54 protein-coding genes, 3 pseudogenes and 1 riboswitch (1 of these 58 running past the window's edge) are annotated in these 55,428 nt (G+C 62.9%); of the genes and pseudogenes, 30 read left to right on the forward strand and 27 right to left on the reverse strand.

Translation table 11 applies throughout. The features are described 5' to 3' along the window. Both alaS and ltaE read right to left on the reverse strand, forming a co-directional pair. Positions 1-442 carry the 5' portion of an alanine--tRNA ligase gene (gene alaS, locus C4K40_RS23260; protein ID WP_053137033.1) on the reverse strand. 2,183 nt of this gene lie to the left of the window's left edge, so the window shows 442 of its 2,625 coding nt (coding positions 1-442); its start codon is at positions 440-442; its stop codon lies off the left edge, out of view. 146 nt (positions 443-588) lie between these two features. Beyond that, the gene (gene ltaE / locus C4K40_RS23265) at positions 589-1,593 is read right to left on the reverse strand and encodes a low-specificity L-threonine aldolase (protein ID WP_053137035.1); all 1,005 of its coding nucleotides are present in this window, start codon (positions 1,591-1,593) and stop codon (positions 589-591) included. Between the two features lie 213 nt (positions 1,594-1,806). Beyond that, positions 1,807-1,977: riboswitch (FMN riboswitch) on the forward strand. A gap of 120 nt (positions 1,978-2,097) precedes the next feature. Here ltaE and C4K40_RS23270 point away from each other — a divergent pair. Next, the gene (locus C4K40_RS23270; RefSeq protein WP_022640320.1) at positions 2,098-2,607 is read left to right on the forward strand and encodes a 6,7-dimethyl-8-ribityllumazine synthase; all 510 of its coding nucleotides are present in this window, start codon (positions 2,098-2,100) and stop codon (positions 2,605-2,607) included. A gap of 52 nt (positions 2,608-2,659) precedes the next feature. On the opposite strand, the gene astE is transcribed toward C4K40_RS23270, so the two are convergent. The 14 genes from astE to acs form a co-directional block, all read right to left on the reverse strand. Then, the gene (gene astE / locus C4K40_RS23275; RefSeq protein WP_053137038.1) at positions 2,660-3,670 is read right to left on the reverse strand and encodes a succinylglutamate desuccinylase; all 1,011 of its coding nucleotides are present in this window, start codon (positions 3,668-3,670) and stop codon (positions 2,660-2,662) included. A gap of 12 nt (positions 3,671-3,682) precedes the next feature. Further along, positions 3,683-3,970, reverse strand: a complete 288-nt coding sequence (locus C4K40_RS23280) for a hypothetical protein (protein WP_022640322.1) — start codon at positions 3,968-3,970, stop codon at positions 3,683-3,685. 56 nt (positions 3,971-4,026) lie between these two features. After that, entirely contained in the window at positions 4,027-5,373 is a 1,347-nt protein-coding gene (astB, locus tag C4K40_RS23285; RefSeq protein WP_053137041.1) for an N-succinylarginine dihydrolase, read from the reverse strand. Between the two features lie 172 nt (positions 5,374-5,545). Further along, entirely contained in the window at positions 5,546-7,015 is a 1,470-nt protein-coding gene (gene astD, locus C4K40_RS23290) for a succinylglutamate-semialdehyde dehydrogenase (protein ID WP_164485060.1), read from the reverse strand. Next, positions 7,012-8,037 (reverse strand): arginine N-succinyltransferase, encoded by a 1,026-nt coding sequence (gene astA, locus C4K40_RS23295; protein WP_022640325.1) that lies wholly within the window; start codon positions 8,035-8,037, stop codon positions 7,012-7,014. The genes astD and astA overlap by 4 nt, the downstream gene beginning before the upstream one ends. Positions 8,038-8,122: 85 nt before the next feature. Further along, positions 8,123-9,142 (reverse strand): arginine/ornithine succinyltransferase subunit alpha, encoded by a 1,020-nt coding sequence (gene aruF, locus C4K40_RS23300; RefSeq protein ID WP_022640326.1) that lies wholly within the window; start codon positions 9,140-9,142, stop codon positions 8,123-8,125. 132 nt (positions 9,143-9,274) lie between these two features. Then, positions 9,275-10,495, reverse strand: coding sequence for an aspartate aminotransferase family protein (locus tag C4K40_RS23305; protein ID WP_053137047.1), 1,221 nt, complete (start codon positions 10,493-10,495; stop codon positions 9,275-9,277). 418 nt (positions 10,496-10,913) lie between these two features. Continuing rightward, positions 10,914-11,894 (reverse strand): transcriptional regulator ArgR, encoded by a 981-nt coding sequence (argR, locus tag C4K40_RS23310; protein ID WP_022640328.1) that lies wholly within the window; start codon positions 11,892-11,894, stop codon positions 10,914-10,916. 113 nt (positions 11,895-12,007) lie between these two features. Further along, complete coding sequence (locus C4K40_RS23315; protein ID WP_022640329.1) at positions 12,008-12,772, reverse strand: ABC transporter ATP-binding protein; 765 nt, start codon at positions 12,770-12,772, stop codon at positions 12,008-12,010. A gap of 23 nt (positions 12,773-12,795) precedes the next feature. Next, a complete protein-coding gene (locus C4K40_RS23320) occupies positions 12,796-13,908 on the reverse strand; it encodes a succinylglutamate desuccinylase/aspartoacylase family protein (RefSeq protein WP_053137050.1) in 1,113 nt (370 codons plus the stop codon). Between the two features lies 1 nt (position 13,909). Next, positions 13,910-14,608, reverse strand: a complete 699-nt coding sequence (locus tag C4K40_RS23325; RefSeq protein WP_022640331.1) for an ABC transporter permease — start codon at positions 14,606-14,608, stop codon at positions 13,910-13,912. After that, positions 14,605-15,294, reverse strand: a complete 690-nt coding sequence (locus C4K40_RS23330; protein ID WP_022640332.1) for an ABC transporter permease — start codon at positions 15,292-15,294, stop codon at positions 14,605-14,607. The genes C4K40_RS23325 and C4K40_RS23330 overlap by 4 nt, the downstream gene beginning before the upstream one ends. Before the next feature lie 91 nt (positions 15,295-15,385). Continuing rightward, positions 15,386-16,162 carry an ABC transporter substrate-binding protein gene (locus C4K40_RS23335; RefSeq protein WP_022640333.1) on the reverse strand — a complete coding sequence of 259 codons (777 nt, stop codon included), beginning with the start codon at positions 16,160-16,162 and terminating at the stop codon, positions 15,386-15,388. Between the two features lie 605 nt (positions 16,163-16,767). Beyond that, the gene (gene acs, locus C4K40_RS23340) at positions 16,768-18,723 is read right to left on the reverse strand and encodes an acetate--CoA ligase (protein WP_053137052.1); all 1,956 of its coding nucleotides are present in this window, start codon (positions 18,721-18,723) and stop codon (positions 16,768-16,770) included. Positions 18,724-19,134: 411 nt separating this feature from the next. Here acs and C4K40_RS23345 point away from each other — a divergent pair, with 411 nt between their 5' ends. Continuing rightward, positions 19,135-19,398, forward strand: coding sequence for a DUF2790 domain-containing protein (locus C4K40_RS23345; RefSeq protein ID WP_083456990.1), 264 nt, complete (start codon positions 19,135-19,137; stop codon positions 19,396-19,398). Positions 19,399-20,135: 737 nt separating this feature from the next. Then, positions 20,136-21,383, forward strand: a complete 1,248-nt coding sequence (locus C4K40_RS23350) for a ribonucleotide-diphosphate reductase subunit beta (RefSeq protein ID WP_053137058.1) — start codon at positions 20,136-20,138, stop codon at positions 21,381-21,383. Between the two features lie 420 nt (positions 21,384-21,803). Here the strand turns inward: C4K40_RS23350 and C4K40_RS32010 are convergent. Beyond that, a pseudogene (locus C4K40_RS32010) lies at positions 21,804-21,893 on the reverse strand (ISL3 family transposase); the annotation flags it as partial. A gap of 77 nt (positions 21,894-21,970) precedes the next feature. Between C4K40_RS32010 and C4K40_RS23355 the strand changes: the two are divergent. From C4K40_RS23355 to C4K40_RS23410, 12 genes are all read left to right on the forward strand, one after another. Continuing rightward, positions 21,971-22,771, forward strand: coding sequence for a hypothetical protein (locus tag C4K40_RS23355; protein WP_124421356.1), 801 nt, complete (start codon positions 21,971-21,973; stop codon positions 22,769-22,771). 775 nt (positions 22,772-23,546) lie between these two features. Beyond that, positions 23,547-23,960: a Rid family hydrolase gene (locus C4K40_RS23360; protein ID WP_053137063.1), complete on the forward strand. Its 414-nt coding sequence runs from the start codon at positions 23,547-23,549 to the stop codon at positions 23,958-23,960. Continuing rightward, positions 23,957-25,129, forward strand: a complete 1,173-nt coding sequence (locus C4K40_RS23365; RefSeq protein WP_022640336.1) for an MFS transporter — start codon at positions 23,957-23,959, stop codon at positions 25,127-25,129. The genes C4K40_RS23360 and C4K40_RS23365 overlap by 4 nt, the downstream gene beginning before the upstream one ends. Before the next feature lie 111 nt (positions 25,130-25,240). After that, positions 25,241-26,497: a cation:proton antiporter gene (locus C4K40_RS23370; RefSeq protein ID WP_053137065.1), complete on the forward strand. Its 1,257-nt coding sequence runs from the start codon at positions 25,241-25,243 to the stop codon at positions 26,495-26,497. A 24-nt stretch (positions 26,498-26,521) separates the two neighbouring features. Continuing rightward, positions 26,522-26,797, forward strand: a complete 276-nt coding sequence (locus C4K40_RS23375; RefSeq protein ID WP_022640338.1) for an acyl carrier protein — start codon at positions 26,522-26,524, stop codon at positions 26,795-26,797. Further along, a complete protein-coding gene (locus C4K40_RS23380) occupies positions 26,794-28,233 on the forward strand; it encodes a class I adenylate-forming enzyme family protein (protein WP_053137068.1) in 1,440 nt (479 codons plus the stop codon). Before C4K40_RS23375 ends, C4K40_RS23380 begins: the two co-directional genes overlap by 4 nt. Positions 28,234-28,242: 9 nt before the next feature. After that, positions 28,243-28,926 carry a hypothetical protein gene (locus C4K40_RS23385; RefSeq protein WP_053137071.1) on the forward strand — a complete coding sequence of 228 codons (684 nt, stop codon included), beginning with the start codon at positions 28,243-28,245 and terminating at the stop codon, positions 28,924-28,926. Positions 28,927-28,992: 66 nt separating this feature from the next. After that, positions 28,993-30,117 carry a beta-ketoacyl-[acyl-carrier-protein] synthase family protein gene (locus C4K40_RS23390; RefSeq protein ID WP_053137074.1) on the forward strand — a complete coding sequence of 375 codons (1,125 nt, stop codon included), beginning with the start codon at positions 28,993-28,995 and terminating at the stop codon, positions 30,115-30,117. Positions 30,118-30,136: 19 nt separating this feature from the next. Beyond that, the gene (locus C4K40_RS23395) at positions 30,137-30,628 is read left to right on the forward strand and encodes a hypothetical protein (protein WP_053137077.1); all 492 of its coding nucleotides are present in this window, start codon (positions 30,137-30,139) and stop codon (positions 30,626-30,628) included. Between the two features lie 36 nt (positions 30,629-30,664). Beyond that, entirely contained in the window at positions 30,665-32,356 is a 1,692-nt protein-coding gene (locus C4K40_RS23400) for an NAD(P)/FAD-dependent oxidoreductase (RefSeq protein WP_053137079.1), read from the forward strand. Between the two features lie 75 nt (positions 32,357-32,431). Beyond that, a complete protein-coding gene (locus C4K40_RS23405; RefSeq protein WP_053137082.1) occupies positions 32,432-33,727 on the forward strand; it encodes an aminotransferase class III-fold pyridoxal phosphate-dependent enzyme in 1,296 nt (431 codons plus the stop codon). Positions 33,728-33,740: 13 nt separating this feature from the next. Then, the gene (locus C4K40_RS23410) at positions 33,741-34,241 is read left to right on the forward strand and encodes a flavin reductase family protein (RefSeq protein WP_053137084.1); all 501 of its coding nucleotides are present in this window, start codon (positions 33,741-33,743) and stop codon (positions 34,239-34,241) included. Here the strand turns inward: C4K40_RS23410 and C4K40_RS23415 are convergent. The 3 genes from C4K40_RS23415 to C4K40_RS23425 all read right to left on the reverse strand — a co-directional run bounded on the left by C4K40_RS23415 (position 34,217) and on the right by C4K40_RS23425 (position 35,920). Continuing rightward, positions 34,217-34,873: a glutathione S-transferase family protein gene (locus tag C4K40_RS23415; RefSeq protein ID WP_053137087.1), complete on the reverse strand. Its 657-nt coding sequence runs from the start codon at positions 34,871-34,873 to the stop codon at positions 34,217-34,219. The two genes, C4K40_RS23410 and C4K40_RS23415, sit on opposite strands and share 25 nt — an antisense overlap. Before the next feature lie 78 nt (positions 34,874-34,951). Further along, a complete protein-coding gene (locus C4K40_RS23420; protein ID WP_053137090.1) occupies positions 34,952-35,560 on the reverse strand; it encodes a glutathione S-transferase in 609 nt (202 codons plus the stop codon). A gap of 12 nt (positions 35,561-35,572) precedes the next feature. Further along, entirely contained in the window at positions 35,573-35,920 is a 348-nt protein-coding gene (locus tag C4K40_RS23425) for a hypothetical protein (RefSeq protein ID WP_124421357.1), read from the reverse strand. Positions 35,921-36,027: 107 nt separating this feature from the next. Here C4K40_RS23425 and C4K40_RS23430 point away from each other — a divergent pair, with 107 nt between their 5' ends. From C4K40_RS23430 to C4K40_RS23440, 3 genes are all read left to right on the forward strand, one after another. Beyond that, positions 36,028-36,939: a LysR substrate-binding domain-containing protein gene (locus C4K40_RS23430; protein ID WP_022640351.1), complete on the forward strand. Its 912-nt coding sequence runs from the start codon at positions 36,028-36,030 to the stop codon at positions 36,937-36,939. Between the two features lie 3 nt (positions 36,940-36,942). Then, entirely contained in the window at positions 36,943-37,746 is an 804-nt protein-coding gene (locus C4K40_RS23435; RefSeq protein WP_053137096.1) for an SDR family NAD(P)-dependent oxidoreductase, read from the forward strand. A gap of 95 nt (positions 37,747-37,841) precedes the next feature. After that, positions 37,842-38,822 (forward strand): hypothetical protein, encoded by a 981-nt coding sequence (locus tag C4K40_RS23440; protein ID WP_022640353.1) that lies wholly within the window; start codon positions 37,842-37,844, stop codon positions 38,820-38,822. Positions 38,823-38,840: 18 nt separating this feature from the next. On the opposite strand, the gene C4K40_RS23445 is transcribed toward C4K40_RS23440, so the two are convergent. Together C4K40_RS23445 and C4K40_RS23450 are read right to left on the reverse strand one after the other, a co-directional pair. After that, positions 38,841-39,998: a hypothetical protein gene (locus tag C4K40_RS23445; RefSeq protein ID WP_053137100.1), complete on the reverse strand. Its 1,158-nt coding sequence runs from the start codon at positions 39,996-39,998 to the stop codon at positions 38,841-38,843. 119 nt (positions 39,999-40,117) lie between these two features. Next, positions 40,118-40,933 carry a sulfite exporter TauE/SafE family protein gene (locus C4K40_RS23450; protein WP_053137103.1) on the reverse strand — a complete coding sequence of 272 codons (816 nt, stop codon included), beginning with the start codon at positions 40,931-40,933 and terminating at the stop codon, positions 40,118-40,120. A gap of 114 nt (positions 40,934-41,047) precedes the next feature. On the opposite strand from C4K40_RS23450, the gene C4K40_RS23455 reads away from it, so the two are divergent. Then, the gene (locus tag C4K40_RS23455; protein WP_053137106.1) at positions 41,048-41,839 is read left to right on the forward strand and encodes a helix-turn-helix transcriptional regulator; all 792 of its coding nucleotides are present in this window, start codon (positions 41,048-41,050) and stop codon (positions 41,837-41,839) included. A 102-nt stretch (positions 41,840-41,941) separates the two neighbouring features. Continuing rightward, a complete protein-coding gene (locus tag C4K40_RS23460) occupies positions 41,942-42,259 on the forward strand; it encodes a hypothetical protein (protein ID WP_031320348.1) in 318 nt (105 codons plus the stop codon). Positions 42,260-42,321: 62 nt separating this feature from the next. On the opposite strand, the gene C4K40_RS23465 is transcribed toward C4K40_RS23460, so the two are convergent. Continuing rightward, positions 42,322-43,380: an MBL fold metallo-hydrolase gene (locus C4K40_RS23465; RefSeq protein ID WP_022640358.1), complete on the reverse strand. Its 1,059-nt coding sequence runs from the start codon at positions 43,378-43,380 to the stop codon at positions 42,322-42,324. A 202-nt stretch (positions 43,381-43,582) separates the two neighbouring features. On the opposite strand from C4K40_RS23465, the gene C4K40_RS23470 reads away from it, so the two are divergent. The 5 genes and pseudogenes from C4K40_RS23470 to C4K40_RS23485 all read left to right on the forward strand — a co-directional run bounded on the left by C4K40_RS23470 (position 43,583) and on the right by C4K40_RS23485 (position 47,760). Further along, positions 43,583-44,191 (forward strand): TetR/AcrR family transcriptional regulator, encoded by a 609-nt coding sequence (locus tag C4K40_RS23470; protein ID WP_053137109.1) that lies wholly within the window; start codon positions 43,583-43,585, stop codon positions 44,189-44,191. 182 nt (positions 44,192-44,373) lie between these two features. Next, positions 44,374-45,444 (forward strand): diguanylate cyclase, encoded by a 1,071-nt coding sequence (locus C4K40_RS23475; RefSeq protein WP_022640360.1) that lies wholly within the window; start codon positions 44,374-44,376, stop codon positions 45,442-45,444. Positions 45,445-45,901: 457 nt separating this feature from the next. Next, a pseudogene (locus C4K40_RS32270) lies at positions 45,902-46,585 on the forward strand (PAS domain-containing protein); the annotation flags it as partial. Positions 46,586-46,690: 105 nt separating this feature from the next. Then, positions 46,691-47,131, forward strand: a pseudogene (locus C4K40_RS32275) (methyl-accepting chemotaxis protein); the annotation flags it as partial. Positions 47,132-47,220: 89 nt separating this feature from the next. Beyond that, a complete protein-coding gene (locus tag C4K40_RS23485) occupies positions 47,221-47,760 on the forward strand; it encodes a DUF1003 domain-containing protein (RefSeq protein WP_022640362.1) in 540 nt (179 codons plus the stop codon). A gap of 5 nt (positions 47,761-47,765) precedes the next feature. On the opposite strand, the gene C4K40_RS23490 is transcribed toward C4K40_RS23485, so the two are convergent. Beyond that, positions 47,766-48,644: a LysR family transcriptional regulator gene (locus tag C4K40_RS23490; RefSeq protein WP_022640363.1), complete on the reverse strand. Its 879-nt coding sequence runs from the start codon at positions 48,642-48,644 to the stop codon at positions 47,766-47,768. 88 nt (positions 48,645-48,732) lie between these two features. Here C4K40_RS23490 and C4K40_RS23495 point away from each other — a divergent pair, with 88 nt between their 5' ends. Continuing rightward, positions 48,733-49,452 carry a CTP synthase gene (locus tag C4K40_RS23495; protein ID WP_053137115.1) on the forward strand — a complete coding sequence of 240 codons (720 nt, stop codon included), beginning with the start codon at positions 48,733-48,735 and terminating at the stop codon, positions 49,450-49,452. Next, a complete protein-coding gene (locus tag C4K40_RS23500; protein WP_022640365.1) occupies positions 49,449-49,772 on the forward strand; it encodes an antibiotic biosynthesis monooxygenase in 324 nt (107 codons plus the stop codon). The genes C4K40_RS23495 and C4K40_RS23500 overlap by 4 nt, the downstream gene beginning before the upstream one ends. Before the next feature lie 48 nt (positions 49,773-49,820). Here C4K40_RS23500 and C4K40_RS23505 read toward each other — a convergent pair whose 3' ends face one another. Continuing rightward, on the reverse strand, positions 49,821-50,156 hold the full coding sequence (locus C4K40_RS23505) for a DUF2025 family protein (protein ID WP_022640366.1): 336 nt from the start codon (positions 50,154-50,156) through the stop codon (positions 49,821-49,823). Between the two features lie 245 nt (positions 50,157-50,401). Between C4K40_RS23505 and C4K40_RS23510 the strand changes: the two genes are divergently transcribed. Next, positions 50,402-51,529 carry a glycerophosphodiester phosphodiesterase gene (locus C4K40_RS23510; protein WP_053137118.1) on the forward strand — a complete coding sequence of 376 codons (1,128 nt, stop codon included), beginning with the start codon at positions 50,402-50,404 and terminating at the stop codon, positions 51,527-51,529. Beyond that, positions 51,530-52,210 carry an AraC family transcriptional regulator gene (locus tag C4K40_RS23515; protein ID WP_022640368.1) on the forward strand — a complete coding sequence of 227 codons (681 nt, stop codon included), beginning with the start codon at positions 51,530-51,532 and terminating at the stop codon, positions 52,208-52,210. It begins immediately after the preceding gene. On the opposite strand, the gene C4K40_RS23520 is transcribed toward C4K40_RS23515, so the two are convergent. Then, positions 52,188-53,099, reverse strand: a complete 912-nt coding sequence (locus tag C4K40_RS23520; RefSeq protein ID WP_053137121.1) for a sterol desaturase family protein — start codon at positions 53,097-53,099, stop codon at positions 52,188-52,190. The genes C4K40_RS23515 and C4K40_RS23520 overlap by 23 nt on opposite strands. A 158-nt stretch (positions 53,100-53,257) precedes the next feature. On the opposite strand from C4K40_RS23520, the gene C4K40_RS23525 reads away from it, so the two are divergent. Beyond that, a complete protein-coding gene (locus C4K40_RS23525; protein WP_022640371.1) occupies positions 53,258-53,575 on the forward strand; it encodes a PepSY domain-containing protein in 318 nt (105 codons plus the stop codon). 65 nt (positions 53,576-53,640) lie between these two features. Here C4K40_RS23525 and C4K40_RS23530 read toward each other — a convergent pair whose 3' ends face one another. Then, a complete protein-coding gene (locus C4K40_RS23530; RefSeq protein ID WP_053137124.1) occupies positions 53,641-55,266 on the reverse strand; it encodes a methyl-accepting chemotaxis protein in 1,626 nt (541 codons plus the stop codon). Positions 55,267-55,428 lie beyond the last annotated feature (162 nt).

Here is a 55,428-nt window from a genome sequence, read left to right on the forward strand (position 1 = left end):
GCACCCCGATTTCCTTGGTCCAGATGTCGTAGGCCTCGTCGTCGGTGGCGTAGACGGTGACCCAGAGCTTTTCCTTCGGCAGGTTCAGCCACTTCTCGGAAGTCAGGAAGGTCCAGGCGAAGGTGATGGCGTCACGCTTGAAGTAGTCGCCGAAGCTGAAGTTGCCCAGCATCTCGAAGAAGGTGTGGTGACGGGCGGTGTAACCGACGTTTTCCAGGTCGTTGTGCTTGCCACCGGCGCGGACGCACTTCTGGCTGCTGACAGCGCGGGTGTACGCGCGCTTTTCCTGGCCCAGGAAGCAGTCCTTGAACTGGTTCATCCCCGCGTTGGTGAACAGCAGGGTTGGGTCGTTGCCTGGGATCAAGGAGCTGGAGGCTACACGGGTGTGGCCCTGCTCTTCGAAGAAGCGGAGGAAGGCTTCACGGATTTCTGCGCTTTTCATTAGGTTCTTCCACGGAGACTGCGGCCAAAGGCCTGTGCGCAACGTCAACAGACGAAACGACGGCAAAGGGCCGCATTATATCGGCGTTAATCACTTGGTACAGCGTGTTTGTACGATACAAACAGTCAATTGGACGGAGAACACTGTCACTTACGGGAAAACTCGGCAAAAGTGCCCACCACTTGGTCGATTTGCCCGCGCTCGACGTCCAGGTGGGTCACCAGGCGCATCCGCGGCGCGGCACTCAAACGTACGCCCCGCTCGCCGGCAAAGGCCTTGAGGGCTTCGGCCCGCTCGCCCAGTTGCACATAGACCATATTGGTCTGCACCGGCTCGACGTTGTAACCCACCTCGCGCAGGCCTTCGGCCAGCAGACGGGCATTGGCATGGTCGTCCGCCAAACGCTGCACCTGGTGATCCAGGGCATACAGGCCCGCAGCCGCCAGCCCACCGGCCTGGCGCATGCCGCCACCGACCATCTTGCGCAAGCGCCGGGCCTTGCCGATCAGCTCGCTGGAACCGCAAAGCACCGAGCCCACCGGTGCCCCCAGGCCCTTGGACAGGCACACCGACACCGAGTCGAAGTGCTCGGTGATCAACCGCGCATCGACGCAAAGTTGCACGGCCGCGTTGTACAGCCTGGCCCCATCCAGGTGCAGGGCCAGGCCGTGCTCGCGGCTGAAGGCGCGTGCCTGGGCCAGGTAGGCCAGCGGCAGCACCTTGCCCTGCATGGTGTTTTCCAGGGCCAGCAGGCGGGTGCGGGCGAAATGGAAATCGTCGGGCTTGATCGCCGCCGCCACCTGGCCCAGGTCCAGCGAACCATCGGCCTGGACCTCCAGCGGCTGCGGCTGGATCGAGCCCAGCACCGCCGCGCCGCCGCCCTCGTATTTGTAGGTATGGGCCTGCTGCCCGACGATGTATTCGTCGCCACGCTCGCAATGAGCCATCAACGCCAACAGATTGCTCATGGTGCCGGAGGGCACGAACAGCGCCGCGGCGAACCCCAGGCGCCGGGCCAGCTCGGCTTCCAGCTGGTTGACCGTCGGATCCTCGCCGTACACGTCGTCCCCGGTGCGGGCGCTGGCCATGGCATCGAGCATGCCGGGAGTCGGCTGGGTCACGGTGTCACTACGAAGATCGATCACGCTCATCACATCTGGCCTCGCTGCTGGACCCTCAGGCCCGGTTAAGACAGGGAATTCCCTTTCGGACATGAATTACTGCCGTCTCACCCCCGAATAATCAAGCAACAACTTTAGAAAAAACTGATCCTGAGCAGGAAAAATCTGACAAGAACCAAAAGGTACGATGTTTTCCTGGGCAGACTGTGTTAAAAATCCACCGCCCGGGCCAAAGCCACGGGCAAACGTTCTCAGGGCGGGGTGCAATTCCCCACCGGCGGTAATTGCACGCAATGTGCATAGCCCGCGAGCGCTTGGCACCATCGGCAGCTTGCCTGCAGGTGATGACAAGGTCAGCAGACCCGGTGTGATCCCGGGGCCGACGGTCATAGTCCGGATGAAGAGAGAACGGGATTAGCGCCGAAGGGCCGCTGCCGAACCGTCGTGGGAGAACCACGCGGGTCTTGCGCGCACCCTTGAATCCCATTCGATTCATGCATGCCCTGTTTTTCATACAAACAGGAGTCAGAACAGATGCAACTCTCTGCTATCGATAGCAAAAGCAAACACCACCCCAACGAACGCGTCGCCTTCATCCAGGCCTGCTGGCACAAGGAAATCGTCGACCAGAGCCGCCAGGGCTTCATCAACGAAATGCTCGCCCAGGGCTACCAGGAAAGCGATATCGACTTCTTCGAGGTCGGTGGCGCCTTCGAAATCCCGTTGCAAGCCAAGCTGCTGGCCAAGTCCGGTCGCTATACCGGGATCGTCGCTGCCGGCCTGGTGGTGGACGGTGGTATCTACCGTCACGACTTCGTCGGCCAGGCGGTGATCAACGGGCTGATGCAGGTGCAATTGGAAACCGAAGTGCCGGTGTTCTCGGTGGTGTTGACCCCCCATCACTTCCATGCGGGCGAAGAACACCAGAAGTTCTTCTTCGAACACTTCGTGGTCAAGGGTCGGGAAGCGGCCATCACCTGCGCCGACACCCTGAACAAGACTCGCGCCCTGCGTCGTAACGAACAACGGGCAGTCGCGGTATAAGGACTGCAGCAGGGTTGCCCGCCATGGCGGGCAACCCTGCTGGCTTGCAGTATCAGCTCAGGTCATCGGCCGTGGCCGGCACGATCAGGATCCCGGCACGCAGGCCATTCTTGACCTTGGGATTGGGAAAAATGATCCGCGCGCCCTCCTCCTCGATGACCCAGCGGGTCTGGGCGATGTCCTCGGCCAGCAGATAACCCATCTCCAGCTCGGAAAAGTTCTCCACGTCCGCCGGCAAGTGCAGTTGAAAGCTGTCGCTGTGCTTGATCACTTCCCGAGAGACACTGAACAACTTCAACCCTTCAAGGCTGTCCTGCTCCGCAGGTGGCTCGCTACCCTCGATCAGTTGCTTGAGGCGAGTTTCCAGGCGCTCGACGTTGACCCCCTGGTTCTGCCCGAACGGCCGGGCCTTGCCCAGTTCCAGGGTGAAGGACTCGGCCCCCAGTTGATCGTAGGTGTAAGCGCTGAACACGATGGAAGGCTTGTTCTGCAACAGCACCGCCTCCATGCCGCAGGCCCGCAGTCGTGCCAGCTGACGGCGTGAATGCTGGCGTCCGTCCTTCCATGGATACAGGGCGAACTGCTCGATCTTCGAGCCGCGAATGGCCGTGTGCAGGTCGTAGTGCAAGCGCTCGCGCCACGGCAAGCTGAAGAAGCTCGCCGCCAGGCGCTCCAGCTCACAGGCGCGCAAGGCCTCATGCCCACTGCTCTGCTCATGCCGACCATTGAACAGGCGATTGACATCCTGCTCGACGAAGCGCTCGCCGCGGCGCATGGCCTCGGGGTTGCCGAACAGGAACAGGATACGGGCGCGGGGCTTCAGGTCGCCCCGGGCGATGTCATGCAACAGGCGGTCGAGCAACTCGATGGGAGCGGTCTCGTTGCCATGGATGCCGGCGGACAACAACAGGTCCAGGCCGTTGTCGCGCGCTTCGGGCGGGCGCACTTCCAGCGCCCCCTCGCTCAGCCAGCGCATGCGCACGCCGTCGACAGTCAGTTGAGTCTTCTCTGCCGGTTCACGGCCGGCGAGGGTCAGTTCAAGCAGTTTGCCGAGGGCGAGCATAAAACGCGTTCCTTAGTGGGCGTGGCCGCAGCCTGGGCCGTGCACGTGATCGTCGTCGCCAGCGTCGGCCGGCTCCATTTCCAACTGCAGGCTGACCAGGTTGGTCGCCAGTGGGCGCAGCAGCAGGCTGGCGTATTCCTCGTCACCCTCCTCCACGTCCACGCCGATCAGCAACTGGCCACGGCCGTCCTGCTGGATCCACACTTCCTTGCCTTGCCACAGCACCGCAAAACGGGTGCAGGAGGTTTCCTGTTGGGCGCCTTCGGCATCTTCAAGGATCAGTTGCAGGGTATCGCTCATGGGTCGGTTCTCGTCTGGGGTGAAGCACCGCACCCGGGTCGTCCGGATGCGGGCCGTCAATTGATCTGGAAAGGATAAACCGCGCCCAGTTTAAGGATTTGCGTCAGCTCATCCAATGCCGTCCGGCACTCGACCAGCAGCTGCGGGTCCGCCAGGTCGGCTTCGGTGAGACGATCGCGGTAATGCTTGCCGACCCACTGGGTCAGGGTCTCGTACAGCGGCGCGGTCATGATCACGCCTGGGTTGACCGCCGCCAGCTCGGACTCGTTGAGCGCCACGCGCAAGCGCAGGCACGCCGGGCCACCGCCGTTCTGCATGCTCTGCTTGAGGTCGAAGACCTTCACTTCACGGATCACGCCACCGGAGCTGGTGAGGTTTTGCAGGTATTGCCAGACCCGCTCGTTGTTGCGGCACTCTTCCGGCACGATCAGCAGCATCGAGCCATCGGCGCGGGACAGCAACTGGCTGTTGAACAGGTAGGAACGCACTGCGTCCTCCACCGTCACCTGGGAGCGCGGTACGCAGACCGCCTGGAAGTTACCGCCACGCCTGCCCAGCTTGGCCTGCAGTTCGGCAAGCAGCTTGCCGGTCTCGAGGAAGGCGTCCTCGTGGTAGAACAGCACCTCGCCGTTGCCTACGGCGATCACGTCGTTATGGAACACGCCCTGGTCGATCACCGCCGGATTCTGCTGGGCGTAGACGACCCCGTCCTCGTCCAGGCCATGCAGCCGGGCCACGGCCTGGGATGCTTCCAGGGTCTGGCGCGCCGGGTACTTCTGCGGCGTCGGATAGCGATTGTCGAAGGCACTGCGACCGAAGACGAAGAACTCGACGCCAGCCTGGCCATAGTCACGGCAGAAGCGCGTGTGGTTGGCCGCACCTTCATCACCGAACTGCGCCACTGCCGGCAGGGCGGCGTGATGGGCGAAGTGCTTCTGGTCGGCGAACATCGCCCCCAGCACCCGGCTGGTGGTCGGGTGCTCGATGCTGCGATGGTACTTGCAGTTGAGGTTGGCGGCGGTGAAGTGCACGCGGCCGTCGGCAGTGTCGGCGCTCGGGCTCACGGTGGCGGCGTTGGCCACCCACATGCTCGAAGCCGAGCAACTGGCGACCAGCAACGGCATGGCCTGCTTGGCCGCCTGCTGGATGACCTGCGCATCGCTCCCGGCAAAACCCAGGCTGCGCAGCGCGGCCACGTCCGGACGCTCCTGCGGGGCGAGCACACCCTGCTGGAAGCCCATGTCCATCAGCGCCTTCATCTTCGCCAGGCCCTGCAGCGCCGCTTCCTTGGGATTGGAGCCCTGCTGGCTGTTGCTCTGGGAGGCGACGTTGCCGTAGGACAAACCGCCGTAGTTATGGGTCGGCCCCACTAGACCGTCAAAATTGACTTCATAGGATTTCATCAGCGAGGCTCCACGAATCTGCTTGTTATAGGCATCGATATCAGTACAGGTCTTGAGGCCGCCGACGCCCGTTTCAAAAGACGTTCGCAGCCTGCGGCAGCGGCCTCATCGACGCCCCACCGCTGTTTGCAGCCGCTGCCGTGGAGCGCCAGGGGCACGCCACGGCATCTCATCAATCCAGGCGCACGCCCGGGGTCAGCGCTCCCGGCAAGGCCAGGCTCGGAGTCTCCAGGGACGCTACCGGATACGCACAGTAGTCCGCCGCGTAATAGGCGCTGGCCCGATGGTTGCCCGAGGCCCCCACGCCACCGAATGGCGCGCTGCTGGCGGCGCCGGTCAACTGCTTGTTCCAGTTGACGATCCCGGCCCGGCTCTGCAGCCAGAACTGCTGGTAGCGCTCTTCGGAATCCGACAGCAAACCGGCCGCCAGGCCGTACTGGGTGTTGTTGGCCTCGGCGATGGCGCCATCGAAATCAGCGTAGCGGATCACCTGCAACAACGGCCCGAACAGCTCCTCGTCAGGTCGCTCGGCCACCGTCGTGACATCCAGGATCCCCGGGGTCAGCAGTGCGGCCTGGGCCTGGGGCTGGGTCATCTCCAGCAAGGCCACGGCGCCATTGGCCAACAACTGGCGCTGGGCATCCAGCAGTGCCTGGGCCGCGCCCAGGGAGATCACCGAGCCCATGAACGGCGCCGGTTGCTGGTCGAAGGCACCCACCTCGATGCTCGAGCTGACCGCCACCAGGCGCGCCAGCAGCGAGTCGCCCCAGGCGCCGGCCGGCACCAGCAGGCGACGGGCACAGGTGCAGCGCTGGCCAGCCGAGATGAAGGCGGACTGGATGATGGTGTACACCGCCGCATCCAGGTCCGCGACCTGGTCCACCACCAGCGGGTTGTTCCCGCCCATCTCCAGGGCCAGGATCTTGTCCGGACGCCCGGCGAACTGCTGGTGCAGGTGGTTGCCGGTACGGCTGGAGCCGGTGAAGAACAGGCCATCGATCCCCGGGTTGGCGGCCAAGGCGATCCCGGTTTCCCGGGCGCCCTGCAGCAGGTTGAGCACGCCTGCCGGCAGGCCGGCCTCGATCCAGCACTGGACCGTCAGCTCGGCGACCTTGGGCGTCAGCTCACTGGGCTTGAACAGCACGCTGTTACCCGCCAGCAGCGCCGGCACTATGTGGCCATTGGGCAGGTGGCCGGGGAAGTTGTAAGGGCCGAACACCGCCACCACGCCATGGGGCTTGTGCCGCAGCACGGCAGTGGCGTCACCCAGCGGGCCGCTCTTCTCTCCGGTACGCTCGCGATAGCTCTGCACCGAGATGGCGATCTTGTTGACCATGCTGGTCACTTCCGTGGTCGCTTCCCACAACGGCTTGCCGGTTTCCTCGCCAATGCAATGGGCCAGTTCGTCGGCACGGGCCTTGAGGCCGGCAGCGAAGGCTTCGAGCACGCCGATGCGCTCCTCCAGGGAGCGCTTGGCCCAGGCCGGGAATGCCTGGCGTGCAGCTTGTACCGCGCTGTCTACCTGGGCGGGTGTTGCACCGTTGCCGGACCAGATGACCTCCTGGGTCACCGGATTGACCGAGGTGAAGGCTTCACCCTGGCCGGCCAGCCATTGGCCGGCGATGTACAGCGTGCTCATTATTTCGACTCCCGAGAAGCTGACAGCGGAACCGCGCGGACCTGGTCGCCGGCGTTGAGTTGCAGGCGCTTGGCGGTCAGCGGATCGACCACCAGGGTGCCCGAGGCGAAGCGCGCCGGCGCCGCGGTGATGCGGCATTCCTCGCGCTTGCGGTTGTGGATCAGGAAAGGCGTGGCATCGTCGCCCGGGGTGCCGATGGCCAATACCAGCGCCTGGCTGTCGCGCACCGCGCGGATCTTGCCGGTCTCGCACTCCACCGCCGGGCCGGCATCGAAGATGTCGACATAACCCTGGTAGCTGAAGCCCTCGCTCTTGAGCATGGCCAGGGCCGGCTCGGTGTCGGTGTGGACCTTGGCGATGACGTTGCGCGCGTCCTCGGAAAGAAAGCAGGTGTAGAGCGGGAACTTGGGCATCAGCTCGGCGATGAAGGCCTTGTTGCCGACACCGGTGAGGTAGTCCGCCTGGCTGAACTCCATCTTGAAGAAGTGCCGGCCCAGGCTTTCCCAGAATGGCGAACGCCCTTGCTCGTCGGACATGCCACGCATCTCGGCGATGATCTTGTTGCCGAACAGCTGCGGGAACTCGGCGATGAACAGCATCCGCGCCTTGGCCAACATGCGGCCGTTGAGACCGTTGCGATAGTCGGCATGCAGGAACAGCGAGCACAGTTCGGAATTGCCGGTCAGGTCGTTGGCCAGGAACAGCGTCGGGATCTCGCGATAGATGTTCAGCTCCTGGGAGGCGCTGACGGTCAGGCCGACCCGGAAGTTGTACCAGGGCTCACGCAGGCCGACCGCGCCAGCGATGGCGGAAATCCCCACCACGCGGCCGTTGTCGTCTTCCAGCACGAACAGGTAGTCCGCATCGCCGCGCTCGGCTTCACCGCGAAAGGTCTTCTCCGCCCAGCCGACCCGATGGGTCAGGCGCTCTTCGTTGGCCGGCAAGGTGGTGAGGCCGGTGCCGGTGCTACGGGCCAGGTCGATCAGCGCGGGTAAATCGCTGCTGCGTACGGGACGAACGATCATGCTATCTCCTCAGACGGACGCCTTTGACGGCACCCGCGAAACTCGCTGCTTTGCAGACAGGCCTTCCAGGGTCTGGAAGCCGCCGTTAAACCGCCACCAGGCGCACACTGGCACCTTCGCCGACACCCAGGGCCTCGGCTGCTTGCAGATCCAGGGTCACCGGCTTGCCGGGGGCGTAGTCCAGCTCCAGCAGCACCGCGCGGTAGTCCTGCAACTGGCCATTGGCGACCAGGTACTGGCGACCGCCGCCCTTGAGCGCCTCGCCGATCTTCACCGGCACCACGCGGCTCTGGGCGATCGAGCGGATCCCGGAAACCCGCGCATGCAGGGTCGGGCCGCCGTCGAAAATATCGATGTAGTGATCGGTCTCGAAACCTTCGCGCATCAGGATGTCGAAGGTGATCTGCGCGCGCGGATGCACCTGGCCCATGGCTTCCTGGGCGGCGTCCGGCAACAGCGGCACATAGATCGGGTAGTGCGGCATCAGCTCGGCCAGGAAGGTCCGGCTCTTGAGACCGCACAGGCGCTCGGCCTCGGCATAGTTGAGGTCGAAGAAGTTGCGGCCGATGGCGTCCCAGAACGGCGAATCGCCATTCTCGTCGCTATAGCCGACGATCTCGGTCACCACCGAATCGGCGAAACGCTCCGGATGGCCAGCCACGAACAGCAGGCGGCCACGGGAGTTGAGCTCGGCCCAGGGCGTGCCCACCAGGTCGCGGACCACGTAGAAGCTGGTCAGCAGGCTGTTGCCGGTGAGGTCGTGGCACTGGGACAGGACATGGATCTTGTTGTGGATCTTCAGCTCGCGGGACGCATGGACGAAGGTTTCGTTGCGAAAGCTGTAGAACGGCTCGGAGTAGCCCGCCGAGGCGACGATGGCCGAGCAGCCCACCAGCTTGCCGCTCGCCGTGTCCTCGAGGACGAAGAAGTAGCTCTCTTCGCCATTGAAGCTCACTTCCGCGGCGAACGAAGCCTCGCTCGCGGCGATCTTGTCGCGCAGGCGATCCACATCATCCGGCAAGGAGGTGACACCAATCGGGCTGTCTGCAGCCAGACGCTGTACCTCGCCCAGATCGGCCATTTGCGCGGGGCGCATCACCAGCATGGTGTCACTCCTTACTCAAGAACAGGGTCGGAAACCGTCCGACTCAGGGAAAAAAATGCCGGGATAGCCCGGCACAGGAATTAGTGTTCGACGCCGGCAAAGCACCGGCGCCGAGAAGTACCACCGCCTGGATCAGGCTTGGGTCAGTTTTGCCACGGCACGCTCGAAGCGGTCCAGACCCTGGTCGATATCCGCGTCCTCGACCACCAGGCTCGGGGCGAAACGCACCACGTCCGGACCGGCTTGCAGGATCATCAAGCCTTCTTTCTCGGCCGCGTTGAACACGTCCTTGGCCTTGCCTTTCCAGGCATCGCTGAGTACGCAGCCGAGCAGCAGGCCCAGGCCACGGATTTCCGTGAACAGGCCGTACTTGGCGCCGATCTGCGACAGGCGGGCCTTGAAGCGATCGTGCTTGGCCTTGACGCCATTGAGCACTTCAGGGGTGTTGATCACGTCCATCACGGCACCGGCCACGGCACAAGCCAGCGGGTTACCGCCGTAGGTGGTGCCGTGGGTGCCGACCACCAGGTGCTTGGCCAGCTCTTCGGTGGTCAGCATCGCCGCGATCGGGAAGCCGCCGCCCAGGCTCTTGGCGCTGGTGAGGATGTCCGGAGTCACGCCGTAATGCTGATAGGCGAACAGCTCGCCGCAGCGACCCATGCCAGTCTGCACTTCGTCGAACACCAGCAGCGCGTTGTGCTGGTCGCACAGCTCGCGGGCACCTTGCAGGTACGCCAGCTCGGCAGGCAACACCCCGCCCTCGCCCTGGATCGGCTCCAGCACCACGGCGCAGGTCTTGTCGGAGATCGCGGCTTTCAGCGCGGCCAGGTCGTTGTACGGCACATGGGTGATGCCGGTGATCTTCGGACCGAAGCCATCGGAATACTTGGACTGGCCACCGACATTGACGGTGAACAGGGTACGGCCGTGGAAGCTGTTGAGCGCAGCGATGATTTCGTACTTCTCGGCACCGAAACGATCATGGGCCACGCGACGGGCCAGCTTGAAGGCGGCCTCGTTGGCTTCCGCACCGGAGTTACAGAAGAATGCGCGCTCGGCGAAGGTGGCGTCGATCAGCTTGTGGGCCAGGCGCAAGGCCGGCTCGTTGGTGAAGACGTTGGAAACATGCCACAGCTTGTTCGCCTGCTCGGTCAGGGCTCCTACCAGGGCCGGATGGGCATGGCCCAGCACGTTGACCGCGATGCCGCCGGCGAAGTCGATCAGTTCCCGGCCAGCCTGGTCCCAGACTCGAGACCCCGCGCCGCGCACAGGAATGAAAGCCGCAGGTGCGTAGTTGGGAACCATCACCTGGTCGAAATCGGCGCGTTGCACCGGGGCTTGCTCAACGGACATCGGAGTCTCCTGAAGAGGAACACCCGCCTGGAACTGGCGAGCGATGGAGGGATTGTAAGGACAGTTTTCTGCCCGGCCTTGTCGCCAAGCGACAACTTCTTATAGCGCCAACCCCGGTTTTTCGCGGGTTTATGGCAATGCGACAAATTGCGTCGCAAAGGCGCAGTTTAAACTGCGTGGCGCCTGAACGGCAGGTTTGCCGGGCTAATTATCCACTTGGCCGGCAGCGCCGCTCACACCCACTCTTGAGCCGTTGCCGCAGGCTGCGACCAGGCACCCTGAACCGATGGAAGCGGCAACGGGAAACGCTTGCAAGGTTCCAATCGCCCTGGTGGTTGATGCCGAGCCATACGCAACCTTCGGCAGCGACTGCACGAGGCGCCGAACCGCTGCTTGCGAGTACAAAGAAGGAGAGGGGTCAGCCGCGCTCGGCGGGTACGGAAGAGAGCTCGAAGGGGCTGCTGCTGCGCCGCTGGTTGCGGTCTTCGCGCGGGGTGGCGCCAAAGAAGTTGCGATAGGCACTGGAGAAATGCGGGCCGGAGGAGAAACCGCAGGACAGGCCGATCTGGATGATCGATTTGCTGGTCTGCATCAGCATCTGCCGCGCCTTGTTCAGGCGCAATTCCAGGTAGTACTGGCTCGGCACGCGGTTCAGGTACTGCTTGAAGATCCGCTCCAGCTGGCGCCGGGATACGCAGACATGCTGGGCGATCTCGTCGGTGGTCAACGGCTCCTCGATATTGGCTTCCATCAGCAGCACCGCCTGGGTCAGCTTCGGATGGCTGGAGCCCAGGCGGTTCTGCAGCGGAATACGCTGGCGTTCGCCACCTTCGCGGATGCGCTCGACCACCAGCTCCTCGGACACCGCGCCAGCCAGCTCCGCGCCGTGATCCCGGGCCAACACCGCCAGCAGCAGGTCCAGCACCGACATGCCGCCACAGGCGGTCAGCCGATCGCGATCCCAGTCGAACAGGTGGCTGGTGGCGATGACCTTGGGAAAACGCTCGGCGAAATCGTCCTGCCAGCGCCAGTGCACTGCTGCCCGGTAGCCATCCAGCAACCCCAGCTGGGCCAACGGATAGACCCCGGCCGACAACCCGCCGACCACACAACCGGCGCGCACCAGCTGCTTGAGCGCGGTGCCCAGGGCCGAACCCACCGGCGCCGGAGGCTCATCGGCCAGCAGGAACAGCTTCTGGCAACCCTCCAGCTTGCCCGCCCAAGGCTCGCCCGGCAGTTGCCAGGTACCTTCCACGGCAGGCTCGGCCTGGAGGAAGACCAACTCGTAGACCACTTCCGGATGGACCCGCTGGGCGACGCGCAAGGCCTCCTCGGCCAGCGCCAGCGTCAAGGCTTTAGTGCTGGGCCAAATCAGGAAACCAATTCGATGGGCAGTCATGGCGGGCGATCCGAAACGAAAAACAGTAGGAGAAGCCAAGGGCGGCAGCACCAAGTTAGACCATCTGGCGCAGGGCGCTCAGCATGACCTAATTTGGTGCATAACGGCAGCTATTACTTGAGGCTGCCGGAGAGGAATTGTTGCAAACGTTCTGATTGTGGATTCACCAGCACTTCCCGCGGATTGCCGCTTTCTTCCACCAGGCCCTTGTGCAGGAATACCAGCTGGTTGGAGACCTCCCGGGCAAAGCCCATCTCGTGGGTCACCACCACCATGGTCCGGCCTTCCTGGGCCAGGGACTGCATGACCTTCAGCACGTCGCCCACCAGCTCCGGATCCAGGGCCGAGGTCGGCTCGTCGAACAGCATCACCTCAGGCTCCATGGCCAAGGCCCGGGCGATCGCCACGCGCTGCTGTTCACCGCCGGACATATGCCCCGGGTAGGCATCCTTGCGATGCGCCACGCCGACCTTGGCCAGGTAGTGCTCGGCCTTCTCGCGGGCTTCGGCCTTGGGCACGCCCAGTACATGCACCGGGGCTTCCATGATGTTTTCGATGGCGGTCATGTGCGACCACAGGTTGAAGTGCTGGAACACCATCGACAGGCGCGAGCGCATGCGCTGCAACTGCTTGGGGTCGGCAGCCTTGAGGGCACCGTCCTTGCTGGCCACCAGCTTCAGCTCTTCATTGTTGAGCAGGATCTTCCCGGCGTGCGGCTGCTCCAGCAGGTTGATGCAGCGCAGGAAGGTACTCTTGCCCGAGCCACTGGAGCCGATGATGCTGATCACATCGCCGGCCGCGGCCTTCAGGGACACGCCCTTGAGCACTTCATGGCTGCCATAGCGCTTATGCAGGTCTTGGACTTCAAGTTTGTACATGCGGTCGGTTCTCACAAAAACAGTCAGTCGTTGAGCAAGCGCCCGTGACGCAGCGCTTCGCGCCCCGCCACCTTGGCCAGCCAGAAACCGGGTTGGGCATAACGCAGCCGCTCAACGGCGAACAGCACGCCGCTGGTGCCAGCACACACCGTGCTGACCCGATCGGATAGAGGATCAATCACTTCAAAAAGCGGCTCGCCCACTTCCACCCAACTACCAGCCGGACGCAGGAAGCTCACCACGCCAGGATGCGGCGCATACAGCAATTCAGTGCCTTCGAAGGGCATGCCCTCGCAAGCTTCACGCCCTGGCGCCGGCCATTGCCCGGCAATCAGCCCTTGCTCGGCAAGGAACGCCAGGATGCCTTCGGCATGCGCCTCGGCCTGGGGCCGGCCGGTGTCGGCCTGGCCACCCAGCTCGAGGGTGGTCGCCAGGCATGCCAGGGGGATCTGCGCCTCGGGGAACTGCCGCGACAAACGCAACCAGGGCAGCGAACAGGCCTCGTCGAACGAGCTGCCGCCAGAATCTTCCGCCAGCAGGCCCACCCGTACATCCAGGTGAGCCGCCAGGGAACGCCACTGCGGCCAGTGCTGCGGCAAGGCGTACATATGCAAGGCCGCCTCGGCATCGCAGTGCAGGTCCAGCACCACGTCGGCGGTGCAGGCATGCGCCAGCAACACTCGCTGCATGCCCTGCAGCTGGCTGGCGGCCGGCGGCAATTCGGCCAGCACATCGACCATGGCCTGGCGGATCAGTTGCACGTTGGCGTGGGCATCGTCACCCAGGCGCCCTTCCAGGCGCTGGGCCACTGGCGCGCTGAGCTCGACGAAATCACGGTTGAAGTTCTTGCCGCTGCCGGCTTCGAAACGCCCCTGGTGATTGCCTTGCAGCAACTGCCCAAGACCCAGCGGATTGGCTACTGGCACCAGCTCGACGACGCCCTTGAGGGCGCCCTGGGCCTCCAGCTCGGCCAGGCGCTTCTTCAACTCCCAGGCGGTACGCATGCCAGGCAGTTCGTCTGCATGCAGGCTGGCCTGGATATAGGCCTTGCGCTCCCCGCCGCCGAAACGGAATACCGAGATGCTGCGCTCGCTGCCCAGGTGGTTCCAGGGCAATGGATGATCGATACGTTCCATATCAGTGCTTCCGCGGCGCCAGGTAGCGCAGCCAGCGGCCTTCGGCCAGCTTGAACAGGCGCACCAGGATGAAGGTCAGGCACAAGTAGAAGACGCCGGCGGTGATGTAGGCCTCGAACGGCAGGTAGTACTGCGCGTTGACGGTACGGGCCGCGCCAGTGATGTCGATCAGGGTGACGATGGAGGCCAGGCTGGTGGTCTGCAGCATCATGATCACTTCGTTGCTGTATTGCGGCAGCGCCCGGCGCAGGGCCGACGGCAGGAGGATGCGGCGATACATCTTGTAGCGCGACATGCCCATGGCCTTGGCCGCCTCGATCTCGCCGTTGGGCGTGGCCTTGAGGCTGCCGGCGATGATCTCGGCGGTATAGGCGCTGGTGTTGATGGCGAAGGCCAGGCAGGCACAGAAGGTCGCGCTGGACAGCCAGGGCCAGAGGAAGCTCTCGCGTACTGCTTCGAACTGCGCCAGGCCGTAGTAGATCAGGAACAGCTGCACCAGCATCGGGGTGCCACGGATCACGTAGGTGTAGAGCCAGGCGGTCATGTTCACCAGCGGCTGCTTGGACACGCGCATCAGCCCCAGGGGCAGCGCCACCAGCAAGCCGAAGAACAGCGACAGCGCCAGCAGTTTCAGGGTGGTCAGCAGGCCGCTGAAATACAGCGGCAAGGCATCATAGATGACGTTGTAGTCGAAGATCATAGATCAGCCGCCCTTACGCCTACCGAGTAGCGCTTCTCAAGGTGACGCAGCGCCAGCAACGAGACACTGGTGATCACCAGGTACATGGCCGCCACTGCGAGGAAGAAGGTGAAAGGCTCGCGGGTGGCATCCGCCGCCTGCTTGGCCTTGAACATCATGTCTTGCAGGCCCACCACGGAAATCAGCGCGGTGGCCTTGGTCAACACCAGCCAGTTGTTGGTGAAACCGGGAATCGCCAGGCGGATCATCTGCGGCACCAGCACCCGGAAGAACACTTGCGTACTGCTCATGCCGTAGGCCATGCCGGCCTCCGCTTGCCCCTTGGGAATCGCCATGAAGGCGCCACGGAAGGTTTCCGACAGGTAGGCCCCGAAGATGAAGCCCAGGGTGCCGATACCGGCAGCCAGCGGGTTGAGGTCGATGTAGTCGTCGTAGCCCAGCAACGGTGCCACGCGATTGAGCAGATCCTGGCCGCCGTAGAAGATCAGCAGGATCAGCACCAGATCGGGAATACCACGGATCACCGTGGAGTACAGGTCGCCCAGCCAGGCCAGCCAGCGTACCGGCGAGAGGCGCAGCGCGACCCCGATCAGACCTAGAACGATGGCCAGGGCCATGGACGACAAGGCGAGCTGAAGCGTCAGCCAAGCGCCATCGAGGATGACAGCCCCGTAGCCTTTCAACATGATTCAGGTCCTCGAAAATTGGGATGAAAAAATGGCGCAAACTTCAGAGATTCTGCTGCTTGCGCCATCTCGGACTGACAGGTTCGACGGATTACTTGCCGTAGATATCGAAGTCGAAGTACTTGTCCTGGATTTCCTTGTATTTGCCGTTCTCGCGAATGGCGGCGATGGCGGCGTTGATCTTGTCCAGATCAGCCTTGTCGCCCTTGCGCACGGCGATCCCTACGCCGTCGCCGAAGTACTTGACGTCGGTGAAGGCCGGACCGACGAAGGCAAAGCCCTTGCCGGCATCGGTCTTCAGGAAACCGTCATTCAACAGGGTAGCGTCCGCCACGGTGCCGTCGAGGCGCCCGGCCGCTACATCCAGGTAGATCTCGTTCTGCGAGCCGTATGGCTTGATCTGGGCGCCCAGGGGAGCCAGGACCTCACGGGCGAAACGCTCGTGGATCGAACCGCGCTGCACGCCGATGTTCTTGCCCTTGAGCTCGGCCATGCCGTCGCTGACCTGGGTCCCGGCCTTCATCACCAGGCGCGCAGGAGTGTTGTAGTACTTGTTGGTGAAGTCCACGGACTTGCGGCGATCGTCGGTGATCGACATGGAGGACAGGATCGCGTCGATCTTGCGTACCTTCAGTGCCGGGATCAGGCCATCGAACTCCTGCTCGACCCACACGCACTTGACCTTCATCTGCTCGCACAGGGCATTGCCGATGTCGTAGTCGAAACCGACGATGCTGCCATCCGGAGCCTTGGAGGCGAATGGAGGGTAAGCCGCTTCGATACCAATTTTCAGGGGCTTTTCGTCGGCAACGGTCGGCAGGGACAGCACGGACAGTGCCAGGGCGCCAAGAAGCACGAGTTTCTTCATTCTTAGAACTCCATCGGTAAAGGGCGAAAACGGCAGAGTGAGCAACAGCCCAATATGCGAATGGGTGAACCCTCAATAGCGGCGCTGCGTCCTGAAAAGCCCGGAAAGGGACTCACACACAGGTAACGACGAGCGAGTGACCGGCATTCTAACGACAGGCCGGAAGCCGATATTTCCTCAATGCGACAACAAATTACAGAAGCACCGAGAACGCCGGGGCGGCATATTGACAGCTCTTCAGGATTATGCAAGAGCAAAAGACAGTGAACCGATCTACGTTGCAAATTGCGGGCCTATTATTGGCAAAGCCTTCTATTCCGGCAAGCGCAGCGTGATGACTTATTTTTTACATGGATATAAAAGGCCCTGAAACGGCGCCCGACGTTTCCCATCGCCCCGAAATTGGGCGCAGGGTTACACCTTCGCCCAACCCGGTAACATTCAGATACGTCTACCGGGCAAACCGATATTTATTCTCCCCTCCCAACCGACCCGCCCCACTGCGCGCAAAGCGCCAGCACAGAGGGCTTCGCGGGGATTTATCCGACCCATGAAAAAGCCCCGCCCGGCATCGCCGGGCGGGGCTCATCGAACCAGCAAGCGCCTCAGGCGACGTTCATGGTCTTGTGGGTGTCGATCAAGTGCTGCACCACGCTCGGATCGGCCAAGGTGGAGATATCGCCCAGGCCTTCGTATTCCGCCGTCGCGATCTTGCGCAGAATCCGCCGCATGATCTTGCCGGAACGGGTCTTGGGCAGGCCTGGCGCCCATTGGATGACATCCGGCGAGGCGATCGGGCCGATCTCCTTGCGCACCCAGTTCTTCAGCTCGGCGCGCAGGGCTTCACTTGGCTCCTCACCGCCATTGAGGGTCACATAGACGTAGATGCCTTGGCCCTTGATATCGTGAGGCACGCCAACCACCGCCGCCTCGGCGACTTTCGGGTGGGCGACCATCGCGCTCTCGATCTCGGCAGTGCCCATGCGGTGCCCGGAGACGTTGAGCACATCGTCCACGCGCCCGGTGATCCAGTAGTAGCCGTCCTCGTCGCGACGCGCACCGTCACCGGTGAAATACATGCCGCGGAAGGTCTTGAAGTAGGTATCGACGAACCGATCATGGTCGCGGTACAGGGTCCGCGCCTGGCCCGGCCAGGAATCGAGGATCACCAGGTTGCCCTCGGCGGCGCCTTCGATGATGTTCCCCAGGTTGTCCACCAGGGCCGGCACCACGCCGAAGAATGGCCGCGCCGCGGAACCCGGCTTCAGCGCATGGGCGCCGGGCAGCGGGCTCATCAGGGTCGCGCCGGTCTCGGTCTGCCACCAGGTGTCGACGATCGGGCAACGGGACTGACCGACATTCTTGTAGTACCAGTCCCAGGCTTCCGGGTTGATCGGCTCGCCCACCGAACCCAGCAGGCGCAGGCTGCTGCCGTCGGCGCCTTCGCAAGCGGCGGTGCCCGAGGCCATCATGGCGCGGATCGCGGTCGGAGCGGTGTAGAGGATGTTGACCTTGTGCTTGTCGACGATCTTCGCCACCCGGGTCACGTCCGGATAGTTGGGCACGCCTTCGAACAGCACGGTGGTAGCGCCGTTGGCCAGCGGCCCGTAGACGATATAGGTGTGGCCGGTGACCCAGCCCACGTCGGCGGTGCACCAGTAGACTTCGCCCGGACGGTAGTCGAAGACCCGCTCGTGGGTCAGCGACGCATACAGCAGGTAGCCGCCAGTGGTGTGCTGCACGCCCTTGGGCTTGCCGGTGGAACCGGAGGTGTAGAGGATGAACAGGGCCTCTTCGGCACCCATTTCCTTCGGCGCGCAGACACTGCCGGCGACCTTCATCAGGTCCTCGTACCAGATGTCGCGATGCTGGTTCCACTTGATGTCGCCACCGGTGCGCTTGCACACGATGACCTTCTGGATGCTGTTGGTTTCCGGGTTGGTCAGGGCGTCGTCGACATTGGCCTTGAGCGAGATCTTCTTGCCGGCACGGATGCCTTCGTCGGCGGTGATCACCACTTTCGAACGGCAGTCGATGATGCGACCGGCCAGGGCCTCCGGCGAGAAGCCGCCGAACACCACCGAGTGGATCGCGCCGATACGGGTACAGGCCAGCATGGCCACCACCGCCTCGGGGATCATCGGCATATAGATAGTCACCACGTCGCCGCGGTGCACGTCCTGGCCACGCAGGGCGTTGGCGAACTTGCAGACTTCTTCATGCAGTTCGCGGTAGGTGATGTTGCGGCTCTCGGAAGGGTCGTCGCCCTCCCAGATGATCGCCACCTGGTCGCCGCGCTCGGCAAGGTGACGGTCCAGGCAGTTATAGGAGACGTTCAAGGTGCCATCGGCGAACCACTTGATATCGACATGATGATCGTCGAAGGAGGTCTGCTTCACCGTGGTAAAAGGCTTGATCCAGTCGAGACGCTTGCCCTGCTCGCGCCAGAAACCGTCCGGGTTCACGACCGACTGCTGGTACATGGCCTTGTAAGTCGCCTCGTCAGTCAGCGTCTTGGCCAGAACCTCGGGACGAACGGGATACACAGAAGCCGCACTCATCTTTCTTACCTCGGTGACATAGTTGTTTTTGTATGACCCCGTTGTAGCCGGGGGACGCCTATAGAACCATTCGACGATGGTAGTAACAACCCCCAGCGAAATGCCCCAGGATCTAGCGAAACCCTTCAAGAACAGGCCCTGGAGGCATATCGAGGCAATCCGAAAATGTTCGCGCTGGTCTCTGGAAAGGGCTTTTTCGGCGATTGTTACAAAAACCGTCAAAAGTGTTTATCAAAAGTACGCCTATATGGCGCTCCGCCCCACGCCTAAAATCTGCCTCGCCCAACAGGCAAACTGATTAACCAAGTTGCAGCCCCCACGAAGGCAGTTAATCAAACTTCTACTCAAGTTCCACACGCAGCCCCAAAAAGGCTGCGTGAACCCACACGACCTTAGAAAGGTAAAACGCAAATGAAAGCTTTATTAGTTCTGGCCCTCAGCAGTCTGTGCGCTACAGCGATGGCTGATGAGATCCCGACTGATGCCGCCAGCCAGCAAGTAGCAGTAGAGGAATACACTTACTCCACGGACCTGGATATCGCCAAAGTTATTTCCATGAGCGAAGTTCCAGAAGTATGTGAAGTTGTACCGGCACGCATGGAATATGAAGATTCCAAAGGTCTGCGACATATTCTCCAATACCGCGTAATGGGTAACGGTTGCTCCAACGGCTGATAACCGCCCCGCCGCCCAGGCCTCGATGACCGCCGGCCGCAAGAAATCCCTCTTGCGGCAAAGATGCCCGGCACACTGGGGTTCCAGCACAGGCATCGTTCCACGACGTACGACCACGACAATCGCATGCATTTTTTCCGGAATGTACGTCACCGTCCGCCACACCGATGACACCTGCTCGAAAGTCGCTACCAATGACGCGGATTGATGGCGACTTGCCCTTACCCGGAAGATCCGCAAGGCGCTTCGACAGGACCAATCACCAGCTTTTGAGTTGTGTCAAAACCCTGGAAATCGCCTTGGAAAACACAACATCTAGTAAATTCGGTTGTTTTTTGACCGAATCATGGATTTTTTTGCCCGCCTGAAAAAAAAACTTCTCCAGCCAAAGCCCTGTAAACCCGCGCTCTGCCTCAAATCCCTCGCCTTCCTCGGCTCACCTGCGCCCATCGGTCGCCCCACGCCCCTGAAAATATCCTTATAATGCGCCCTCAAAACGGGCCTGCAACATTCCCTTACCGGATGAAAACGACCTGCTGAACCTCGCGCCGGAGCCGACACCCTCAGCCCTGCCCGACAGCAGCCTCAAGCACCCGCAGACGAATTTCTGTTTATTGCCTGCGTCACTGCTGCAACAAACGATTTCTTTGATTTAACGCGGCCAGTAGCGCCGTGTGAAAAGCCAACCCTTTTGTTTTCACACGGGCATCTGGCCCTCAAGCAGGAGACGACACGTCATGCTGAGCTGGGACGAATTCGATAAAGAAGAAAGCGAAGCCACGGCCAAGGGCACCAATGCCGGCCAGGCTTCCGACGCCACCATGGACCGCCTCGACAGCGCCGGTGGTGCCGCCGCCCTCGAAGCCCGCGCCGTGACCTCCGCCGACTCGGCCGCCGTGGTTCGCGCCAAGGCCGCCCTGGACGAGCTGGACATCGCCGAGGGCCTGGCCGAACTGGAAGGCTCCGCTGCCCGCGTCGCCGTTGACGAAAAGCGCATGATCAACTGCCGCGCCGACCTCAACCAGTTGGTGCCATTCAAATACGACTGGGCCTGGCAGAAGTACCTGGACGGCTGCGCCAACCACTGGATGCCGCAGGAGGTCAACATGACCGCCGACATCGCCCTGTGGAAGAGCGTCGAAGGCCTGACCGACGACGAGCGCCGCATCGTCATGCGCAACCTGGGCTTCTTCTCCACCGCCGACTCCCTGGTCGCCAACAACCTGGCCCTGGCCGTGTACCGCCTGATCACCAACCCCGAGTGCCGCCAGTACATCCTGCGCCAGGCCTTCGAGGAAGCGATCCACACCCACGCCTACCAGTACTGCATCGAGTCGCTGGGCATGGATGAAGGCGAGATCTTCAACATGTACCACGAGATCCCTTCGGTCGCGAAGAAAGCCGCCTGGGGCCTGCGCTATACCCGCTCGATCTCCGATCCGGAATTCGATACCGGCACCGTAGAGACCGACAAGGAACTGCTGCGCAACTTGATCGCCTACTACTGCGTACTGGAAGGCATCTTCTTCTATTGCGGCTTCACCCAGATCCTGTCCATGGGTCGCCGCAACAAGATGACCGGCGTCGCCGAGCAGTTCCAGTACATCCTGCGCGACGAATCCATGCACCTGAACTTCGGTATCGACGTGATCAACCAGATCAAGATCGAGAACCCGCACCTGTGGGATGCCGAGATGAAGGAAGAAGCTACCCAGATGATCCTGCAGGGCACCCAGCTGGAGATCGAATACGCTCGCGACACCATGCCGCGCGGCGTACTGGGGATGAACGCGGCAATGATGGAGGACTACCTCAAGTTCATCGCCAACCGTCGCCTGTCGCAGATCGGCCTGAAGGAAGAATACCCGGGCACCACCAACCCGTTCCCGTGGATGAGCGAGATCATGGACCTGAAGAAAGAGAAGAACTTCTTCGAGACCCGCGTGATCGAGTACCAGACCGGTGGCGCGCTGAGCTGGGACTGAGTTCCAGGCTCGTAGGTTTTCATGATCGACTGAACTTTTTTCAAGATCGGCTGAAACCATAGCCTAAGACGCAGAGCTACCTCGGCCGCAAGCTGAGGTGGCTTTTTTTCTGCCCCCTCACCATGCAGCGCCGTCTTCGTGGTATGGCCCAGGCCTATGAGCGTCAGCAGAGCCCCCCTCCCGAGCCAACAAAGAAAGTCCTTCGATGTCCGGCTGGCAGAGCTGTTGGATGCCGAGGCGTCAGAACGGGAAAGCCGCAAAATCGAACGTTATCTCAAGTCGGCCAAGTTGCGCTTTACTCAGGCGACTCCTTGAGGATGTTGATTACAAGAGCGATCGAGGCCTGGACCGCAGCAGGATCATGGCCCTGTCCGATTGTGAGTGGTAACCGTACGCCATCCGCTTGATGACTTTGATTCAATTGTTGATTCCTTCCAGTTGACCCGTGTGCATCGGCCAGCGAACCCGGCTGACGATACCGCGCCAGTAACCCTTTAGCCGCTTGGCGAACTGGAACGGATCAGTCCTCTCATCGTTTAAGATGGCTTGTTCAAACATCCTTCTTGAAATTGCATGGAGTGGCGTTCGTGAGTAATTTGTTTGACCGTGATATCGGTGTGGATGATTTAGATAAACCCATATATAGAATTTTCCCGCAATGGGCTCTCGCTGAAGCCATTCGGCTGAAACGATTAACATTAGTCCCTCCGCATTTTTGGGATGATCCCTTTGAGGTGGTTGAGAGATCAGTAGGAATTAACTTCAGGTCCAAAGACGGCCCGTTCCGGCAAGAGATTCTTGGACAAAACCTGTCTCCAATCTATGCGCAGAGCTGGTCGGCAACTGCCGAGTCCGATACGTTGCTGAGGGCTTATTCTCGGGTGGTGAAAGACCCGCGGCATGATCGGAATCTGTGCCCAGGAGATGAAGGCGTTCAAGTTAGAACCACGGCGCGCAAGCTGTTGAGCGCTTTGGAGAGCGGTCTCGACAACAAGCCTGTCAGGCCTTTCATCGGTGATGTGCACTACGCCGATACCGAGGCGATCGTGCAGTCCCTAGCTAATCAGGTCAGTTTAGCTCGCAGTGCGATTTTCGAAGATGAGGATAATCGTATAAAGCTTCTGATGATGAAGCGGTTAGGGTTCGCTCACGAAAATGAGGTACGGATTGGTGCTCTCTCAAGAGACGGTTTTAAAAACCCGGATCCAGTGTTGCATTTCGATGTTGATATCCACTCCCTCATAGACGAGATAACGTTCGACCCCCGCTTGGCTATGTTCGAAGAAAGAGAGCGGCAGAGAGTTTTCGAGGGCTTTGGTTATAAGGGGCCTTTCGGCTCCCTAAAGCTTTACGAAAAAAAACTGTTTCTAGTAGAGCTTCATGAGTAACTGGTCTAGATATTCGCTAGCCGCACGGTGAAGTCGACAACCTGACCCATTCGAAGACTCCGCACATCCTCTTTGAGTCTTCGGATGGCCGCGCCGATCAAACAGGGCACTGTCACCGCCTCCACAGTCTCAAGGTGTGCAGTGATGCAACTGCTGTTCAGTGGCAATGCAATTGGGTGTGCAAGTCCCCACGAAAAGCCCTGACCTGGTCAGGGCTTTTTTATGGCCGCTTCTTCTATATAGCAGTCCTCGCAAGCAGTCCCGCCTCCCTCCCCTCAGCGACGGGCGCCCCTCGCCTCTGCCCTTCTCCCCAACCGTCGACAACAAGCCATGCCAGCCCAGTGGCCACTATCCATCAGTCGAACCGTAGCACCCCAGGCACTAGCCGCACCAAGACAGCACAAGCAGACCCAGCAGTCACTTCCAAACTATCTAGTTCAAAAAAACCTTGTAAAGACCAAGGCTAGTTCGAGCATGTAACGCCATTGACAGAAAAAACAATGCAACTTGCAGCCCTTCTGCAACACCGGCGTCATTTATCAGGGAGCACTTCTTTGGTGCGATGGATGCACCAATAACAAACATTTTCCGGGGAATTTAATAGCCACTTAACAACGAAAACATATGTTTAGATAAACTTACATAAATACATCTATCTCCTAAATAATCCGCGAGACACTTTAGAAAAAATGCATTTTTTGGCTTTTTTTTCACTAGACACCGGCTATTTTGCTCGCCTATATTCGGTCTGCCCTACAGCCAAGGAAGTGCTTAAATGAATGTTCGGCAATTGCATTCATCCAACTCGAAGTGGGAAACGATATTTGGCTTCTCACGTGCAATAGAAGTTGGCGATACATTGTATGTATCAAAAACCGGCCCCCTGGACGCCAATGGAGAAATAACCGCGACAGGTGTTGCCGAACAGACACGCGCAGTTATTGAAAACATCTCGCGAGTTATCGAAAAAGCCAACTTCAAACTTGAAGATGTCATACAAAGCCGGCTCTACCTGACCGAGATCGACAACTGGCAAGAGGCCGCCACCGTACATGGACATTACTTCCATGCCATCCGGCCGGCCTTCACATTGCTTCACGTGCTGCCATTCCCCGAACGGAAAATGATCGTTGCCATGGAAGTCGTGGCCCGCCGCCAACAGCCTGCCGCCGTTTCGGAGTCGCCATGAACGTCTCGTCCCTCTTCACGCTCTTCGCCACCGTGGCCGCGGGAATGGCCATGGCCAGCAACTACCTGCTGCAACCGGTCCTGCCGGCGGTCGCCGCGACCCTGGGTATCGATCTGGCGAGCGCCGGCCTGATCGCCGCCAGCACCCAAATCGGCTACATGCTCGGCATCTTGCTGATCGTGCCCCTGGGGGATGTGCTCGACAAACGCAGCCAGATCACCTGGCAGTTCCTGATGCTGGGCGCGGCGATCTGCTTCGCTGCGCTCTGCAACTCTACTGTGCCGTTCTTCCTGGCCTGCATCGTCATCGGCAGCATGGCCACCAATGCCATCCAGCTCAATGCACTGGGCTTCCAGCTCAGCGAAAAAGGCAGCACGGTGGGCACCATCACCATGGGCATCAGCGCCGGCATCCTGTTGGCCAGATTCGTCGGCGGAGCGATCGCCCAGGCCTGGGGCTGGCAACACATGCTGATGTGCATCGGCGCAGCGATGTTGGTACTGGCGCTGATCGGCCGGATGGTGATGCCCGCATCCCCACCCCGGGGTCGCGCCTCATACCGGCAGATACTGGGCAGCCTGCCCGGACTGCTGGGGCGCTATCCGCTGCTGCGCGAGTCGGTCATGGTGGGTGGGGCCTGGTTCTTCGTCTTCAGCCTGTTGTGGGTCGCGTTGATGCTGCACCTGCAGGCCGCGCCACTCAACCTCGACCCCACCACCACCGGGCTTTTCGGCCTGGCGGGCCTGGCCGGACTGCTGCTGGCCCGCTACGCCGGCGCCCTTGCGGACCGGATCGGCAGCCGCGCGGTGATCGCCCTCGGCCTGTCGCTGGTGCTGGCTGGCGTCGCGGTGCTCTACCTGTTTCCCTATTCCATGGTCGGCCTGGTGATCGGCGTCGTGCTCTTCGACCTGGGGTGCTTCTGCGCGCAAGTGGCAAACCAGACTCGTGCCCTTCGCCTTGAACCCACTTTGCGCAGCAGCCTGTTTGCCGTCTACATGTTCTGTTATTACGGCGCCGGAGCCCTGGGTTCATTGTCCGCCGGTTACATCTACCAACAATCGGGGTGGCTCGGCATATGTATAAGTGCATTCAGCGTCACCGCTATTGGACTGCTAATAACCTGGATAAATAACAAGAACACCGCACTCGATATACAAGCCGCCAAATAGAGCCGGCGTACTAACGCAACAACTTCCTACTACCTGGAACAACTTGACTTGCCAGACGCAAAGTCATGCGCCTGGCCGTGCCCGCGAACCGCACCAATGGAGATGACTGTCATGTTCACCATTCAACTACTGGCGATACTTCTCCTCAGCCAGTTGCTGGGCGGCCTGGCGCAACGCATAGGCCAATGCCGGGTAGTCGGGGAAATCACCGCCGGCATCTTGCTCGGTCCCACCTTCCTGCAACCGCTGCTGCAGTCCATGGGAGTGCAATCCTCGCTGTTCGCCGCCGAACACATCGGCTGGATCGGCACGTTGGCCGAACTGGCCCTGGTGCTGCTGATGTTCGAAGTGGGCATGCACATCGCCCCGGACAACGGCCGGCACAGCCGCCAGGAAAACCAGGCGGCGCTGAAGATCGCCGCGGCCGGCCTGGTGTTGCCGTTCATCGCCGGCACCATCGTCGCCTGGTACGCCCATCCGGTACTGGCTCCCAGCTTCGACCAGTGGTCCTTCATCGTGTTCTGCGGCATTGCCCTGGCAGTGTCCGCCCTGCCGGTGATGATCCGCATCGTCGAGGACCTGGGGATCAGCGACCTGCCGGCGGTGGCCGTGACGCTGCGTGCCGCCGTGCTGACCGATATCGCCGGCTGGCTGGCCCTGGGGGCAGTGATCGTGTTCTCCGCCTTTCACCACGACCTGAAGCTGGTGGCGTTGTTCGGTTTCTGCCTGTTGCTGGGGGTCGCCAGCTACGTCGCCCTGTCGCTGCAATGGGTCGAGCGAGTCCTGGCCAGGGCCGAAGCCGACGAATATCCACGCCACCTGCCCTGGGTGCTGTGCTACCTGCTGGCCAGCGCCTGGATCACCATGCACCTGCAACTGCACGCCGGGATCGGCGCCCTGCTGGCAGGCGCCATGATCAGCCGCGCACCGGGTTTCGCCAGCTACTGGAACCGGCAGATCGGCGGCTTCCTGAGGATCTTCCTGCTGCCGGTGTTCTTCGCCAGCGCCGGGCTCAAGACCTCCCTGAGCACCGCGGGCAACGCCTTGGAGCTCAAGTGGTTGCTGATCTTCCTGGTGGCGGCCTTCGTCAGCAAGTTCTTCGGTGCCTACCTGGGGGCCCGCCGCAGCGGCTTCTCCTACCAGGACTCGACCCTGACCGGCGCCCTGATGAACACCCGCGGCCTGATGGAATTGGTGGTGCTGTCCATCGGCCTGGAGCTGCAGCTGATTTCCCCCACCGTCTACAGCCTGCTGGTGACCGTGGCCCTGATCGTCACGGCCACCACCACGCCCCTGGTGCGTCGAGTGACGCAACGCGCCCCCCGAGCATTCGCCCGACCCGCCATCGCGGAAAAAAACTTCAACTGATGCACTGACCTTGTGGAGCTAGACATGACCCAGCTGAACGCCACTCTTGTAGCCAATAAGATCAAGGAAATCATTGCCGAGCGCCTGGACCTGGACATACCGGTTTCGGGAATCAACGAGGCCGCCGGCCTGGCATCGGAAGTCGGAGTCGATTCCATCGGCTTCATCGAACTCAAGTTCCAGTGCGAAGAGGAGTTCCAGATCCAGATCGCCGAAGAAGAATTCGTGCCCGAGCACTTCTTCAGTGTCCATACGCTGTCCAGCCTGGTCCTGGAAAAGTCCGGGGCGCTGCAAGCATGAACGGCCTGGTCAACTTCAGGCACAGGGAACACTACATTGCCCCTGGCCAATTGCTGAACGTCTCCACCACCGCCAGCGTGGGTACAGGAGCCGGGTTGCCGCAGTTGCACGAGGACTACCTGGCCTACTGGCAGGGGCAGTCGCTGCCGCTGGGCCAGGTGGTGCTGATCGCTCTGCCCAACGGCCCCGACCTGCTGGCCATGTTCGCCGCCGTGCTGAACAGCGGTTATGTCCCGGCGCTGATCGCCCCCAGCACCCCCGGCGAACGGATCGCGCAGATGATCATCGACTTCGCTGCCGGCGCCCTGGTGCGTTCCAGCACCCAGGCCTCCACCTGGGCCGGTTACGGAATCCGGCAGGCCGAAGACCTGGGGCGCTGGCAGGTCGGGCAAGTGACCAACGCTCCACTGCCGGTCACCCTGCCCGGCCAGGTCGTCATCGCCACCTCGGGCACCTCGCGGGCCTTCAGCAGCGGTTGCGTGCACTGGTTCAGCTCGCTGCAGGCCAACGCCCTGCGCCACGCCCGCAGCATCGGCCTGACCCGGGCCGACCGGATCCTGGTCAACCTGCCGATGTACTACTCCACCGCCCTGGTCGCCCAGACCATCGCGGCCCTGGAACTGGGAGCGCACCTGATCATCAGCGGACCGCCATTCCTGGTCCCCACCTACCTGGAAGACATCCGCGAACACCGCATCAGCGCCAGTTCGGTGACGCCAGTGCTGTTGCGCCAGATCAACGCCCAGCCACAGCCCTTCGCCCGCTGCCTGCGCCTGCTCACCGTGGGTGGCGACCTGGCGGCCCCCACGGAGGTGAGCCAGTGCCTGGAGGCCAACCCCGGCCTCGAGCTGTACCTGACCTATGGCATCAGCGAAGCCGGGCCCCGGGTCTCGACCTGCGCGGCGCACCGGGTTGGCCCCCAGCGCCTGGCTTCGGTGGGACTGCCCCTGGATGGCACCCACGTCATGCTCCTGCGCTCGAGCCAGGACAGCAACGAGGGCGAACTGCTGGTGAGTTCGGACACCCTGCTGACCAGGAAGATCGGCCAGGACAACCAGAGCCCCTTCATCGAACTGCACGGCAAGCGCTGGCTGAGGACCGGCGACATCTTCAGCCAGGACCCCGATGGCTACCTGTACTTCAAGGGCCGCAACTCGGACTTCATCGTCATTCGCGATGAAAAAGTGAACCTGGGAGCGATCAAGCAACTATGCAAGCGCGTGCCAGGGGTCCTCGCCTGCCGCACCGAAGTGATCAGCGAAGCCTCGATGCTCGCGGGCTTCCAGCTGGAACTGACAGTCGACCGGGAGGTGGTCCGGGAACACCAGGGCGACCACTTCAAGACCCGCCTGCTCAAGCAGCTCAAGCACTACGAACGACCCCTGGCGATCGCCCTGCTGCACCGCGACGCCTTGAGCATGACGAACCACAAGTAAGGAATCCTCATGAACAGCCACACCCAATCACTGGCCCGGCAGGTCGTCGCGCTGCACGGCCTGCGCTCGATCGAGGACATCATGGCCAAGGTGCCCTTGACCCTGTGCCATGTGCTGCAGGAATCGGATGTATTCCAGACCTACGCCCCCGAGATCGTCCGCCTGAAGTATCCGCAGGAGCAGTGGGCGCAGCACATCGAGCGCTATGAGCACTACCGGGACCAGGTGATCGCCGCGCTGAGCGTGGACGATTACCTGCAAGCCATGCTCGACCCCGGTACCCGCCTGCCTTGCTTCTGTTCGCAGATGGCGGACGTGGCCGGCACCCTGCTGCATGTGATGACCGGCGAGCGCGTCTATGCCGTGCGCAACATCTTCGTCAACTACCTGTACCTGCCCCAGCGCTGGCACTGCATCAATGCCGTGGTCAGGGACCAGCGCATCCGCTACTTCGATGTCTCGGCCTACGCCCAGGTCCTGGACAAGCCCAAGCGCAAGCTGGTCCATCCGGCTGAACTGGAGGGTTTCAATGCCGCCGACATCGCCCCGCGCTTCATCCACAGCGAGCGCTGGCTGCAAAAGGACCCCTTCGTGCGCCAGATCGAACTCAAGGGCAACCACATCCAGGACAACTTCTATCCCTCGCCGGTGAGCGGCAAGCCGCTGGACGAGTTTCAACGAACCTTCAATTGACCACGGTTGCCCGGCCCCCGTGCCGGCAACCCTTAACTCCTGCGCAATATGTATGAGGTGGCGATCATGGAAGTCAGATCAAATGTCGTCGTTGTTACAGGTCTTGGATGGAATACCGCATTGGGCGACGACGTGGAGGTCGTCACCGCCCGCCTGCTCGCCGGAGAGTCGGGGATACGGCCGCTACCCAGCGAACTGCGGCTCAAGAACGATAGTGCCGGGTACCTCGAGGATGTCGGCAACCCCGACCACAAGGCCCGCTTGATCGAGTTCACCAGCAAAGCAGTGGAAGCGGCGCTGCGCGATGCCCGGCTCGATGGCCAGACGCCCAATCCCCATGCACGGCTGATCATCGGCACGAGCCTGGGTTACCGCCTGGATAGTGAACAGTTCCACCAGGATCCGCTGTACCAGTGGGTCGACGACGTAGGGGCGCGGGTCGGCATGAACGCCCTGGCGCTGTCGACCGCTTGCTCGTCGGGCTCCGATGCCATCTTGCTGGGTGCGCACCTGATCCGCTCGGGGCAGGCCGACTTGTGCGTCTGCGGCGGCGCCGACGTGCTGGGGGATGCCAAGCGGCTGGCCCACACCGCCCTGGGGACGCTCTCGGCGACCCGCCTGAAGTCCTTCGACCAAAGCCACGACGGCACCCTGCTGGGCGAAGGCGCGGGATTTGTCGTGCTGCAGCGTGAGGGCCTGGAAAAACACAAGCCCCATGCCTACCTGCTCGGCTGCGGCGCTGCCAACGATGCCGCCGGCCTGACCGCGCCGGATGAAACCGGGGCCGGCATCCGCCTGGCGCTGGATCGCGCCCTGGCCCAGGCCGACCTGAGTCGCAACCAGGTCGGACTGATCAACGCCCACGGCTCGGGCACCTACACCAACGACCGGGTCGAAAGCGCCGCCTACAACGAGTACTTCGGCGACTACCACCCGCTGGTCTTCGCCACCAAGGGCGCCTTCGGCCACACCCTGGGGGCCACTGGCGCCATCGAGGCCATCGCCTTGATCAAGGCCCTGCAGACCCAGGCCGTCCCCCCGGTCCATGGCCTGCAGCAACCACTGCCGAACCTGGAGTTCGACCTGCCGCTGCAGCGGCCGTCCAGCACCCGCAGCCAGGTGGGCCTGAGCCTGACCATCGGCTTCGGCGGCTTCAACACGGCCCTGGTGTTCCAGCGCTTCGACCAATAAGGCTGCCCGAGAACCGAAGATGAAAACACTCGCGACCAGCAACACCCATTCACTGACTTACGCCGACCTCGACGAGAACTTGCGTCGTGGCCTCAAGAGCGCCGATCCCCTGGTCTTCAGCGTTCTGCAAAGCGTCGGCAACCTGCAACGCCAGCATGCCGGCGCCCTGGATGAACAGCGCGTGCATGTCGGCATGATCCAGTACGGCACGGCGTTCCCCAGCCAGTTGACCGGCAGGATCGTCGGCGATCTCCAGGCCCGCGGACGCGTATCCCCGGTGGACTTCATCAATGCCAACGCTGGCGCCCCGCTCTCCATCTGCTGTACCCGCTATGGCTTCCAGGGCCCGACCCTGGTGCTGACGATGCCCGATACCGACGCCCGGCCCATCGCCGAGAGCCTGGCGCAGCAGTGGCTGCAAGATGGCCAGGCCAAGTTCCTGTTCCTGTGCCGCGCCGACTTCGCCCCCGATCGCGGAATCGAGGTCCAGACCCGACTCCTGTGCTTGTGATCCTTCCCTTCGCCCTCCACCTTGAGAAACCGAAAAATGCACAACCAGACTTTTGATGTTGCAATCATCGGCAGCGGCATCGCCGGCACCATGCTGGGCGCGATCCTGGCCAGCCAGGGCGTCAAGACCGTGATCATCGATGCGGGCACCCACCCGCGCTTCGCCGTCGGCGAGTCGATGGTGCCGGAAAGCGCCGTGCTGCTGAAAATCCTCGCCAAGCGCTACGGCATTCCCGAACTGGCCTACCCCGGCGAGCTGAACTCGCTGATCAAGCACGTCGGCTCCTCCAGCGCGGGCATCAAGCTGGCCTTCAGCTTTGCCTGGAACGGCAAGAACTGCGAACACAACCCGCTGGACGTGGTATCCACCCCGGTCATCGCCCCCGAGGCCCACCTGTTCCGCCAGGACGTCGACGCCTACTACCTGGCGCTGGCGGCGCGCCTGGGCGCCACCATCCGCCAGCAAGTGCGCATCCAGGACATCGAAGAGACGCCCGACGGCATGCTGCTGAACCTGGGCAACGAGCAGATCCAGGTCAGCTACGTGGTGGACGCCGCCGGCTATCGCTCACCGATCGCCGACAAGTTCGGGCTGCGCCAGGGCGCACGGGAGATGCAGGCGCGCACCCGCTCGCTGTTCACCCACATGACCGGGGTCAAGCTCTACGAAGAGGCAGTGGCCGGCACCGAGGTCACGGGGTCGCCGACCGCCCTGGCGCAAAGTACCCTGCACCACATGTTCGAAGGCGGCTGGCTGTGGATCATTCCCTTCGACAATCACCCGCACTCGACCAACACCCTGTGCAGCATCGGCCTGCAAGTGGACATCGACAAACACGGGCCGGCCGGCGATCCGGAGCAAGAGTTCCAGCGTTTTCTCGCCGAGCACCCCACGGTGGCGCGGCATTTCGAAGGCGCCGCACGGGTACGCGAATGGACCGTGGCCCCGCGCCTGAACTACACCAGCCGCGAAAGCGTGGGCAATCGCTACTGCCTGCTGGGGCATGCGGTGGGCTTCGTCGATCCGCTGTTTTCCCGTGGCCTGGTCAACACCTTCGAGTCGATCGCCCGCGTGGCGCCGGCGCTCATCGATGCGGTCAGGAGCAACACCTGGGACAAGCAAGACTTCCTCGCCTACCAGGACTACAGCCTAGAAGTGGTCAGGATCAACGATCGCCTGGTGGCCAACTCCTTCACCGCCTTCGACAGCTTCGCACTGTGGAACGCCTGGTTCCGGGTCTGGATCAGCGGCAGCTACATCGGCGTGTTGCGCCTGCGCAAGATCTACGCCGACTACCTGGCCGACGGCGATGCCGCCAAGCTGCGCCAGGCCTTCGAGAACGCCACCTACGCCGGGCACCTGTCCATCGAGAGCCCTGCCTTCGAAGCGCTGTTCGAGCAAGCCTGCGCGGCGATGGAAAGCTATGCCGCCGGCAACCAGAGCGAAGCCCGCACCATCGAAGTGCTGCAACAGTTGTTCGAGGCTAACCGCGAGCATCTGCCGATCGACTTCGCCGACTTCTCCAATCGCTTCCTGTCCCGCGCCAGCCAGCCCTTCGCCGACTCGCTGCTGCTGTGGGCACACAACGCCCCTGGCGGTATCAAGCCGCTGTTCGACCGGGGCGCGACGCCGGTGAAATTCGACTTCCTGGACAGCTATCGCTACGGCAACCGCGAAGAGCTGAACCAGGCCGCCGACCAGGCGCTGGCCCAGTGGCGCCAACGCTGATCCATCCCTGGAGCCACCCGGCACATGCATCCAGCCTGTGCCGGGGCGGCTTGGCCCAACCACCGGAGAACACCCATGCAGAGTGAGTTCCCGTCCTTGGACGCCCGGCGCCAGTGCGCCGTGGCTCGTGGAATCAACCAACTCCACCCGGTCTACGTGAAAAGCGCGCGCAACGCCCAGCTCACCGATGCCAACGGCAAGCACTACATCGATTTCGCCGGCGGCATCGCCGCCCTCAACACCGGACACCTGCATCCACGGGTGGTCGAGGCAGTCCAGGCCCAGCTCGGGCTGTTCGCCCACACCTGTTTCGCGGTCACGCCCTATGAGGACTACATCAGCGTCTGCGAACGCATCAATCGCCACATGCCCGGTGCGTTCGACAAGCGCAGCCTGTTGCTGACCACCGGCGCGGAAGCCGTGGAAAGCGCCATCAAGGTGGCGCGGGCCGCCACCGGGCGCACCGGCGTCATCGCTTTCACCGGGGCCTTCCATGGCCGTACGTTCCTGACCATGGCCATGACCGCCAAGGTTGCGCCATACAGCACGGCCATGGGCTTGATGCCGGGTCACGTCTATCGCGCCTTGTTTCCCGATGGCGTCGAAGTCGACACCCAACAGGCGCTGGCCAGCCTGGAACGGATCTTCTACTGCGATGCGGCGCCCACCGATATCGCCGCGATCGTCATCGAGCCGGTACAGGGCGAAGGCGGTTTCCATGTGGCCCCGCCAGCCTTCATGGCGGCCTTGCGGGCTCTGTGCGACAAACACGGCATCCTGCTGATCGCCGACGAGGTGCAATGCGGCGCAGGGCGCACCGGGACTTTCTTCGCCATGGAACAGATGGGCGTCGATGCCGACCTGATCGTGTTCGGCAAGTCGGTGGCCGGCGGCCTGCCGCTGTCGGGCGTGGTCGGCCGCGCCGAGCTGATGGACAGCATCGGTCCGGGGGGCCTGGGTGGCACCTATGCCGGCAACCCCCTGGCCTGCGCCGCCGCCCTGGCGGTGCTGGAGGTGATCGAACAGGAGCGCTTGCTGGAGCAGGCGGTCACCCTGGGCAACACCTTGACCCGAGCGCTGGAGGAAATCACCAGCGGCCTGGGCGTCAGTTGCCGGATCCGCGGGCTCGGGGCCATGGTCGCCCTGGAACTGTTCGACGATGCCCGGCAGAGCATGCCCGCCACCGACCTGACCCGGCTGCTGGTCAGGCTGGCGCAGCAGCGGGGTCTGCTGTTGCTGGCTTGTGGTCCACGCAACAACGTCATTCGCTTCCTGATGCCATTGACCATCGACACCCAGGCCCTGGCCGACGGTTTGTCGATCCTGGGCCAGTGCCTGGAGGCCATCAAGAGCGTTTCATCATTCGTCTGAGAAGGAAGCCGCGATGAACAGCATTGCTACGGACAAGCGTGCCCTGCGCAACGCCTATGGACAGTTCGCCACGGGCATCTGCGTCGTCACCACCCTGGATCCCCAGGGCCAGCCCACCGGCCTCACGGTCAACAGCTTCAACTCCGTCTCCCTGGAGCCAGCGCTGGTGCTGTGGAGCCTGCGCAAGGAGTCCTGGAGCGCACAGGCCTTCGAGGCCGCCGATGGCTTCGCGATCAATGTGCTCGCAGAGGGCCAGAGGGAGGTCAGCGATCGCTTCGCCAAGCCGCTGCCCGACAAGTTCCACAGCGTCGGTTTTGCCCTGGGCAAGCACAACATGCCGCTGATCCATGGGGCCATCGCCCAGTTCGAATGCCTGAAGCATCGCCAGCTGGACGGCGGCGACCATTGGATCTTCCTCGGCGAGGTACTGCACTTCAGCCATGCCCAGGGCGACCCGCTGATCTTCCACGGCGGGCGCTACGCCACCGCTCAGCCTGCCGCCACACCCGCCTGAAGTTGCGCCGGGGGTGGCGCTACCGGCGCCGCCCCCTTGGCATAGGCCGCCCGCACCTCGGTGCGGGTGGCCATGCGTTGCAGGTAGCCGGCCAGGTTGGGCAGCGCCTGGATATCCACCTGCAACTGGCCGTGGATGCGCAGCCAGGGATAGATGGCCATGTCGGCGATCGAGTAGTCGTGGGCAATGAAATCGCGCCCGGCCAGGGTCTTTTCCACGGTCTGGAACAGATGCACGGTCTGCTCCCGGTAGCGCGCCCGCGCGTACTGGTTGCCTTCGGCCTCCTGGTGGATGAAGTGATATTGCTGCCCGGCCATCGGCCCGAGGCTGCTGACCTGCCAGGCCAGCCAGTGCAGCACCTCGTAGCGCGGGGCCCCGTTGGCCGGCAGGAAGCGGCCATGGGTTTCTGCCAGGTACTGCAGGATGGCGCCGGACTCCGGCAGGGTCAGCTGCTGCTGATGATCGACCAGCAATGGAATCTTGCGGTGGGGGGTCAAGCGGGCGAACTCCCCGTGGTGCTGTTCACCCAGCGCCAGGTCGATTCGATGGATCCGGTAAGGCACGCCGAGCGCCTCGAGCATGATCAGGATCTTGTGCCCGTTGGCCGTCGGCGCGAAATAGAGTGAGTACATGGCAATGGCTCGCAACAACCAGGCGCTGGCGGGAGGGGAGTCGGCGCGGTCGGGCCAGGCCCGGACCGCGCCCAGGGGTCAGGCGATCGGATAGCGCTTGAACAGCTCGGTCTGTTCCAGGCGCGCGGCATGGGACTTGAGCGCCGGGAAGTCATCGGCCTTGACCACGTCGGGCAGCATCAGCTGCATGAACGACCAGGCCACGGCACTGGTGACGGCGGCCTGGTCCGGCCGTTCGCCTGATACCGGATGGGCCGCCAGTTGCTTGTCCAGTTCGCCACAGGCCGCCAGCAATTGCCGGGTCACCCGTTCGACCCAGGGCTGGTGGAGTTTTTCCGCCGGGCGAAGATTGTGTTCATAGACGATCTGCACGGTTTTCTCGCAGGCCGCCAAGGCCAGCCCCAGGGTACGCAGGGCCTGGGCCAGCGCCTGGGGTTGCGCTGGCAGCAACTTGCTGGCGGGAGCGCTCAGGGTCTCGAAATAATCGATGATCAGTGTCGAATCCAGCAGTACGGAACCGTCGTCGAGCACCAGGGTCGGCGCCTTGACCACCGGGTTGATCCGGGAAAACGCCTCGAAGGTGCTGAACACCGACAGCGGTTCATGTTCGAACTTGATCCCCAGCAGGTCCAGGGAAATGGCCACCCGGCGAACATAGGGTGAATCCAGCATGCCAATGAGTTTCATCCATCACTCTCCTTAGTTGATATCGATTTCCAGCGCCGCCGTGCGACGCTTGAACAACTGGGCCAGGCGCCAGGAGCGAGGCTGCGGGGAACACTGCTCGGCTGGCGCCAGTTGCAGGACTCCTTCACCGTCGATCAGGGCCAGCCCGGCGGACAATTTCACCCGTTCACCGGGGCCGATCGAGAAGTCGACGCCGTCGGTGCTGATCCAGTGCTTGCCACTTATCGCCCGGGTGTAGATGTCGTGGGCAAAACGTACCGAGAGCAGTTGCGCCCTGGCCAATGAGACTTGCAGGCCCTGGTGCTCAGCGCCATCGGGGCTGCCCGTGATCGTTTGCCGCTCCCTGTGTGCTGAGTCCATGGCATCCATCCTCTTGCCGGTCGAAGACTTTACTAACCCTTACACTAGTGACAACCTCCACAGTTATATATCGATATTTTTTACCATAACGCGTAAGAATAAATTACATGTCGAGCATTCCCCCGATCACCTGCCTGCGCAGCTTCGAGGCGGTTGCCAGGCTCGGTAGCGTCACCGCCGCCGCCAAGGAACTGCATGTCACCCATTCGGCCATCAGCCAGCAGATCAAGGTGCTGGAGGAGATGATAGGCGTCACCTTGTTCGTGCGTGAGGGACGTGGCCTGCGGGTCAGCGAGGATGGCCGGCTGTATGCCCTGCAGATCCGCGAATCACTGAGTGGAATCGCCGAAGCCACGCGGCTGATCAAGACCCAGCCCAAATCCACGGAGCTGGTGGTGGCCGTCCTCCCCTCGTTCGGTTTCAGCTGGCTGTTGCCGCGCTTGCCGCGCTTCCAGCAATCGCAGCCGCACATCAGCATCCGCCTGCAAGCGAGCCTGGCGGTGTCGAACCTGACCCGGGAATCGGTCGATGTTGGCATCCGCATGGGCAAGGGTGACTGGGACGGGCTGGAGCAGCACCTGCTGTTTCATGACGAGACGCTGGTGGTCGCCGCTCCGCACTTCAACGGCGGCGTGCTGCCACAGACCCCAGAGGAAATCATCAGCAGCAACATCATCTTCAACATGGAGTCCTGGCAGCCCTGGTGCCAGGCCGCCGGGCTGGACCTCGACGTGCCGCGCATCGGCCTGTGCAGCAACGACTCCAACCTGGTGCTGCAAGCCGTGCGCCTGGGCCAGGGCATCGCCCTGGAACGCCGCAGCCTGGTGGACGATGCGATCAAGCGTGGAGAACTGGTGCAGTTGTCCCCGATCACCGCCCCCTACCCTTATCCCTACTGGCTGGTGCTGCCCAACCGGGAACGCTCGGAGGTCAAGCAACGGGTGTTTTCCAACTGGCTGGCCAACGAAGTCGACGAATACCTGAACCAGCTGGCACACGGCAAACAACCAACGGAGTGAGCGATGGACCTGCATCTGCATGGCAAGCGCGTGATCATCACTGGCGGCAGCAAGGGCATAGGGCTGGCCTGCGCCAGGGCTTTCGCCGCGGAGGGTGCCCAGGTGGCGATCGTTTCCCGCGATCCGGCCAACCTCGAGGCGGCCCGGGCCGAATTCGCCCAGCGTGGCTGGCCGCTGCTCGCGCATGCCCGGGACCTGGCATCCAGCGCTGGTTGCGAGCAGGCCATGGCGAGCCTTGAGGAACAGTTCGGTGCGCTGGATATCCTGGTCAACTGCGCGGGGGCGGCGAAAAAATACCCGCTCCAGACCCTGGAGCCTGCCAATTTCCACGAAGCCCTGCACGCCAAGTTCACGCCCTACCTGAACATGCAGCACCAGGCCCTGCGCTCCTTCGCCCGCCAACGCGCCGCCGGCGCGCAAGAGGACAAGGCCATCGTCAATATCATCGGCATCGGCGGTCGCCACGTGATGGCCAACCACCTGGCCGGCGGCCTGGCCAACGCCGCACTGTTGTTCCTCAATGCCGGCCTGGCCAACGCCCATGCGGCCAGCGGCATACGCATCAACGCCATCAACCCCGGCCTGACCCTGACCAGCCGCACCGAGCAGACCCTGGCCTTCGAGGCCGAGCATGGCCAGTCGAGCGTCCAGGCGGTGCTCAAGGCCAAGGAGGCCGCGCTGCCCATCGGCCGGCTGGCGCAGCCTGAGGAAATCGCCGATGTCGCGCTGTTCCTGGCCAGCCCCCGGGCCAGCTACGTGACCGGCGCGGTCATCGACATGGATGGCGGGCTGCACCCTTCCCTTTAGCCACCGCTGGTTTGCCAGAGGTACGCAAAGAACAGGTGCAGGTCCTTGTCACTACCGCTATAAAGTCCCCTTTCCCGTCCAAGGACCCAGGCTCCATGAAATTCGCCACCGCCTACTGCATCGGCCTCGACGACAAGCTGTCGATCTATGACGTGCGGGACCTGAATTTCGACGAAACCATGGACTTCGATTCAGCAAAGGAAAGCTTCCAGTGCCCCAACGACGAATGCCGCCTGGCGTTCGAATCCGGCAACCAGCTGGGCACCTTCAACGCCAAGAACCTCAACTACATCCGTACCCCGCACTTCAAGAACCTGCCCGGCACCCGCCATATAGCAGGTTGTCCCTACGGCGCCGGCAAGACGGCCGCCGATGGGGAAGGCGCGGCAAGCGCCCAGGACCGCGAGGAACACTTCCCCTCGGAACTGCTGCTGGTGCGGCGCGAGTACCTGCGCAAACCTGCCACCTCGGCCATCGCGGCGGCCCCTTCAGTGGCCGCCCCGCCAACCGCTTCCGGCAAGACCGCCCAGCCCCACGCCGAGCATGACAACGTTCCGGACAAGACCAGCGTCTTCGCCCATCCGGTGGAGTGCTTCGTGTCGAACATCGACGACAAGGACCTGCTCAAGCGCATGCCGTTGAAGATCGGCGAACACACCGCGTCCTATGCCGCGTTCTTCAAGAAGATCGAGTACCTGCAAGACAACAAGGGCTTGATCTACTGGGGCAAGATCAAGCAGATCAGGGACTACACCCAGAGCTTTCGCATCGATTTCGCCCAGAAGGTCTGGTTCAAGGAAGACGGCCAGACCAGCAAGAAGCCCTATTCGGTCAACGTCTACCTGAGCAAGAAGCTGGTGGACAACTACCGCAAGCGCAAGGCCTTCCTCGAGGAGATCAAGCTCGCCATCGACAGCCAGCGTGAGCTGTATTGCTTCTTCTATGGTGTGACGCCCACCTTCAAGCAGGTACCGAGCAAGAAAAACCCCGAAGCGAGCTTCGGGGTTTTCAGCGCCGATATCGAGAACCTGGACCACTTGGTGGTCCGCGAGGCTCCGGGTCTGGAGACCCAGTGACCGGCCGGGCAGCGGCCGTCAGCGCTTGGGCAGGTCCAGGGCCACGGCGCCGGGGTGCTTGCTGACCACCGAGTAGGGCAGCACGGCCCATTCCGGCCCATCGCAAGCCCGTTCCACCCGGGGGAAATAGGCACTGATGAACAGCCCCTTGGGGGTGAAGTACCAACTGTTGTCGCCCCATACGCTGGCATCGCTGTAGTTGCAGCCATCGCCCTCGGTGGCCGGCTCGCGCATTTCACGCGGGTGCAGGGCGGTGAACTGCTTGACCAGCCAAGGCCCCAGCTGCTGGGTGTTGTAGTCGTACAGGGCACTGTATTGGGATGGCTTGGGCGGCTGGCCTTTACCGAGCCACAACACATCCGTCAGGGCCAGCTCACGGCCACTGCCCACATCGATGTTCAAGGGCGAGTCGCCAAAATCCGGATGAGCGCCGCCACAGGTGTAGCTGGTGGCGATGCTGGCGCTGAGCACGGCCGAGTTGAAGAACCGTGGCTTGACGGTCTGCATGAACTCGCCACCCTGACCGGCCGCCAGCAAGCACTCGTGGTAAGCCGTCACCTCGCTCCACAGGCGCTCCATCAGCAACTGGTTGAGCCGCTCCTGGCGCTCCTGGGGATAGCCGGCAACCACCTTGAACATCGCCAGTTTCGACGATGGTTCGCTCCACCATTGCAGGGTGTAGCCCATGAATTCCTGCTGCTTGCCTTGCTTGAGCGTCAGGCCCTGCAGGCGCAGGTACGCGTACAAGTCTTCCCGGTACAACTGCGTGAGGTAGGGCAACGCGTCCGGCTTGGGCGCGTCGGCGCTGGCCGGTGCCAAACGGACTTCCAGGGTCTTGCCCTTGGTTCCCCGCCACTGGCCCTGCCAGCCGTCGGCGGAGCCCTGCAATTGGAAAGCGGCCTGGGGCGACGCGTCCTTGGCATAGTCTTCGCGACCTTCGCGCAGTTGCAATGACTGCCCGTCCAGCGTGCCCTCCAGGGCCAGGTCATGGTGGTACTTCTGGTAGAAATAACGCCCCGTGACCTTCTGTGGGTCGCCGGTGTCGATCTCCATCACGATCGGCATGTTGCCCAGGGTCCCGACCAGGATTTGGCGGGTAGACGAAGCCTGCGCGGCCGATCCCAGGATCGACAACAACAGGACAAGGAACAGTCGGCGCATCAGTCCGTTGAACATGGAGGCTCCCTTGTATTGGTCACCGGGCACCTTCCGCGAAAGGACCCGGCCGGGTTAGACGGTAGGCGATTATGAACCGCGTCCCCAATACAATCGAGCCATCGAGCGTGACGTGCCCGTCACTTCAGGCACATGCTCAGCAGCACCAGCACCAGCAGCCCGATGTACACACGTGCGTGCACGCGGTCCGGGATCCGGCCGATCCATGGCGTGGCCAGGCGAATGCCCAGCAGCGACCCCAGGGTCAGTACCGAAAACGCCAGCAGATCGACATAACCGACGAACCAGGGGCCCAGGTCGAAGCGGCTCAAGCCTGCCAGCAGCATGTAGGTGGCGGTGCCCGCCAGGGCCACCGGCACGCTCAAGGGATTGGCCATGGAAGTGGCCTGGGTCATGCTCAAGCCGCAACGACGCAACAGCGGAACCGTCATCACGCTGCCGCCAACCCCTAAAAAGGTGGCGATCACACCGATTCCCATGCCGCCAAACATGGTTTGCATACCCCCCAGGTTGCGCGCTTGCTGACCCTGGGCCGGATCGAGAAAGCCACGCCGCAACAGGCAATCGGCGATGGTGATAGCCAGGTAGGCGATGAAGGCATAGCGGATCACCTCGCCATCGACCCACATCGCCGCAGCCGCGCCGAACGTCGCCCCCAGGCCGATATACCCGCCCAGCGGCCACAGGTAATGCCGGACCAGATTGCCGGCGCGCTGGTGCCGACGGCTTGCAACCAGGGCATTGACGATCATCACGCAGGTGGAGGTAGCCACGGCAATATGCATCGCCGATTGCCCGGCCGCCGAGTCCGCGCCCTGGCTGGCCAGCAGCATCCAGTACAGCAGCGGCACCACCACGAAGCCCCCGCCGAAGCCGAACAGCACGGCGCTGATGCCCGTCATGCAACCAAAAAGTGCCAGCAATAGATAGAACATCGAACAGCATCCGTCAGCCAGGGAAAGTCCGGACGATAGAACGCCGGCGCTTGGCCGGCTTCAGTAAGTCAGCCAATAATGTTGGCGTTTACGCCAAGCACGGGACTCGTCGGCATGCGCAATATCCCCATCGACCAGCTGGACCAGACGCCACGCCCGGTAGTGGCCATCGGTACCGATTACGCCGACGGCCAGCGCCTGCCCCGCCACCGCCATCGACGAGCGCAGCTCCTGTACGGCGCCACCGGCGTCATGCAGGTGGCTACCGAACAGGGTAATTGGGTGGTTCCGCCCCAGCGTGCGGTGTGGATCCCGCCCCAGGTGGAACATGAAGTGCTGATGCTCGGGGTCAGTACTCGCAGCCTCTATATCGAGCCCGACGCTGCACCGCTGGACAGTCGTGGTTGCCAGGTCATCGGTGTGTCGCCGCTGTTGCGCCAGTTGCTGTTGGAGGCGGTGCAGATCCCCCTTGAATACGACCAGCAAGGGCGCGATGGCTTGCTGATCGAGTTGCTGCTGCGCGAACTGCAACGCTGCCCGCCATTGCCCCTGCATATCCCGTTACCCATGGCCGGACCGCTGCTGGAGTTGTGCCAGGCCTTCCTCATGCGCCCCGATATCCACCAGTCGCCCCAGTCCTGGGCCCAGCAGTTGCATGTCAGCCTGCGCACCTTCAATCGCGGGTTTCGCCAGCAAACGGGCATGAGCTTCATTCAATGGCGCCAGCAGGCCTGCGTGGTCCAGGCCCTGGCTCGCCTGGCAGCGGCGCAGAGCGTGACGCGAATCGCCCTGGACTTCGGCTACGACAGCCCCGGGGCATTCTCCACCATGTTTCGCCGGGTGCTGGGGCACTCCCCCACCACCTATCTGAATCACCTGGAATCCAAGCCGGGAAAGACCTTGTGACCAAAGGTCCGTGCAGCACCCGCAATCGGGTTTGATCCGCAAGCCGAATAACTGTACAAATATACAGTACAATTTCACACATCGACCTTCCGGAGAAAACCCATGGCCTCTCTAGCGATGAAAATCACCCTGGAACGTATCGCTCTCTACCAGTTCACCCCAAGGCACTGCACCCAGGCCCGCGACATGCTGGATTGGGACATGGAACGCCTGTCCCGCGAATCCACGGTGTCGGTACAGGCGATCCAGCGTTTCGAAGCCGGCTTCGACGTCCGTGACGTGACGCGCCTGGCCCTGGCGTTCTGCCTGGAAAGCCAGGGGCTGGTGTTTTTCCCGGGCTTCGCTCCTGGCCGGGGCATGAACATCAGGGGAGCGACTCCCAACCCGATGGAGCGCCCGGACTACGTCATGATCGAATGATCCCGCGCCTGGGGCTTAACCATCCGTCCCCGGACGACATGCACCGGCGCCGGCATGCGGTGTCAGGCCGACTCGACACCCGCCTCTTCCAGCACCTCTTCCACTTCCAGCCACCAGGCCGTTCCCCGGTCGGGCTGGCCAAGGCTGAAGAGCTGTCCCATCTGAGGGGTAGCGATATTGATGCTGCGCTCCCAGGCCAGGGCCAGGATCCGGTCGAAGGGCTCATGCCAGGCGTGCATGGCCAGATCGAAGGTGCCGTTGTGGATCGGCAGCAACCACCGGCCCTGCAGGTCGATATGGGCCTGCAACGTTTGCTCCGGCTGCATGTGCACATGCGGCCATTGAACGTTGTAGGCGCCGGTCTCCATCAGCGTCAGGTCGAACGGACCGTACTGCTGGCCAATGCGCTTGAAGCCATCGAAGTAGCCGGTATCGCCGCTGAAGAAGATCCGGGTCAGCCCATCGATCATCACCCAGGAGGCCCACAAGGTGCGGTTGCCATCGAACAGGCCGCGCCCGGAGAAGTGCTGCGATGGCGTGGCGATGAAGCAGATGCCTTCGATTTCACACCCCTGCCACCAGTCCAGTTGCCGCACCTTGGCTGCGGGCACGCCCCACTTGATCAGGGTATCGCCCACGCCCAGGGGCGTGAGGAAGTGCCGGGTCTTGCTGGCCAGGGCCAGTACCGTCTGGTGGTCCAGATGGTCGTAGTGGTCGTGGGAGAGAATGACCGCCTCGATTTCGGGCAATGCCGCGAGGCTGATGGGCGGCTGGTGAAAACGCTTGGGCCCGGCCCATTGCACTGGCGAAGCACGCTCGGCGAACACCGGGTCGGTGATCCAGAACTTGCCACGCATCTTCAGCAACACAGTGGAATGCCCAAGCCTGAAGACGCTCTGGTCCGGCGCAGCCAGCAGCTGTTGGCGAGTCAGGGGCTGCACCGGAATCGCGCCGGCCGGGCGGGTATTGCGCGGCTTGTGGAACAGCATGTTCCAGAAGATCTGCAAGGTCTTGCCGAAGCCTGCACGACTCACCGGAGCGTGGTTGCGAAAGGCTCCCTGTTCCTGGCGTGAGGTTTCCTGGCGGGGAACACGAGTGACGTTGGACGAGACAATGGCCATGACTTGAGTGACTCCATGGAACGCCGTGAAATGCCGGCGTTGCGCTGCTGGATGATCATTTGGCCTTGCACCCAGGCACCGACCGCGGATCATCGTTTCGAATGCGAACTACACTACACAGTGTAGTTTCTGCATTGCAACAGGATTAAGACAAAGTAGACTGCCGGATGCTTTTCCCGACCACCCTGAACGAACCCGACCCATGACAGCTCCGAAGCGCCGCACCGACCTCAAGCGCAACGCCATCATCCAGGCGGCGATCAGCGAGTTCCGCGCCTGTGGTTTCGACATCACCAGCATGGACAAGATCGCTGCCACGGCGGGAGTTTCCAAACGTACGGTGTACAACCACTTCCCCAGCAAAGAAGAGCTGTTCGCCGAGATCCTCAATCAACTGTGGGCCAGCATCAGCGCGCAGACGGAAATCATCTACCGCAGCGACCAGCCCCTGCGTGAACAACTGGCCAGCCTGCTGCGGGCCAAGCTGCAATTGCTCGCCGACGACAACTTCCTCGATCTCGCCCGGGTGGCCATAGCCGCAGCCATCCATTCACCGGAACGCGCGCAGGACATGGTGGCGCGCCTGGGAGAACGGGAAGAATCCCTGAGCCGCTGGATTCGCGCTGCCCAGGCCGACGCCCGGATCAAGCCGGTGGATGCGGAGTTCGCGGCCCAGCAGATGCACGGCCTGCTCAAGAGCTTCGCCCTGTGGCCGCAGATCAGCCTCAGCCACCCGCCCCTGACCCCGGACATGCAATCGCAGGTGGTCGAATCGGCCCTGGACATGTTCCTCGGCCACTATCAGGCCTGAACTTCCCCCGCCCTGCCCCCCTTGCCCGCTACAACCTGCCTCCAGCACGCTGAAATGGCTTCGAAGGACACTGATTATTGTCCCTGGAATGACTGACAATATTCGCCGGACTGATCCGACAAGCGGCCAAGCCGCGGGAGCACCGGCACGGTGCTCCACTACAGAACCTGGTGCAGGAATACATGGAAAATCAACGCGGCAAGGGGCTGTCATTTGCCCGGCGCATCTATCGACCAAGGATCATAGGTCTAGGCATCGGCGGTATCAGTGTCTTCGCCGCAATCCAGCCCCTGGCACCACCGGACTGGGTCTGGGCCCTGCTCCTGTTCCATGGCCTGCTCTGGCCTCACCTGGCTTGCCAGCTCTCCACCCGTTCGGCCTTTCCCTACCAGGCGGAGCGCCGCAACATGCTGTACGACTCGCTGCTCGGCGGGTTCTGGGCGGCCACCATGCAATTCAACCCGCTACCGACGGTGACCATCCTGTCGATGATGGCCATGAACAACGTGGCCGCTGGAGGGTTGCGCCTGTTCATTCGCGGCAGCCTGGCCCAGTGCGGCGGAGTACTGCTGTCCTGGGCCCTGTTCGGCGCCAGCTTCACGACCCGGATCAGCGACCTGCAGGTCTACGCCTGCCTGCCCATGCTGACCCTCTACCCGCTGGCGGTAGGCACCGTCTGCTACCGCCTGGCGATCAAGTTGTCGGAGCACAAGCGGGCCCTGAGCGCCCTGAGCCGCACCGATAGCCTGACCGGCCTGCTCAACCACGGTTCCTGGAAAGACCTGCTGCACATCAAGTTCCACAAGTGCCAGCAGCGGCAGATCGAGGCCAGCATCGCGCTGATCGATATCGATCATTTCAAATCGATCAACGACACCTACGGCCACCTCATCGGCGACACGGTGCTGCGCCACCTGAGCAACGAACTGCGGCGCAACCTGCGCCATGACGACCTTGCCGGACGCTATGGCGGCGACGAGTTCTGCGTGATCCTGCCGCGCATGAGCCACCCGCAGGCGGTGGAGGTCATGGAGCGCCTGCGCCAGGTCTTCAGCCAGTACCGGCATCCGCACATCGAAGACTTGAAGGTCAGCCTGAGCATCGGCCTGGCGGTGTTCGACTCGAACTTCAAGGATCCGTCGGCCTGGCTGCATGCCGCGGACCAGGCGCTGTACCAGGCCAAGAACAATGGCCGCAACCGGACCGCCAGCAACGATGACGGGGATCGTCTGTCCCAGGCACAAATGGCATAAGAGCTTGAAAAACTTATACAAAAATGAAGTAAAAAATATTTTTGTACAAGTTTATTTGGATTTTTCAGCGCCAATGCCATCATAATGCCGCCACTCCGCGACAGCGCCCGCCTTTCCTGTGCAGCGCTGCGGCTACAACCGTTAGCCAGGCCAAGCCAATTAAATCGACTCGCAGCCAATACGTATCCACCTGATATGGCCACCGGCGCTCGCCCGAAGCGCCGTCCCGCATCAGCACTGTGAGTTTTTCTGTCAGCCATGGAACGCTGGCATTGAGCAGATAATGTCGGATGTCAGGGAGCATTCGGCATACCGGCGCACTCAATAGGGACCGACGCAACGTTTTTCCCACAGAGCACCAGCCAACATGCTATTCAACCGCCACAACAAGACCATCGATTCCCTGAACCGGACCATCGCCGAACAATCCCGCATGCTGGACGCCATCGACCGCTCCATGGCGGTGATCGAGTTCGACCTCAACGGCAGTGTGCTGCGGGCCAACGACAATTTCCTCAAGACCTTGGGTTATCGCGAAGACCAGGTCCTGGGCCAATCCCACCGGCTGTTCTGTACGGCCGAATATGCCCGCAGCAGCGACTACCAGAAACTGTGGACCCGCCTGCGGGACGGTCATTTCGAATCCGGCACCTTCGAGCGCCTGGCCAGCGATGGCCGCAGCCTGTGGCTGGAAGCCAGCTACAACCCCATCCGCGATGAAGCCGGCAAAGTCTACAAGGTGGTCAAGTACGCCCTGGACGTCACCACCAGGATCCAGGAGGAAGTCGAGGCCCGGAACAAGCTGGACGCCATCGACCGGGCCATGGCGGTGATCGAATTCAACCTCGACGGCACCATCCTCGACGCCAACGCCAACTTCCTCGGGCGCCTGGGCTACAGCCTGGCCGAGATCAAGGGCAAGCATCACCGGATGTTCTGCAAGCCGGAACTGGCCAACAGCAGCAGCTACCAGGACTTCTGGAATCGCCTCAACCAGGGCCAGTTCATCAACGGCCGCTTCGAACGCATCGACAAACACGGTCGCACCCTATGGCTGGAGGCCAACTACAACCCGGTGTACGACGCCGCCGGGCGCTTGTGCAAGGTGGTCAAGTACGCCGCCGACGTCACCGAGCAGGTGGAAAAACACGAGCGCGATGCAAAGAGCGCGGCCCAGGCGTACCACATCTCGGTACAGACCCGTAAAGTCGCCGAGCAAGGCACCGGAGTGATCCAGCAGGCCGCCAGCGAAATGCGCCAGATCGCCAGCAACATCGAGGACTCCTCCTCGCAGATCGCCCGGCTCGGCGAGCGCTCGGAGCAGATCACCGCCATCGTCAACACCATCCGCGGCATCGCCGACCAGACCAACCTGCTGGCGCTCAATGCCGCCATCGAGGCCGCCCGGGCTGGCGAGCAAGGGCGCGGCTTCGCCGTGGTGGCCGATGAAGTGCGCCAACTGGCGGCCCGCACCAGCGGCTCGACGGCGGAGATCTCCAGCATGATCGACATGATCCAGAACGAAACCCTGCAAGCCATCAAGAGCATGGACGGCACCCGGGAGCGGGCGGCCAAGGGTGTGCAACTGGCCGACCAGGCGGGCTCCGCGATCCTGCAGATTCGTGACGGCGCCAGCGAAGCGGTAGACGCCGTGAGCGTATTCGCCGGGGAACGCGGCGCGCTCTGAGAGAAGCCGTTCCCGGCGTCGATAATGACGCCGGGAACGCCCTGCAAAGCTATAGTGGCCCGACGTTCCAACGCCTGGCGGAGGCCACCATGAGTTCCAGCGACACCCCGGAAAAAACCACCTCGAGCACCGATCACCTGCGCTTTCATCGCGCCCATGCCCACTTGGCGCCGACCTTCGGCACCGACAGTTTCGCCCTGAAGGCCGAGGCCTTCGCCCGCTTCTTCGGCACCCCGGCCTTCCTCGGCGCGCAGACCCTGGTAGTGGTGATCTGGGTGGCCCTGAACCTCAGCGGGCTGACCCACTTCGATGTCTACCCCTTCATCCTCCTGAACCTGGCCTTCAGCCTGCAATCGGCCTATGCCGCGCCGCTGATCCTCCTGGCGCAGACGCGCCAGGCCGCCCGGGACAAGGCCCAGTCCGACGCCGACGCGCAACACCGCGAAGCCCTGGCCGTCGCCAATAGCGAGCGCCAGGCCGAGGCCGCCCAGACCACCGCGCAATTGCTGGAATTGCTGGAGCAGAACACTCGCCTGACGGAAATGACCAAGCAGTTGACCGAGCGTATCGAGAACCTGACCAGCGAAATGCACGAGCACTTCGTGCGCAAGGAACAGCCCGGCGCCTGAGCGTTTCAGTTCCAGCGCAGGTGGCGCGCCAGCTCATCGAATAGTGTCACCACCGAGCGCAGGGCCCGGCAATCCGGCCGGGTCAGCAACCACAGGGCCGTTTCATGGCCCAGGGGCTCGCTCAAGGGCACCAGCGTCCCGTCGGCGACGAGAAAGTCCGGCAGCGCCGCGACCCCAAGCCCTGCACGCACCAGTTCCACCACCGACTGCATGCTGTTGCAGCGATAGGCCGGTTGCACCCCAGGCCACTGCTGGCGCCGCCAGGCCACCGTCGGATGGTCGGGCAGGAAGTCGTCCGGGGCGATCCACGCCAGCTGCGAAAGCTCGCTGCAATCCACCCGCTGGCAGTACGCGGCACTGGCATACAAGCGATAAGCCACAGCCCCTAGGCGGCGCCCCACCAGATGCTCGGGCGGCGTCGCGGTCAGGCGCACGGCGATATCCGCATCGCGCCGACTGAGGTTGGCAAAATCGTTGGAAGTGCACAGCTCGATGACCAGAGCCGGGTAGTTCGGCATGAACTGCGCCAGCGCCGGCAGCAACAAGCTGTGCAACACCGAGTCGGTGCAGGTCAGGCGCACCGTACCGCTGATCACCTCTCCGCCCCTGGCCACACCGATCCGCGCCGCCTCCAGCGCCTGTTCCGCCTGCTCGGCTTGCTGGGCCAGGGCCTGGGCCAGGCCGGTGGGCAAATAGCCGGCGCGGCTCTTGTCGAACAGTTGCTGGCCAAGCCCGGCCTCGAGCCGGCGCACCGCGCGAAACACCGTCGAGACATCGACCTTGAGCAGGGCGGCCGCGCGGGCCAGGGAGCCGCCACGGACCAGGGCCAGGATCAGCGCCAGGTCGGGATAGTCCAGTTGATAGTGCGCTACTGCATTGATCACTTGTCAAAACGCCAATATTGATTGCACCAGCGCCAATCTATAGTGGCCGCCAACCGACCACAAGCCAGCATGAACAGAGGAGTGCCCCATGCCCGCACACCCAGCGACACCACTGATTCGCATCGCCCTGGTGGGTGATCACGATCCCCGGATCACCGCGCACCAGGCCCTGCCCCTGGCCCTGGAACGAGCCGCCATCGAGACGGGCGTGCAACTGCAATACCAGTGGCTGGCTACCGAACACTTGCACGATGCCGGGCAACTGGAAGGTTTCGATGGCATCTGGTGCGTGCCCGGCAGCCCCTATCGCAACATGGCCGGGGCACTGCTGGCGATCCGCGTGGCCCGGGAGAAACAGCGGCCCTTTCTCGGCACCTGCGGCGGCTTCCAGCACGCGGTGCTGGAATACGCTCGCAACGTGCTGGGCTGGACCGATGCCGAGCACGGGGAAACCGCTCCCGAGGCGGAGCGGGCGGTCCTGAGCCTGCTGAGCTGCGCCCTGGTGGAAACCCGCGACCTTATCCAGCTGCGCCCCGATAGCCTGATCGCCAGGGCCTATGGCAGCCAGCGCATCGAGGAAGGCTACCGCTGCCGCTACGGGATCAATCCGGACTTCGCCGGCCCCCTGCTTGCCGGCGCCCTGCGTGCCAGCGGCCACGACCAGGCCGCAGAACTGCGCGCCGTGGAGCTGGACGGCCATCCGTTCTTCGTCGCGACCTTGTTCCAACCCGAACGCGCGGCACTCGCCGGCCACACCCCGCCCCTGGCCCGGGCCCTGCTCCAAGCCTGCCGGGAGGTTCAGCGATGATCGGCCAGACACCCGCACCGCCCTACTACGCAGTGATCTTCAGCTCCCAGCGCAATGCAGCCGATCCGGACTATGACCAGGCGGCCGAACGCATGCTCGAGTTGGCCCGCCAGCAGCCGGGATTTCTCGGGGTCGAATCGGCACGGGGCGCCGATGGCTTCGGAATCACCGTGTCTTACTGGACCTGCGAGGAGGCGATCCTGGCCTGGAAGCGACACGCCGAGCACAGCGCTGTCCGCGAGCGCGGTCGCAACCAGTGGTATCACAGCTTCAGTACGCGGGTGAGCAGGGTCGAGCGAGCCTACGGCTGCGCTGAATGAACGGTCTCCCGGGGCGCCTGTCCAGGCGCTCCGGGCAGTCGCGGCGGGTCAGCCCCGGTCGCTAGAGAGCAAGCTGCGCACGGCCTGGATTTCCGGCAGGTCGCTGCGGCGCATGTACACCCGCAGGGGCTCGCTGATGTTGATCCGGTCGTCGATGTTCTGGTCCAGCAACAGCTGGATCTGCTCGCGACGCAGGCTCATGGCCTCGCCGTCGGCCCGGGTCCAGACGAACTCGCTGGCCGGGACTATGGCGTCGTCGGCCACGTCCATGCCGAAGGAGTCTTCGCTGAAACGCACGATGTAGCGGCCAGTCTTGTGATTGAAACCGACAAAACCCTTGAGCTGGTCGGCGGCCTGGCAAATGAGTTCGGAGGTGATGCTCATGGTAAACCTCGCTATGGGTCCCGCAGGACGGGGGATCGATGGTCTACACGCGAGGCAAGGAACAGCGGTGTTTTCTGGCTTCCCTCTGCTGGGGAAACTGCGGGGTCCAAGAGTACTGCAAAGCGCCGGAAAAAACCCGGGACCTGCGCGACTGCTCGCTCGATGTCGCTCTGGCGATAGCACAAGCGTCATCGAGTTGTTAAAAGATAGCGACTCGTCCCCGCCCCCACGAAAGGATTTCGAGCATGCCCCACCCCTTCCACTCCAGAACCCTGATGCTGGGCCTGATGCTCGCATGCGGCCTGGCCCAGGCCGCGGAACCGGCCGATCCCGAGGCCCTGGCCGCTCGCCTGGGTATTGCACGGCCAGCGGTCATCGCCCACCGCGGGGCTTCTTTCGATGCTCCCGAATCCACCGCCGCCGCCTACATAGTGGCTCGCGACCTGGGGGCCGATTACCTGGAGATGGATCTGCAGCGCAGCAAGGATGGCGTACTGTTCGCCCTGCATGACAACAACCTGCAACGCACCACCGATGTCGCGCAGAAATTCCCCGAACGCAAGGACCGCCCGGCCAACGCCTTCACCATGGCCGAGCTGAAGACCCTGGACGCCGGCAGCTGGTTCAACCAGGCCCACCCCGACCGCGCCCGGCCAGGCTTCGTCGGCCTGCAGATCCTCACCCTGGATGAAATCATCGATATCGCCCAGGGCAGTTCGGCGCACAAGCCCGGGCTCTACATCGAGACCAAGGAACCCCAGTTGTTCCCGGGTATCGAGCACGACCTCAAGAAAAAACTCCAGGACCGCGGCTGGTTGAGCCCGGCCGGCTCGACCCTGGCCAAGAGCGACCTGGCAGCAGGCCAGGGCAAGGGCCAGGTGGTGCTGCAAACCTTCGACAAGCACAGCCTGGAACTGCTGCACCAGGAAATGCCCCAGGTGCCCAAGGTCCTGTTGCTGTGGCTCGCGCCTGGCAGCATCGAGCCGGCTTCCGGACAGAGCTTTGCCAGCAGCGGTGAAACCGACAAGGCGGCCTTCTATGCCCGCCAGCAACCCCGGGACCAGGCCGAGTTCAAGCGCTGGGTCGACTTCGCCAAGGCCCGGGGCGCCATCGGCACCGGCCCTTCGGCAGCCCTCTCGGGCGGTGGCGAACAGAGCTACGCCGACCTGGTGCAGCCGTGGATGAACCAGTACACCCACGATCAGGGGCTGCTGGTGCATGTCTATACGGTGGACGAGCCGGTGGACTTCCAGAAGGTGATGAATGCCGGCGTCGATGGCATCTTCACCAACCGCAGCGACCAGTTGCTCAAGTACTTCCAGCGTCCGGCCGGCACCAGTGTCGCCCGCCTGCTGGAAGCCAGCGGCTACTGAATGAGCGACTCCCGCTGGCAGGGCGAACTCTGGCTGGGTCGTGACTTCGGCCTGGTCCACGGGTTCATGGGGCGTACCGCGCCCCATGCCCACTACGCCCATCAACTGATCATCGCCCCCGGGCAGCCGGTCACCGTGGAGCTCGATGGCGTTCGCCACAGCGGTCACTACCTGATGATCCAGGCCCTGTGCCGCCACGCCATCGTCGAAGCTCCCGAAGCGGCGTTCACGGTCTATGCCGAACCGCTGTCGATCGATGCGCGGGACCTGCACCAGAGCGTCAGCGAGGTGACACCCGGCTTGCCCGAACTGGAGGCCGCGCTACGCGCCTGCCCGCGCCAGCCCATGGTCGACCGGCGCATAGAGCGGGCGTTGCAGGCCCTGGACGCGGCCCTGGACGGCAAGGTGGCGGCCGCGCAATTGGCGGCCCAGGCCAACCTGTCCCTGAGCCAGCTGGAGCGCTTGTTCGCCCGCGACGTGGGCCTGCCGGTACGCCGCCTGGTGCTGTGGCGGCGCCTGCGCCTGGCCATGGCCCTGATGCTCCAGGGCCAGGCTATGACCCAGGCGGCCCACGGCGCCGGGTTCGCCGACGCCGCGCACTTCTCCCGGACCTTGAAAGCACTATTCGGCGTCACCGCCGGCCAGGCCCTCAAGCATCTCAGGCCCCGCCTGCTGGCTTGACCTGCCGACGCAGGGCTTGCGGCACCTTGGGCTCGGCGCTGTAACGCTGGACCTTGAAGGGCTCCAGCAGTTGCCGCCAGTACCCCGCCGGGTAGTCCGGACGGCTGCCGATGCCCAGGTCTCCCGGACGCATCGGGTAATCATGCCGATAGAACGTGGTGCCCAGCAGCCAGTCCCACAGGTTGAAGAACAGACCGAAGTTCACATCCCCGGCACGCCCGTACTTCATATGGTGGAAGCGGTGCACCGGGGCCCAGGCGAACACCAGGCGCAGTACGCCAAGGCGCATGTCGACATTGGAATGCTGCAACAGCAACTGGATGGCGATGGCCAGTGCCAGCAGCTGTGCCACCGGCAGCGGGATGCCCAGTATGAGTAACGGCAACAGCCCTGCCGAGGCTTCGAGCAACTGGTGCAAGGGGTGCTTGAGCAGGCCGTTGAAGCCATACATGCGCTGCACGCTGTGGTGCACCGCATGCAGGCGCCAGAGCCAGGCCCAACGGTGACTGGCATAGTGCGCCAGGGTGATCCCGCAATCGGCCACGGTAACCGCGAGCAACAGCTGTCCCCAGAGCGGCCAGTCCCGGGGCCACAAGCCATCGTGGGCCAGCAGCATCGCCAGCCCCGGCAGCGCCAGCAGGCCGATGGCATTCAAGCCTTCGTTGACCACGGCGTGCAGGCAGTCGCGCAACCGGTCCCCGTGGGAGCGGTTCCAGGCGGGCTCGTAAGGCAAGCCCCACTCCGCCAGGAACGACACGCCAAGGGCCCCCAGGAACAACCAGGGCAGGCCCGCCGCCGAGCCACCCGCACTGCCCATCCACCAGACACCGGCGCCGATGAAGCCACCGAAGAACAGCGGCCCATACAACCACGCAAGCATTCGTTTCATCCGTCTTGTCTCCATCGATAAGGAGACAGCAGCTTGCCGGCCAGCCAGGCCCGCAGGCTTGAACAAACGGCGCAATCGGTGGCGGGAATTAAGGGTGAATTAAGTTGCGCTGGTTAACCTGTGCCCATCCAAACCCATCACCCCCGAAGGAATCATCCATGAGCAAATTCTCCGCACTGCTGGCCGCCACCGCCCTGACCCTGAGCGCCGGACTGGCCCAGGCCGATGTCCGCCCGGACCTGATCCCGGGCCTGCTCAAGTCGGGCGCCATCATGGACCTGGAGAAACTCAACCAGGCCGCCCTGGCCCAGCATCCCGGCACCAGCGCCGCCAACATCACCGACACCGAGCTGGAACAGACCGCCAGCGGCGCCTACGTCTACCAGGTGGAATTGCGTGACAGCAAAGGCATCGAGTGGGATGTGGACCTGGATGCCAAGACCGGCAAGGTCCTGGCCAACAAGCAAGACCAGTAACCTGCAGATAGCACAAGGCCGCGCCTCTACAAGGGGCGCGGCCTTGTGCTTTGCGGGTCCAGGGATCAGGCGCTCAGGCGCGCCGTGACCTCGTTCAGCTGGCCCGACAGGACATGCAGGTTGCGGCTCGCCGCCTCGGTACGCTGGACGTTGTCCAGGTTGGTGCTGGCGATGGAGGTGATCTCGGTCAGGTTGCGCGAGATGTCCTCGGCCACCGAGGTCTGCTCCTCGGCGGCGGTGGCGATCTGCCGGTTCATGTCGCGAATCGCTTCCACCGCCTGGGTAATGCGCTCGAGCATGGCCCCAGCCTCGGTCACCTGTTGCACGCTCTGTTCGCTGCGCGACTGACCGCTCTCGATGGCATGGGCGGCATCCACCGCGCCGGTCTGCACGGTCTGGATGATCTGGTTGATCTCGGTGATCGAGGCCGCGGTGCGCTGGGCCAGGCTGCGCACTTCATCGGCGACCACGGCGAAACCGCGTCCCGCCTCGCCGGCCCGGGCCGCCTCGATGGCCGCGTTGAGGGCCAGCAAGTTGGTCTGTTCGGCGATGCCCTGGATCACTTCCAGCACCTTGCCGATCCTGCCGCTGTCGGCTTCCAGGCGACGGATCACCGTAGCGGTGTTGGCGATCTCGCCACGCATCTGGGTGATGCTGTCGATGGTGCTCTGCATCACCTGCTCGCCCTGCTGCGCCGACTGGTCGGCATCGTCCGCGGCCCGGGCGGCATCGGCGGCATGGCGCGCCACTTCCTGGGCGGTGGCGGACATCTCGTTCATCGCCGTGGCCACCTGGTCGGTGCGGCTGAACTGGTCATTGGTGCCCTGGGACATCAAGGTCGCGATGGAGTTGAGCTCACCACTGGAGGTATCCAGGTCCGAGGCACTGCGCTGCAGGCTGGTGAAGGTCTGGGCGAGGAAGTCACGCAGGGTGTTGGCGGCGGCGGCCAGCTTGCCCAGCTCGTCCTGGCGAGTGTTGTCCACCCGCTGGGAGAACTGGCCACGGCTGAGCTGGGCCACATAGTCGATCAACTGGCGGATCGGCTCCACCAGGCTACGGTTGACCAGCCACAGGCTGAGCAGGCCGATCAGCAAGCCGGAAATGAGCATCACCAGGATACCCAGCCACACCGTACGATCGGCGGCCGCACTGATCTGCAACGACTGCTGTTGGCCCTGCTTGCGCAACTCGACCACCAGCTCGCTCATCTGCTCGCTGGCGGCACGGTCGAAGCCCTTCACCGCAGCATCGCCGGCACTCGGATCGGCACCGCCGGCCACATAGGCATCACGGGCCTTCTGGTAGGCCTGGCCAAGGGCCAGATGCTCCTGGGCCAGACGCTGGACCCGGCTCTTGAGCGAGGTCTCCAGGCCCTGGGTCTGTGCCAGCTCGCCAAGGATGTTCTGCACGTCGCGCTGGCGATCTTCGAACTGCTGCCAGTACTTGTTCATTTCCTGGGGCTGCTTGCCTCGCAGCAGCACGTTCTTCCATTCCTGCACCTGGATCTTGAACTGCAGGTTGGCCTCGTCGATCAGTTGCGAACTGTGCAGCGGACCTTCGATCAGCTCGCGGTAGCTCTGCACGCCATTGGACAGCAATTGAAAGCACGCCAGGGCGATCAACAGCATCGCCAACAGGCTGCCACTCAGCAGGGCAAGAATTTGCCCTCTCAGGGATTTTTGCAAAAACATCGAGAAGATCTCATGGCAGGGATGGAGCAGGCCCGATAAGGCATGCGTAAGTCCGAACGTCCCTGTCGGGCGCATTCGAGACGGCTCGAATGCGCATGGCATGTGAGCGTGATCGGCATCGACGACACATTCTTGAGAGCCGCCGACCGCCGGTATAACGCG

Source organism: Pseudomonas sp. CMR5c (genome assembly GCF_003850545.1).
Taxonomy (GTDB): Bacteria; Pseudomonadota; Gammaproteobacteria; order Pseudomonadales; family Pseudomonadaceae; genus Aquipseudomonas; species Aquipseudomonas piscis.

Excerpts from the sequence above, each read along its gene's own strand:
- ltaE (WP_053137035.1), bottom strand. The coding sequence starts at position 1,593 with ATGAGCGTGATCGATCTTCGTAGTGACACCGTGACCCAGCCGACTCCC.
- C4K40_RS23270 (WP_022640320.1), top strand. The coding sequence starts at position 2,098 with ATGCAACTCTCTGCTATCGATAGCAAAAGCAAACACCACCCCAACGAA.
- astE (WP_053137038.1), bottom strand. The coding sequence starts at position 3,670 with ATGCTCGCCCTCGGCAAACTGCTTGAACTGACCCTCGCCGGCCGTGAA.
- C4K40_RS23280 (WP_022640322.1), bottom strand. The coding sequence starts at position 3,970 with ATGAGCGATACCCTGCAACTGATCCTTGAAGATGCCGAAGGCGCCCAA.
- astB (WP_053137041.1), bottom strand. The coding sequence starts at position 5,373 with ATGAAATCCTATGAAGTCAATTTTGACGGTCTAGTGGGGCCGACCCAT.
- astA (WP_022640325.1), bottom strand. The coding sequence starts at position 8,037 with ATGATCGTTCGTCCCGTACGCAGCAGCGATTTACCCGCGCTGATCGAC.
- aruF (WP_022640326.1), bottom strand. The coding sequence starts at position 9,142 with ATGCTGGTGATGCGCCCCGCGCAAATGGCCGATCTGGGCGAGGTACAG.
- C4K40_RS23305 (WP_053137047.1), bottom strand. The coding sequence starts at position 10,495 with ATGTCCGTTGAGCAAGCCCCGGTGCAACGCGCCGATTTCGACCAGGTG.
- argR (WP_022640328.1), bottom strand. The coding sequence starts at position 11,894 with ATGACTGCCCATCGAATTGGTTTCCTGATTTGGCCCAGCACTAAAGCC.
- C4K40_RS23315 (WP_022640329.1), bottom strand. The coding sequence starts at position 12,772 with ATGTACAAACTTGAAGTCCAAGACCTGCATAAGCGCTATGGCAGCCAT.
- C4K40_RS23320 (WP_053137050.1), bottom strand. The coding sequence starts at position 13,908 with ATGGAACGTATCGATCATCCATTGCCCTGGAACCACCTGGGCAGCGAG.
- C4K40_RS23325 (WP_022640331.1), bottom strand. The coding sequence starts at position 14,608 with ATGATCTTCGACTACAACGTCATCTATGATGCCTTGCCGCTGTATTTC.
- C4K40_RS23330 (WP_022640332.1), bottom strand. The coding sequence starts at position 15,294 with ATGTTGAAAGGCTACGGGGCTGTCATCCTCGATGGCGCTTGGCTGACG.
- C4K40_RS23335 (WP_022640333.1), bottom strand. The coding sequence starts at position 16,162 with ATGAAGAAACTCGTGCTTCTTGGCGCCCTGGCACTGTCCGTGCTGTCC.
- acs (WP_053137052.1), bottom strand. The coding sequence starts at position 18,723 with ATGAGTGCGGCTTCTGTGTATCCCGTTCGTCCCGAGGTTCTGGCCAAG.
- C4K40_RS23345 (WP_083456990.1), top strand. The coding sequence starts at position 19,135 with ATGAAAGCTTTATTAGTTCTGGCCCTCAGCAGTCTGTGCGCTACAGCG.
- C4K40_RS23350 (WP_053137058.1), top strand. The coding sequence starts at position 20,136 with ATGCTGAGCTGGGACGAATTCGATAAAGAAGAAAGCGAAGCCACGGCC.
- C4K40_RS23360 (WP_053137063.1), top strand. The coding sequence starts at position 23,547 with ATGAATGTTCGGCAATTGCATTCATCCAACTCGAAGTGGGAAACGATA.
- C4K40_RS23365 (WP_022640336.1), top strand. The coding sequence starts at position 23,957 with ATGAACGTCTCGTCCCTCTTCACGCTCTTCGCCACCGTGGCCGCGGGA.
- C4K40_RS23370 (WP_053137065.1), top strand. The coding sequence starts at position 25,241 with ATGTTCACCATTCAACTACTGGCGATACTTCTCCTCAGCCAGTTGCTG.
- C4K40_RS23375 (WP_022640338.1), top strand. The coding sequence starts at position 26,522 with ATGACCCAGCTGAACGCCACTCTTGTAGCCAATAAGATCAAGGAAATC.
- C4K40_RS23380 (WP_053137068.1), top strand. The coding sequence starts at position 26,794 with ATGAACGGCCTGGTCAACTTCAGGCACAGGGAACACTACATTGCCCCT.
- C4K40_RS23385 (WP_053137071.1), top strand. The coding sequence starts at position 28,243 with ATGAACAGCCACACCCAATCACTGGCCCGGCAGGTCGTCGCGCTGCAC.
- C4K40_RS23390 (WP_053137074.1), top strand. The coding sequence starts at position 28,993 with ATGGAAGTCAGATCAAATGTCGTCGTTGTTACAGGTCTTGGATGGAAT.
- C4K40_RS23395 (WP_053137077.1), top strand. The coding sequence starts at position 30,137 with ATGAAAACACTCGCGACCAGCAACACCCATTCACTGACTTACGCCGAC.
- C4K40_RS23400 (WP_053137079.1), top strand. The coding sequence starts at position 30,665 with ATGCACAACCAGACTTTTGATGTTGCAATCATCGGCAGCGGCATCGCC.
- C4K40_RS23405 (WP_053137082.1), top strand. The coding sequence starts at position 32,432 with ATGCAGAGTGAGTTCCCGTCCTTGGACGCCCGGCGCCAGTGCGCCGTG.
- C4K40_RS23410 (WP_053137084.1), top strand. The coding sequence starts at position 33,741 with ATGAACAGCATTGCTACGGACAAGCGTGCCCTGCGCAACGCCTATGGA.
- C4K40_RS23415 (WP_053137087.1), bottom strand. The coding sequence starts at position 34,873 with ATGTACTCACTCTATTTCGCGCCGACGGCCAACGGGCACAAGATCCTG.
- C4K40_RS23420 (WP_053137090.1), bottom strand. The coding sequence starts at position 35,560 with ATGAAACTCATTGGCATGCTGGATTCACCCTATGTTCGCCGGGTGGCC.
- C4K40_RS23425 (WP_124421357.1), bottom strand. The coding sequence starts at position 35,920 with ATGGACTCAGCACACAGGGAGCGGCAAACGATCACGGGCAGCCCCGAT.
- C4K40_RS23430 (WP_022640351.1), top strand. The coding sequence starts at position 36,028 with ATGTCGAGCATTCCCCCGATCACCTGCCTGCGCAGCTTCGAGGCGGTT.
- C4K40_RS23435 (WP_053137096.1), top strand. The coding sequence starts at position 36,943 with ATGGACCTGCATCTGCATGGCAAGCGCGTGATCATCACTGGCGGCAGC.
- C4K40_RS23440 (WP_022640353.1), top strand. The coding sequence starts at position 37,842 with ATGAAATTCGCCACCGCCTACTGCATCGGCCTCGACGACAAGCTGTCG.
- C4K40_RS23445 (WP_053137100.1), bottom strand. The coding sequence starts at position 39,998 with ATGTTCAACGGACTGATGCGCCGACTGTTCCTTGTCCTGTTGTTGTCG.
- C4K40_RS23450 (WP_053137103.1), bottom strand. The coding sequence starts at position 40,933 with ATGTTCTATCTATTGCTGGCACTTTTTGGTTGCATGACGGGCATCAGC.
- C4K40_RS23455 (WP_053137106.1), top strand. The coding sequence starts at position 41,048 with ATGCGCAATATCCCCATCGACCAGCTGGACCAGACGCCACGCCCGGTA.
- C4K40_RS23460 (WP_031320348.1), top strand. The coding sequence starts at position 41,942 with ATGGCCTCTCTAGCGATGAAAATCACCCTGGAACGTATCGCTCTCTAC.
- C4K40_RS23465 (WP_022640358.1), bottom strand. The coding sequence starts at position 43,380 with ATGGCCATTGTCTCGTCCAACGTCACTCGTGTTCCCCGCCAGGAAACC.
- C4K40_RS23470 (WP_053137109.1), top strand. The coding sequence starts at position 43,583 with ATGACAGCTCCGAAGCGCCGCACCGACCTCAAGCGCAACGCCATCATC.
- C4K40_RS23475 (WP_022640360.1), top strand. The coding sequence starts at position 44,374 with ATGGAAAATCAACGCGGCAAGGGGCTGTCATTTGCCCGGCGCATCTAT.
- C4K40_RS23485 (WP_022640362.1), top strand. The coding sequence starts at position 47,221 with ATGAGTTCCAGCGACACCCCGGAAAAAACCACCTCGAGCACCGATCAC.
- C4K40_RS23495 (WP_053137115.1), top strand. The coding sequence starts at position 48,733 with ATGCCCGCACACCCAGCGACACCACTGATTCGCATCGCCCTGGTGGGT.
- C4K40_RS23500 (WP_022640365.1), top strand. The coding sequence starts at position 49,449 with ATGATCGGCCAGACACCCGCACCGCCCTACTACGCAGTGATCTTCAGC.
- C4K40_RS23505 (WP_022640366.1), bottom strand. The coding sequence starts at position 50,156 with ATGAGCATCACCTCCGAACTCATTTGCCAGGCCGCCGACCAGCTCAAG.
- C4K40_RS23510 (WP_053137118.1), top strand. The coding sequence starts at position 50,402 with ATGCCCCACCCCTTCCACTCCAGAACCCTGATGCTGGGCCTGATGCTC.
- C4K40_RS23515 (WP_022640368.1), top strand. The coding sequence starts at position 51,530 with ATGAGCGACTCCCGCTGGCAGGGCGAACTCTGGCTGGGTCGTGACTTC.
- C4K40_RS23520 (WP_053137121.1), bottom strand. The coding sequence starts at position 53,099 with ATGAAACGAATGCTTGCGTGGTTGTATGGGCCGCTGTTCTTCGGTGGC.
- C4K40_RS23525 (WP_022640371.1), top strand. The coding sequence starts at position 53,258 with ATGAGCAAATTCTCCGCACTGCTGGCCGCCACCGCCCTGACCCTGAGC.
- C4K40_RS23530 (WP_053137124.1), bottom strand. The coding sequence starts at position 55,266 with ATGTTTTTGCAAAAATCCCTGAGAGGGCAAATTCTTGCCCTGCTGAGT.